The organism is Maribacter aquimaris (genome assembly GCF_014596745.1).
GTDB lineage: Bacteria > Bacteroidota > Bacteroidia > Flavobacteriales > Flavobacteriaceae > Maribacter_A > Maribacter_A aquimaris.
The window spans coordinates 57,672-115,342 of sequence record NZ_JABTCF010000001.1; the positions used below are offsets into that span (position 1 = coordinate 57,672).

At 40.1% G+C, this 57,671-nt stretch carries 59 protein-coding genes (2 of these 59 cut by a window edge); 33 read left to right on the forward strand and 26 right to left on the reverse strand.

The genetic code is table 11. The features are described 5' to 3' along the window. Together HPE56_RS00230 and HPE56_RS00235 are read right to left on the reverse strand one after the other, a co-directional pair. Positions 1–634 carry the 5' portion of a CusA/CzcA family heavy metal efflux RND transporter gene (locus HPE56_RS00230; protein ID WP_188241770.1) on the reverse strand. It extends 3,704 nt beyond the left edge of the window, so 634 of the gene's 4,338 nt are visible here — the first part of the coding sequence; the start codon lies at positions 632–634; the stop codon falls past the left edge of the window. Between the two features lie 69 nt (positions 635–703). Continuing rightward, complete coding sequence (locus HPE56_RS00235) at positions 704–1,045, reverse strand: hypothetical protein (RefSeq protein ID WP_223170122.1); 342 nt, start codon at positions 1,043–1,045, stop codon at positions 704–706. 166 nt (positions 1,046–1,211) lie between these two features. Here HPE56_RS00235 and HPE56_RS00240 point away from each other — a divergent pair, with 166 nt between their 5' ends. Together HPE56_RS00240 and HPE56_RS00245 are read left to right on the forward strand one after the other, a co-directional pair. Then, entirely contained in the window at positions 1,212–2,795 is a 1,584-nt protein-coding gene (locus HPE56_RS00240) for a sulfatase family protein (RefSeq protein WP_223170123.1), read from the forward strand. 144 nt (positions 2,796–2,939) lie between these two features. After that, the gene (locus HPE56_RS00245; protein WP_188241772.1) at positions 2,940–4,274 is read left to right on the forward strand and encodes a Gfo/Idh/MocA family protein; all 1,335 of its coding nucleotides are present in this window, start codon (positions 2,940–2,942) and stop codon (positions 4,272–4,274) included. 20 nt (positions 4,275–4,294) lie between these two features. Here the strand turns inward: HPE56_RS00245 and HPE56_RS00250 are convergent, their stop codons facing one another. From HPE56_RS00250 to HPE56_RS00275, 6 genes are all read right to left on the reverse strand, one after another. After that, positions 4,295–5,389 (reverse strand): family 20 glycosylhydrolase, encoded by a 1,095-nt coding sequence (locus HPE56_RS00250; RefSeq protein ID WP_188241773.1) that lies wholly within the window; start codon positions 5,387–5,389, stop codon positions 4,295–4,297. Between the two features lie 188 nt (positions 5,390–5,577). Beyond that, a complete protein-coding gene (locus HPE56_RS00255) occupies positions 5,578–6,219 on the reverse strand; it encodes an SGNH/GDSL hydrolase family protein (protein WP_223170124.1) in 642 nt (213 codons plus the stop codon). A gap of 151 nt (positions 6,220–6,370) precedes the next feature. Beyond that, on the reverse strand, positions 6,371–7,009 hold the full coding sequence (locus tag HPE56_RS00260) for a chloramphenicol acetyltransferase (RefSeq protein WP_188241775.1): 639 nt from the start codon (positions 7,007–7,009) through the stop codon (positions 6,371–6,373). Beyond that, positions 7,010–8,494, reverse strand: a complete 1,485-nt coding sequence (locus HPE56_RS00265; RefSeq protein ID WP_188241776.1) for a S10 family peptidase — start codon at positions 8,492–8,494, stop codon at positions 7,010–7,012. A gap of 94 nt (positions 8,495–8,588) precedes the next feature. After that, positions 8,589–9,353, reverse strand: coding sequence for a TIGR02757 family protein (locus HPE56_RS00270; RefSeq protein WP_188241777.1), 765 nt, complete (start codon positions 9,351–9,353; stop codon positions 8,589–8,591). Beyond that, on the reverse strand, positions 9,350–10,057 hold the full coding sequence (locus HPE56_RS00275) for an ABC transporter ATP-binding protein (protein ID WP_188241778.1): 708 nt from the start codon (positions 10,055–10,057) through the stop codon (positions 9,350–9,352). Before HPE56_RS00275 ends, HPE56_RS00270 begins: the two co-directional genes overlap by 4 nt. 198 nt (positions 10,058–10,255) lie before the next feature. On the opposite strand from HPE56_RS00275, the gene folE reads away from it, so the two are divergent. Together folE and HPE56_RS00285 are read left to right on the forward strand one after the other, a co-directional pair. Beyond that, positions 10,256–10,855 carry a GTP cyclohydrolase I FolE gene (gene folE, locus HPE56_RS00280; RefSeq protein ID WP_109654042.1) on the forward strand — a complete coding sequence of 200 codons (600 nt, stop codon included), beginning with the start codon at positions 10,256–10,258 and terminating at the stop codon, positions 10,853–10,855. A 71-nt stretch (positions 10,856–10,926) separates the two neighbouring features. Further along, the gene (locus HPE56_RS00285) at positions 10,927–11,235 is read left to right on the forward strand and encodes a hypothetical protein (protein WP_188241779.1); all 309 of its coding nucleotides are present in this window, start codon (positions 10,927–10,929) and stop codon (positions 11,233–11,235) included. A gap of 25 nt (positions 11,236–11,260) precedes the next feature. Here HPE56_RS00285 and HPE56_RS00290 read toward each other — a convergent pair whose 3' ends face one another. The 7 genes from HPE56_RS00290 to HPE56_RS00315 all read right to left on the reverse strand — a co-directional run bounded on the left by HPE56_RS00290 (position 11,261) and on the right by HPE56_RS00315 (position 18,736). Continuing rightward, on the reverse strand, positions 11,261–13,516 hold the full coding sequence (locus HPE56_RS00290; protein ID WP_188241780.1) for a TonB-dependent receptor: 2,256 nt from the start codon (positions 13,514–13,516) through the stop codon (positions 11,261–11,263). A gap of 425 nt (positions 13,517–13,941) precedes the next feature. Next, positions 13,942–14,247, reverse strand: a complete 306-nt coding sequence (locus HPE56_RS20215) for a DUF6787 family protein (RefSeq protein WP_223170125.1) — start codon at positions 14,245–14,247, stop codon at positions 13,942–13,944. 30 nt (positions 14,248–14,277) lie between these two features. Next, a complete protein-coding gene (locus tag HPE56_RS00295) occupies positions 14,278–14,736 on the reverse strand; it encodes a DUF6146 family protein (protein ID WP_188241781.1) in 459 nt (152 codons plus the stop codon). A 131-nt stretch (positions 14,737–14,867) separates the two neighbouring features. Further along, a complete protein-coding gene (locus tag HPE56_RS00300; protein ID WP_109654028.1) occupies positions 14,868–15,503 on the reverse strand; it encodes a DUF937 domain-containing protein in 636 nt (211 codons plus the stop codon). A gap of 74 nt (positions 15,504–15,577) precedes the next feature. Then, on the reverse strand, positions 15,578–16,528 hold the full coding sequence (locus tag HPE56_RS00305) for a D-2-hydroxyacid dehydrogenase (protein WP_188241782.1): 951 nt from the start codon (positions 16,526–16,528) through the stop codon (positions 15,578–15,580). 11 nt (positions 16,529–16,539) lie between these two features. Next, a complete protein-coding gene (gene serC, locus HPE56_RS00310) occupies positions 16,540–17,604 on the reverse strand; it encodes a 3-phosphoserine/phosphohydroxythreonine transaminase (protein WP_188241783.1) in 1,065 nt (354 codons plus the stop codon). A 73-nt stretch (positions 17,605–17,677) separates the two neighbouring features. Continuing rightward, positions 17,678–18,736, reverse strand: a complete 1,059-nt coding sequence (locus HPE56_RS00315; protein ID WP_188241784.1) for an acyl-CoA reductase — start codon at positions 18,734–18,736, stop codon at positions 17,678–17,680. 86 nt (positions 18,737–18,822) lie between these two features. Between HPE56_RS00315 and HPE56_RS00320 the strand changes: the two genes are divergently transcribed. The 7 genes from HPE56_RS00320 (at position 18,823) to HPE56_RS00350 (ending at position 27,681) form a co-directional block, all read left to right on the forward strand. Further along, positions 18,823–19,176, forward strand: coding sequence for a 4Fe-4S dicluster domain-containing protein (locus HPE56_RS00320; protein WP_188241785.1), 354 nt, complete (start codon positions 18,823–18,825; stop codon positions 19,174–19,176). A gap of 178 nt (positions 19,177–19,354) precedes the next feature. Further along, positions 19,355–20,449: a redox-regulated ATPase YchF gene (gene ychF / locus HPE56_RS00325; protein WP_188241786.1), complete on the forward strand. Its 1,095-nt coding sequence runs from the start codon at positions 19,355–19,357 to the stop codon at positions 20,447–20,449. 119 nt (positions 20,450–20,568) lie between these two features. Beyond that, positions 20,569–21,465, forward strand: a complete 897-nt coding sequence (locus HPE56_RS00330; protein ID WP_188241787.1) for a DMT family transporter — start codon at positions 20,569–20,571, stop codon at positions 21,463–21,465. A gap of 194 nt (positions 21,466–21,659) precedes the next feature. Beyond that, positions 21,660–23,519 (forward strand): DNA topoisomerase IV subunit B, encoded by a 1,860-nt coding sequence (locus HPE56_RS00335; RefSeq protein ID WP_188241788.1) that lies wholly within the window; start codon positions 21,660–21,662, stop codon positions 23,517–23,519. Positions 23,520–23,544: 25 nt separating this feature from the next. Further along, a complete protein-coding gene (locus HPE56_RS00340; protein ID WP_188241789.1) occupies positions 23,545–26,223 on the forward strand; it encodes a DNA gyrase/topoisomerase IV subunit A in 2,679 nt (892 codons plus the stop codon). Positions 26,224–26,235: 12 nt separating this feature from the next. Further along, positions 26,236–26,667, forward strand: a complete 432-nt coding sequence (gene mscL, locus HPE56_RS00345) for a large conductance mechanosensitive channel protein MscL (protein ID WP_188241790.1) — start codon at positions 26,236–26,238, stop codon at positions 26,665–26,667. 57 nt (positions 26,668–26,724) lie between these two features. Continuing rightward, positions 26,725–27,681, forward strand: a complete 957-nt coding sequence (locus HPE56_RS00350) for a sterol desaturase family protein (protein WP_188241791.1) — start codon at positions 26,725–26,727, stop codon at positions 27,679–27,681. Positions 27,682–27,696: 15 nt separating this feature from the next. On the opposite strand, the gene HPE56_RS00355 is transcribed toward HPE56_RS00350, so the two are convergent. From HPE56_RS00355 to HPE56_RS00365, 3 genes are all read right to left on the reverse strand, one after another. After that, positions 27,697–28,521 (reverse strand): TerC family protein, encoded by an 825-nt coding sequence (locus HPE56_RS00355; RefSeq protein ID WP_188241792.1) that lies wholly within the window; start codon positions 28,519–28,521, stop codon positions 27,697–27,699. 2 nt (positions 28,522–28,523) lie between these two features. Next, the gene (locus HPE56_RS00360; RefSeq protein ID WP_188241793.1) at positions 28,524–28,901 is read right to left on the reverse strand and encodes a DNA topoisomerase IV; all 378 of its coding nucleotides are present in this window, start codon (positions 28,899–28,901) and stop codon (positions 28,524–28,526) included. Between the two features lie 61 nt (positions 28,902–28,962). Beyond that, complete coding sequence (locus HPE56_RS00365; RefSeq protein WP_188241794.1) at positions 28,963–29,343, reverse strand: helix-turn-helix domain-containing protein; 381 nt, start codon at positions 29,341–29,343, stop codon at positions 28,963–28,965. A gap of 294 nt (positions 29,344–29,637) precedes the next feature. Between HPE56_RS00365 and HPE56_RS00370 the strand changes: the two genes are divergently transcribed. From HPE56_RS00370 to HPE56_RS00380, 3 genes are all read left to right on the forward strand, one after another. Further along, the gene (locus HPE56_RS00370; RefSeq protein WP_188241795.1) at positions 29,638–30,750 is read left to right on the forward strand and encodes a M14 family metallopeptidase; all 1,113 of its coding nucleotides are present in this window, start codon (positions 29,638–29,640) and stop codon (positions 30,748–30,750) included. Between the two features lie 114 nt (positions 30,751–30,864). Continuing rightward, entirely contained in the window at positions 30,865–31,344 is a 480-nt protein-coding gene (locus HPE56_RS00375) for an Lrp/AsnC family transcriptional regulator (protein ID WP_188241796.1), read from the forward strand. A 67-nt stretch (positions 31,345–31,411) separates the two neighbouring features. Continuing rightward, complete coding sequence (locus HPE56_RS00380) at positions 31,412–31,930, forward strand: DinB family protein (RefSeq protein ID WP_188241797.1); 519 nt, start codon at positions 31,412–31,414, stop codon at positions 31,928–31,930. A gap of 4 nt (positions 31,931–31,934) precedes the next feature. On the opposite strand, the gene HPE56_RS00385 is transcribed toward HPE56_RS00380, so the two are convergent. Then, complete coding sequence (locus HPE56_RS00385) at positions 31,935–32,258, reverse strand: hypothetical protein (protein WP_188241798.1); 324 nt, start codon at positions 32,256–32,258, stop codon at positions 31,935–31,937. 117 nt (positions 32,259–32,375) lie between these two features. Further along, positions 32,376–33,437, reverse strand: a complete 1,062-nt coding sequence (gene aroB, locus HPE56_RS00390; RefSeq protein ID WP_188241799.1) for a 3-dehydroquinate synthase — start codon at positions 33,435–33,437, stop codon at positions 32,376–32,378. A gap of 94 nt (positions 33,438–33,531) precedes the next feature. Here aroB and HPE56_RS00395 point away from each other — a divergent pair, with 94 nt between their 5' ends. Further along, the gene (locus tag HPE56_RS00395) at positions 33,532–34,698 is read left to right on the forward strand and encodes a proline dehydrogenase family protein (protein WP_188241800.1); all 1,167 of its coding nucleotides are present in this window, start codon (positions 33,532–33,534) and stop codon (positions 34,696–34,698) included. A 12-nt stretch (positions 34,699–34,710) separates the two neighbouring features. On the opposite strand, the gene HPE56_RS00400 is transcribed toward HPE56_RS00395, so the two are convergent. From HPE56_RS00400 to porX, 6 genes are all read right to left on the reverse strand, one after another. Continuing rightward, complete coding sequence (locus tag HPE56_RS00400; protein ID WP_188241801.1) at positions 34,711–35,091, reverse strand: DUF4258 domain-containing protein; 381 nt, start codon at positions 35,089–35,091, stop codon at positions 34,711–34,713. 81 nt (positions 35,092–35,172) lie between these two features. After that, complete coding sequence (locus HPE56_RS00405) at positions 35,173–36,372, reverse strand: alanine dehydrogenase (RefSeq protein WP_188241802.1); 1,200 nt, start codon at positions 36,370–36,372, stop codon at positions 35,173–35,175. 171 nt (positions 36,373–36,543) lie between these two features. Further along, positions 36,544–37,155 (reverse strand): hypothetical protein, encoded by a 612-nt coding sequence (locus HPE56_RS00410; protein WP_223170126.1) that lies wholly within the window; start codon positions 37,153–37,155, stop codon positions 36,544–36,546. Positions 37,156–37,257: 102 nt separating this feature from the next. Further along, positions 37,258–37,392 (reverse strand): hypothetical protein, encoded by a 135-nt coding sequence (locus HPE56_RS20420; RefSeq protein WP_262509858.1) that lies wholly within the window; start codon positions 37,390–37,392, stop codon positions 37,258–37,260. Positions 37,393–37,585: 193 nt separating this feature from the next. After that, complete coding sequence (gene tsaE, locus HPE56_RS00415; RefSeq protein ID WP_188241803.1) at positions 37,586–37,996, reverse strand: tRNA (adenosine(37)-N6)-threonylcarbamoyltransferase complex ATPase subunit type 1 TsaE; 411 nt, start codon at positions 37,994–37,996, stop codon at positions 37,586–37,588. Between the two features lie 12 nt (positions 37,997–38,008). Then, positions 38,009–39,553 carry a T9SS response regulator signal transducer PorX gene (gene porX / locus HPE56_RS00420; RefSeq protein WP_188241804.1) on the reverse strand — a complete coding sequence of 515 codons (1,545 nt, stop codon included), beginning with the start codon at positions 39,551–39,553 and terminating at the stop codon, positions 38,009–38,011. 146 nt (positions 39,554–39,699) lie between these two features. On the opposite strand from porX, the gene HPE56_RS00425 reads away from it, so the two are divergent. The 18 genes from HPE56_RS00425 to hisF all read left to right on the forward strand — a co-directional run. After that, on the forward strand, positions 39,700–40,929 hold the full coding sequence (locus HPE56_RS00425; RefSeq protein ID WP_188241805.1) for an HD domain-containing protein: 1,230 nt from the start codon (positions 39,700–39,702) through the stop codon (positions 40,927–40,929). A 23-nt stretch (positions 40,930–40,952) separates the two neighbouring features. Next, on the forward strand, positions 40,953–41,990 hold the full coding sequence (gene lpxD / locus HPE56_RS00430; RefSeq protein WP_188241806.1) for a UDP-3-O-(3-hydroxymyristoyl)glucosamine N-acyltransferase: 1,038 nt from the start codon (positions 40,953–40,955) through the stop codon (positions 41,988–41,990). Beyond that, positions 41,965–43,371 (forward strand): bifunctional UDP-3-O-[3-hydroxymyristoyl] N-acetylglucosamine deacetylase/3-hydroxyacyl-ACP dehydratase, encoded by a 1,407-nt coding sequence (locus tag HPE56_RS00435; protein WP_223170174.1) that lies wholly within the window; start codon positions 41,965–41,967, stop codon positions 43,369–43,371. The genes lpxD and HPE56_RS00435 overlap by 26 nt, the downstream gene beginning before the upstream one ends. A gap of 3 nt (positions 43,372–43,374) precedes the next feature. Beyond that, complete coding sequence (gene lpxA / locus HPE56_RS00440; protein ID WP_109653975.1) at positions 43,375–44,160, forward strand: acyl-ACP--UDP-N-acetylglucosamine O-acyltransferase; 786 nt, start codon at positions 43,375–43,377, stop codon at positions 44,158–44,160. Positions 44,161–44,168: 8 nt separating this feature from the next. Then, positions 44,169–44,735, forward strand: coding sequence for an elongation factor P (gene efp, locus HPE56_RS00445; RefSeq protein ID WP_188241808.1), 567 nt, complete (start codon positions 44,169–44,171; stop codon positions 44,733–44,735). A 35-nt stretch (positions 44,736–44,770) separates the two neighbouring features. Next, the gene (locus HPE56_RS00450; protein ID WP_188241809.1) at positions 44,771–45,703 is read left to right on the forward strand and encodes a UDP-3-O-(3-hydroxymyristoyl)glucosamine N-acyltransferase; all 933 of its coding nucleotides are present in this window, start codon (positions 44,771–44,773) and stop codon (positions 45,701–45,703) included. A 67-nt stretch (positions 45,704–45,770) separates the two neighbouring features. Beyond that, positions 45,771–46,643 carry a succinate--CoA ligase subunit alpha gene (gene sucD, locus HPE56_RS00455; RefSeq protein WP_109653969.1) on the forward strand — a complete coding sequence of 291 codons (873 nt, stop codon included), beginning with the start codon at positions 45,771–45,773 and terminating at the stop codon, positions 46,641–46,643. 137 nt (positions 46,644–46,780) lie between these two features. Further along, on the forward strand, positions 46,781–47,527 hold the full coding sequence (fabG, locus tag HPE56_RS00460; RefSeq protein ID WP_188241810.1) for a 3-oxoacyl-[acyl-carrier-protein] reductase: 747 nt from the start codon (positions 46,781–46,783) through the stop codon (positions 47,525–47,527). Positions 47,528–47,593: 66 nt separating this feature from the next. Next, positions 47,594–49,627: a vWA domain-containing protein gene (locus HPE56_RS00465; protein WP_188241811.1), complete on the forward strand. Its 2,034-nt coding sequence runs from the start codon at positions 47,594–47,596 to the stop codon at positions 49,625–49,627. A 10-nt stretch (positions 49,628–49,637) separates the two neighbouring features. Next, a complete protein-coding gene (locus HPE56_RS00470) occupies positions 49,638–50,453 on the forward strand; it encodes a prohibitin family protein (protein ID WP_188241812.1) in 816 nt (271 codons plus the stop codon). Positions 50,454–50,701: 248 nt separating this feature from the next. Then, positions 50,702–51,559 (forward strand): ATP phosphoribosyltransferase, encoded by an 858-nt coding sequence (hisG, locus tag HPE56_RS00475; protein ID WP_188241813.1) that lies wholly within the window; start codon positions 50,702–50,704, stop codon positions 51,557–51,559. 8 nt (positions 51,560–51,567) lie between these two features. Then, positions 51,568–52,011, forward strand: coding sequence for a GNAT family N-acetyltransferase (locus HPE56_RS00480; protein WP_188241814.1), 444 nt, complete (start codon positions 51,568–51,570; stop codon positions 52,009–52,011). Between the two features lies 1 nt (position 52,012). Beyond that, complete coding sequence (gene hisD, locus HPE56_RS00485) at positions 52,013–53,299, forward strand: histidinol dehydrogenase (protein WP_188241815.1); 1,287 nt, start codon at positions 52,013–52,015, stop codon at positions 53,297–53,299. A 42-nt stretch (positions 53,300–53,341) separates the two neighbouring features. Further along, complete coding sequence (gene hisC / locus HPE56_RS00490) at positions 53,342–54,388, forward strand: histidinol-phosphate transaminase (protein WP_188241816.1); 1,047 nt, start codon at positions 53,342–53,344, stop codon at positions 54,386–54,388. A 1-nt stretch (position 54,389) separates the two neighbouring features. Beyond that, complete coding sequence (gene hisB, locus HPE56_RS00495) at positions 54,390–55,523, forward strand: bifunctional histidinol-phosphatase/imidazoleglycerol-phosphate dehydratase HisB (RefSeq protein WP_188241817.1); 1,134 nt, start codon at positions 54,390–54,392, stop codon at positions 55,521–55,523. Positions 55,524–55,643: 120 nt separating this feature from the next. Next, a complete protein-coding gene (hisH, locus tag HPE56_RS00500; protein ID WP_188241818.1) occupies positions 55,644–56,225 on the forward strand; it encodes an imidazole glycerol phosphate synthase subunit HisH in 582 nt (193 codons plus the stop codon). Between the two features lies 1 nt (position 56,226). After that, on the forward strand, positions 56,227–56,952 hold the full coding sequence (hisA, locus tag HPE56_RS00505) for a 1-(5-phosphoribosyl)-5-[(5-phosphoribosylamino)methylideneamino]imidazole-4-carboxamide isomerase (RefSeq protein ID WP_188241819.1): 726 nt from the start codon (positions 56,227–56,229) through the stop codon (positions 56,950–56,952). 74 nt (positions 56,953–57,026) lie between these two features. After that, positions 57,027–57,671: the 5' portion of an imidazole glycerol phosphate synthase subunit HisF gene (gene hisF / locus HPE56_RS00510; protein WP_188241820.1), read on the forward strand. The gene runs 111 nt beyond the window's last position; the window shows 645 of its 756 coding nt (coding positions 1–645); its start codon is at positions 57,027–57,029; the stop codon falls past the right edge of the window.

The window sequence follows — 57,671 nt, forward strand, 5'->3', positions numbered from 1 at the left end:
TGAAAATTTCACTGATAGCGATATTCATGGCATGTAATTTCTCCGTATTGATGGCTACTTCATATTGTTTTAGATAACCTCCCCAAGTGTTAACTTCAACAACCCCAGGTATACCGGATAACTGTCGTTTTACGATCCAATCCTGGATTGTGCGGAGATCCATGGCGGAATATTGATCCTTATAGCCCGGTTTTGTATCCAAGACATATTGGTAAATTTCACCCAAGCCCGTGGTTATGGGGCCCATTTCCGGAGTACCAAATCCGTCTGGTATTTTTTCTGAAGCCGATTTTATTTTTTCGGCAATTAGCTGCCTAGGCAAATAGGTGCCCATGTTATCCTCAAAAACAATGGTCACCACTGAGAGTCCGAATTTGGATATGGAACGAATTTCCACAACGCCGGGCAAGTTTGCCATTTCCAGTTCAACAGGATAGGTGATGAATTGTTCGATATCCTGGGTGGAAAGATTCTGTGATGTCGTAATAACCTGTACTTGGTTATTGGTTACATCGGGTACTGCCCCGATAGGGATCTGTGTAATGGAAAACAGCCCGAAACATATGATAAATGAGGTTAGCAGAAGAACAAATAGTTTATTCTTTATGCTGAATCGTATGATATTTGTTAACATAATCCATAATAAAAAGTGATACAAACCATCCAAGTCATTAATGACAGGGATGAACTAAATCAATGGGGATTATGCTTGCTTGGGAGGTTGGAAAATATCTGATTTTTCTAAAAAGGAATAATAGTCCAGATAAAAGAAATTAGTTGTATAATTAAAAACCGGAACCGTATTTATAACCGGAACCTGAAGATTATTGACCATATAGACCACAATACTATGCGAACAGCAATGATGGTTAAAGGGAAGTTGTTCGTGATCCTGTTTTTCTTCCTGATGGTCTTTTGAATGTTCTGGCTGTAATTCACCATAATGTTTGGATAGGAACACTAAGAAATTATCCCCATATTTTTCCGAATGCAACTGCGCATGTTCAATTAATTCGTCCATATGTGCCAAGTCACGAAAATCCATACCAAAACTTTGGATAAGGATCATTATTGATAACGATATGGAAAAATATTTAGACATCTGTTAAACAAAGATATACATTATTTGAATTTAAAAGGAAACCCTTAATAGTTAAAGCTTATTCCATTATTCTTTTTATCTTGATGTTAAAATGCATAAGATATAACACATGAAGTTTTTGATTGATTATCACCGATTTTTTTGTCTGCTTTTAATTCTTTTTACCATGGGCTGTGGCCCAAAACTGGGCAAAAACCAGAATAACCCCGAACCACCGAACATTCTCTTTATTCTCTCTGACGACCACACCTCCCAGGCTTGGGGAATATATGGCGGTATTTTGGAGGATTATGTGCAAAATAGCAATATTGACCGTCTAGCGTCTGAAGGAATGGTCCTGAACAATGCTTTTTGTACCAATAGCATATGTTCCCCGAGTCGTGCAAGTATTTTAACCGGACAGTACAGTCACCTGAACCAGGTGTATACATTAAGTGAACCCTTACCTAGAAACCATCCTAATATCGCCAGGACATTATCCAATAACGGCTACCAATCCGCAGTTATAGGAAAATGGCATTTGGTGGGGAAACCGGAAGGTTTTGATTATTATAACGTATTGCCGGGACAGGGTAGGTATTGGAATCCTATTTTCAAATCAGAAGGAAATTGGAGTGATGGCTATGATAGCAGTACCGGAACGGAACACGAAGGTTTTTCTACGGATGTGGTAACGGATTTAACCATTGAACACCTAAATAAACGCGATAAGAACAAGCCCTTTTTAATGTTCTGTAATTTTAAGGCGACGCATGAACCTTTTGATTATCCTGAACGATATAAGGACCTCTATAAGGATATCGATATCCCAGAACCCGAAAACCTTTTGGATTTCGACCAAAATAATACCGGACGCACCTTTCATGGCCAAACCTTGGAACGATTAGCCATACGATGGGAAAAGGCCACCAAGCATCCCGATGAATTTTGGACCGATTACCCAGGATTGCCATACCCCTTGGAAGGACTGGACAGTATTCAAAGGCGAAAAAAAATCTACCAAAAACTAGTGAAGGATTTTATGCGTTGTGGTGCCGCCGTTAATGACAATATCGGGAAACTTCTCGATTATTTGGAAGAACAAGGTATCGCCGAGAATACCATTGTAGTGTATACGGCCGACCAGGGTTATTTTTTGGGGGAACATGGCTTTTTTGATAAGCGATTGATTTATGAGGAGTCTTTGAGGATGCCTTTTGTAATACGTTACCCCAAAGAAATTAAAGGGGGGCAACGATTGGATGATATCATCTTGAATATTGATTTCGCCGCCTTATTGGCCGACTATGCCGGAATTGAGAAACCAGCGTATATACAAGGAGTGAGTTTTAGGGAGAACCTTAAGGGAAACACCCCCCGTAATTGGCGTAAACAAATGTACTATCGGTATTGGTTGCACCATCCCGATCGACCTGCCCATTTTGGTGTTCGAAATGAAAGATACAAATTGGCATTCTTTTACGGACAGGATTTGGGTATGAAGGGAACCTCAAAGGAAACCACGGCACCTACATGGGAATTTTATGATCTTCAAAGGGATCCCAAAGAACAGCATAATGCCTATGGTGAACTGGAGTATGGGGCAATTATCAAGGAAATGAAATTGGCCATGCTGCAAGAGCGCGATAAATATGGGGATACCGATGTGGACTATGACGTAATGAAATCGATTCTTGCCCGTGAATTTCAATAGTATGGATGAATGGGATGCCCGCGATTGAATCGTGATAGGCTACATTAACCACTATCGTATTCAGTTTCAATGGTTTTTGTTGCTATTTCTAGTTTTTTGTAGTAGCTTTTGGGAAGGAAATAAAGGCCATTAAAAAAACCAACTATGCAAGAACCAACCGATACCACAAAAAAAGAAGGGCAAAATCCCAACCCACTTTCCCGAAGAAAATTCTTGACCCATACAGCATTGACCGTAGGGGCGATCAGTATTGTTCCAAGACATGTATTGGGGCGGGGATTCATTGCGCCTAATGATAAGATAAACATAGGTTTTATTGGATTGGGTAAACAAACCAATGGCTTGGCCAATCAATTTGTAACCAATACGGGTGCACAGATTGTAGCGGGTTGTGATGTTTGGACCACCAAGACTGCCGCTTTTGAGAAACACGTTGGTACATTATATGCGAAAGAAAGGGCATTGAATGCTTATAAAGGAATAACGAGCTACCCTGATTATAAAGAATTGCTATCTAGAAAAGATATTGACGCCGTGGTAATTGCCACCCCAGACCATTGGCACGCCACCCAGGCTATGGATGCCATGTATGCAGGTAAGGATGTGTATTGTGAAAAGCCCTTGACCCATAGGATAACAGAGGGAATGGAATTGGTACAAACTACAAAGAAAACGGGGAAGATACTTCAAACGGGGAGTATGCAACGATCCTGGGAAGATTTTAGGAGGGCCTCTGAATTGGTGCGAAATGGTTATTTGGGTGAGATTACAAAGATTCTTGTCAATGTCGGTGATCCTGCAGTGCCCTACAATATGGAGGAAGAACCCATTCCCGAAGAACTCGATTGGAATGGTTGGTGCGGACCTGCACCACTTTTGCCCTACAATCACAGATTGGCGCCTTCACGAAATGATGTGGATTTTTGGCCCGACTTTAGATTGTTCAGGGAAGTAGGTGGTGGAATTCTGTGTGACTGGGGAGCCCATATGTTCGATATTGCCCAATGGGCATTGGGAATGGACCATTCAGGTCCCGTCCGTTATATTCCTCCTTCAGATAAGTCTTTGGTTCGTGGTTTACGCATGTTCTATGCCAATGGCGTAGAAATGGTGCATGAGGACTTTGGTAGGGGATGGGGCGTTCGTTTTATTGGAAGTGAGGGTACGATGGATATTAGTAGAAGCTATTTCGAAACCAATCCGGAACATATAAAAACAGCAATGCCAAAGGATTCAGATATTCGTCTTTATAACTCAAACGGCAATCATTACCAAGATTGGTTGGATGCCATCAAAAATAGGACCCAACCTATATGTGATGTGGAGACCGGTCATCGATCCGCGAGTATCTGTAATATAGCGAACATCGCCTATCAATTGGGTCGTACATTGGAATGGGACCCTGAAAACGAGCAATTTAAGGGGGATGTTGAGGCCAATGCCCTACGCAGTCGGGTGAATAGGGAGTATGCCAAATAAAATGGCCCTCTTAAATTTAATTATTCCTGTTTGCTATTTGAGGATTCTATGGTTTTCATAGTGTTCACCATGGCCTTGAAACATGTCACTGCATTGGCTTCATTCCCTGTTGATGCTTTTTGCTCTTCTATGAATTTTGTGGTGGATGACCAATAAGTTTGCATCATTCCGAGATAATGCCCAGCCATTTCCGGAGTGGAATTCGTTTTAAAATCATGCATCATACTCACTTGGTCCACTGCCACTTCGGGTTTACGCCATGGACAAGTTATGACATCGAATCCCTTTATCGCAAAATAAGCTGCTGTAGGAAAGGCCTTCTCGTAATGCCAATCACAAATAACTACGGATTTCGGGATCATTTCAATGGCCCTGGCTGTATTATTCATCGAAGCCTCCCACATTCCAATACCCGTTAGGGCACCATCAATCAGACGATCACCCCAAATCCATAACCGTGCTCCCCGTTGGGCTAAATGATTATTGATCTTAATCAATTCACCGGCAAATAAAGTAGCGGGATCCATCCCCTTACAACGTGGGCAATTATCATCCGCTAAATAAAATACCTCGTCCATACCGGCATGAAAGGCGTCGGCTTCGAAAACATCCAAAATTTCATCCATCAAATCAAAAACTACCTCATGTACTTTGGGATGTAAGGGACAATAACTCTTACAATACAAACCATCATCATTAGGCCAAACATAATTTTCTGGCAATGCAATATGTGGTGTTTCATCAAATTCCGGGTATACCTGCAACAATTTGGTATGTTCAGAATGCCAACTTTGATGGCCCAACAAATTTACTTGAGGTATTATATTGATGTTTAGTGTTTTACACTTGTTTACAATTTGCTTTACTTGAACCTTACTCAAAGGATTTCCCCCCCGTAATTCGGGTCTTGACTCATAGGAATAATTATAATCCACCCTTAAAACCAAGGTGTTGATTCCGTTTGGGGCCAATTCATTTTCCAAAAAATCGATAAACGGTCCAACCTGATCCGATGGTGGGGCGGATATACAAAACCCCTTTACTTCAAAAGTATTTTGGGCAATGAGGCACATGGACGGGGAAAGCAGTAAAAGGAAGAAAAATAAACGTTTCATAAGGCTCGGTTTTTGTACAAAAATTACCCAAAAGAAATCAGCATTGCTTCAAACCAGTAATTTGTTTCCCTATTTTTTTTGATTTTAAAGGGAATACTTTTTTTGTGATCTACCCCTTAAAAACAATTTTAAACAGTTCTTTTAATCCCCAAAGAGAGGCTATTCGAATCGTTATGATTATTTCCTTCTTAATTTTCCATGGCTTTCGCAATTGCAGCTTCTACCAAAGGAGCCATTACTTCATACCCCAATTTTGTAGGGTGGACTTCATCACGGGCATATTTCTTGGGCAATCCATTACGTTCATCGGCCATAACTGAAAAGTAATCAAGATAAACATGATCTTCTTTTTCGGCATACGCACGCAACATGCTATTTAATTTTATTATTTTTTTTGACGGTTCCAACCCGGGTTTCCATGGATAGTCAAACACGGGAAGTACCGAGGAAATGACCACTTTTATACCATTGGCCTCAGCCAATTCCGCCATCGATTTTATATTATCGGCAATCATTTCCAGTGTCGACGGACCTGTATTACCTGCAATGTCATTGGTACCGGCCAGTATGACCACTACCTTTGGTTGTAAGGCGATAACATCCTGGCGAAACCTTACCAGCATTTGTGGGGTAGTTTGACCACCTATTCCCCTGTTGATATATGGTTTGCCTTCAAAAAATTCCGGAACGGTATTGATCCAGCCAATGGTGATGGAATTCCCCATAAATACAACCCTATCCTCATGGGCACCAGGTAAACCTATTTTGGCATTGTCTGCCCTAAACTGTTCTAGATTTGCCCAGTCCTGGGCTTGAGAAACGTTAATCATTAAAAAAGCTACTAAAATAACTATAGACCTCATAAAATTTGAATGTAATGGATTAAGCTATCAAAGATACCTATTATCAAGAATAAACATACGCTGCCAGACCCTAAAAATCGTCTTGGAGAAAACTTAATACCCTTGAATTGGTTTTCCTTTATAAGAAATCAGAAGCAGCGGAAGCCATGGCCTCAAAATCCTGGAAGAATTGTCCTATATGCCTTCCATCCACTATAGCATGGTGGGCCTGTACCGATAAAGGCATCCATGTTTTTCCGTCCTGTTCAAAAAATTTTCCCCAAACGATTCGCGGCACACTATCGGAAGGGTGGTAATGCATAGCATGTTGTATGCTCGTAAAACTCACCCAAGGAAAAGTGGACATGAATAAAAAATCATCACGTCCTATCTCATCTTCCAGCGAAGGATTCGTTTTCATGTTTTCCATAATCGTCGAAGCCTTATCAAAAAACACATTAGAATCGTATGAAAAGTCCACCGAACAGAAACTAAAGACATCCGCGACATCTGTCGATACCGTAAAGGAAGGATGTGCCAAAGGATGTTCCACTACTTCATCCCCTCGAATACGCCATCTAAATTCAGGGATTTCATTGGCTGTTCGGGCCAATAAATAGACCATACCAATATTAATTGGAAATTTATGATCCTTTAGAAAGGGGAGTAGTATGCTAATATCAACATTGGCGGTAACGTTGAAATGCGGATGGTTCATTTCCCGAAAAAAATCAAAATGCTTTTTGCGGTGCGGATTGCTGAAATCTACTTTTTTCATTCAATATTTAGCGCTTTTTCCATTAGACATTGTTCGTTTTATAAAGACTCTAATATCCTCATTGGCCTGTTGCAGGTCCTCTTTTCTTAGGTACATCATATGTCCACTTCGATAGCCCTTAAATTCGAAGCGATCTTTCATACGACCACTGGGGTCCACTTGCCACATGGTGTATTTGGCATTGAAATAGGTAGTGGCACCATCGTAATAACCGGATTGTATCAAAACATTCAAAAAGGGGTTTTGGGCCATGGCCTGACGAAGATTCTCCCTGGTATTGTCGTTTTCATTGTTCCATGGACGGACAGGCCCGAACATATTGTATTTAATATCGGTCTTAAAATTCAATTCTTCCTGCAAATAGTAGTTGATGGCCGGGGTGAAACTGTGCGACCATGAGGATATCTCTGCATTATAGTCGGGCCGCCCACCAAACATTTGACGGTCTATTCCCAAATACCGTGAGTCTAACCTACCGGTGGTATAACCTTCGTCCTGCAACAGATGTTTCCAAAAATACCGTGTTGATACGACCAAATTCTGGTCGAGGATCTCTTTTTCAGACAATCCGGAATAGTAGGCCATTTTTTTGGCAACAGCGTTTTTTTCAGCGCTGTCTATAAATCCTCCCTTACTAAGGGCAGGAATCAATGTGTTTAAGGTAAATTCCTCGGTTTCGGGTAAGATTTCAAGGAGATCTTTTTGTTGTAATGCGGCAGGTAATTTTTTATGATGCCAAGCCGTAGCGGTAAAATAGGGTAGACTAATGGCATCAGAAACCGGTCCTCCTTTTCGTATAACCTTATAATCCGCAGGGGAAACCATTATTACCCCATTCAAATACATCCATTGCTGGTTTTGCAAGGCCAATGAAAGTCCCATAACCCTTGTACCTCCATAACTTTCCCCGATAATGTATTTTGGGGAACGCCACCTATTGTTACGGGTAACAAAAGTGTTCAACCACTCCGCCAAATATTTAATATCGGCATTTATTCCGAAAAAAGTATCCCGGTTTACCTCCTTACCTGTTTCCGGAATGGTACGTGAATAGCCTGTGTTGGCCGGATTTACGTAAACTATATCGGTAACATCCAATACGGAATAGGGGTTTTCCTTTACACCGTATGGCTGTACAGGATATCCTTCATCATCAATTTTAAGCATTCTCGGACCTGTATATGCCAAATGCATCCAAACCGAGGCCGATCCAGGACCCCCATTAAAGGATATAAGCAACGGTCTAGAAGCGCGATCCTTTACATTATTCTTGGTATAATAGGTATAATGCAATGCTGCCATAGGTTTGCCAGATTCATCCCAAACGGGTTGTGTTCCCGTTTTTGCCGTGTAATTCAAAGGACTTCCATTTATGGTAACACTATGTTGTGTGGTAACAACGGTATCAACGGGAAGTTTTCGTTCTTGGGCATGCACTAGGCCAAAGCCTACAAGCAGACTTAAAATAAATAAAGTTCTTTTCATTGTATTCCTGAATTTGGTCAGGATTAAAAGTAGGGAATTTGTATGGAAAAACCCATTGGTTTACCCGACTTACGAATGAAGAATAGGGGAGGAACTAGAATTTTTCAAAAACCCCAAGTCCAAATAGTGCAAAATCATATTTTACGGGATCACTGGGGTCTAATTTACGAAGTGCGGTATCCAATTCCATAAGCGCCTTGGCATCATTCTGCTTACGTTGTAATAATCCGAGTTTTCTTGCTACATTACCAGAGTGCACATCCAACGGACAAGAAAGTTGTTTGGGTTGGATTTGTGTCCATAAACCGAAATCCACGCCTGTGGATGCATCCCTGACCATCCACCGTAAAAACATATTGATACGCTTGGCTGCCGATCCTTTCAAGGGGTCAGAGATGTGCTTGGTGGTTCGTTGTTCGTGGGGTAATTCAAAAAACACCTTCTTAAAGCCCGATATGGCGTTTTGTACCGAGTTGGCTTCGACATTGGCAGCAAATACGGCTTCCATTCCACCATGGTTTTGATAAATATGCCGAAGGCTCTGTATAAAATAAGTTAGGTCCCTACTATTAAAAGTGCGGTGAACAAATCCATCAAATCTTTCAAGGTCATTCGGCGTATGGTTCATGATGAAATCATAGGGCGAATGATCAAGCAAGTCCATCATTCTTTTGGCATTGTTAATAATGCTTTTGCGATTCCCCCAGGCAATGGTCGCCGTTAGGAAGCCACTGATCTCTATATCTTCCTTTAGGCTGAAAGCATGCGGTATTTGAATGGGATCACTATCCAAAAATTGTACTTGGTTGTATTCCTCAACTTTGACATCCAAAAACTCCTTAAGTTCTTTTTGGGTCATAGTAGGGGTCTATTGGTAAAATCGGCCCATTCAATGCCCGATGCATCGGTAATAAGGCCATCTACCATGGTAAGTTTGCGATCGGCCAAATCCGCCAATTCTTTATTATGGGTTACAATAACAAAGGTTTGACCAAATTTATCACGCAATTCAAAAAACAATTTGTGGAGATTATCGGCACTCTCAGAGTCCAGGTTTCCACTGGGTTCATCAGCGAAGATTACCGAGGGGTTGTTGATCAAGGCCCTTGCAACGGCAACACGTTGTTGTTCCCCTCCGGATAATTCATTGGGCTTGTGGTGAAGGCGATGGGCAAGTCCCAAAAACTCCAACAATTCCTTCGCCCGTTTTTCTGCTTGGTTACGGGGTGTCTTTTTAATGAATGCAGGAATACAGACATTCTCTAGCGCAGTAAACTCGGGTAATAATTGATGAAATTGAAAAATAAAACCAATATTCTCATTCCGGAAGCGCGCTATTTCATTATCGGTTAAATCAGTGACTTCCACACCCTTTATCAACAACCTACTGTCTACCTTATTACTTTGGACATCCAAAGTGCCCAAAATTTGTAGGAGTGTGGTCTTCCCTGCACCCGAGGGTCCCACAATAGAGACGATTTCACCCGATTTAATATGTAGGTCTACTCCTTTTAATACTTGTAAATCCCCATAAAACTTTTGGATATTGGTGGCTTGGATCATTGATGCTTTTTTTACAGTTCGAAAATTAATCAATAGCCAAGACATACCAAAACAACGCGGTAGATAACAATACTGTTTTCTTGTTTTATTTTAATGAATTAAGCGTTAAATTGTCATCCTATAATCTTTACGGGAAAAAAAGGTCCTTAAAAGGGGGAAAACGCACTTAGCGAACAACGTAAGTAACAAAATCACAAAATGACACCATATAGAAGTTTTGAGGAATATGATTTGGAAATCACCAAAGATGTTCAAGAACGGTATGCTAAAATAATTGAGGAAATAGGGGAGGACGTCTCACGGGAGGGATTGATGAAAACCCCTGAAAGAGCGGCAAAGGCCATGCTTTTTCTTACCCAAGGCTATGAGCAGGATGCGGCACAGATTTTAAAGAGTGCCATGTTCAATGAGTCGTACAATGAAATGGTCATCGTAAAGGATATTGAACTGTACTCCCTTTGTGAACACCATATGTTGCCCTTTTTTGGCAAAGCACATATCGCCTATATTCCTGACGGACAAATAGTTGGTCTTAGCAAATTACCGCGCATCGTTGATGTATTTGCACGGAGATTACAGGTTCAGGAACGATTAACCGAACAAATATTGGACTGTATCAACGATACCTTAAAACCCCAAGGTGTTGCCGTGGTGATCGAGGCTTCGCATATGTGTATGATGATGCGGGGTGTACAGAAACAAAATTCGGTAACCACTACCTCTGGATTCCGGGGAAGTTTTGTAAAAGAAGAGACCCGAAACGAATTTTTAAAGTTGATCAGTTCAAGCCTGTCCTAGGACGTACAACCAAATGTTCCCAAAATTGGCATTCTTATTGCTATGTGAATAATGGATCTATAATTTAAGAAATGTCAAAAAATAAAGATAAAAAATACAAAACCCTATTCTTGGGGCTATTGTTCGACGGTATTGGAATGTTGTCGTTCGCCGTACCTTTTATAGGGGATTTTTCCGATATTATTTGGGCCCCGTTGGCAGGATGGTTGATGACCCGATTATACAAAGGTAAAATTGGTCAAGCCGCTGGATTGGTTACGTTTATCGAGGAAATTATTCCAGGGTTGGATGTAGTTCCTACATTTACGATCATGTGGATTTACACCTATTTGATTAAAGGCACAAAAAAAGGAAAGACAATCGATATCAAAACTGATTGATCATCTTTCCTTATTACTTTTTATTTTAAAAAGGTATACTTACCGCCATTGAAATGTTCCTTCCAATATTTGGAATCAAATCGGTTTTTAAGCGGGACAAATGCGAAATATAGGTTTTATCAAAGATATTGTTGGCGCTCAATCTTAGCTCGATAGGTTGTTTATTGAACATGAAACTACCTCCCAAGCCTAAGTCTACCAAATTGTAATTATCTGAAGGGGTTTCAAATTCATCTACCTTATTTTGCTCAAAAATAGATCTGAGTGTTATAAAGGCATATTCCTCACTCAGCCAGGTTGATCTACCATCTCCTTCTACCCGAATCGTATTCACTAATTTATTTGCAGGGATCAGCGGAAGATATTCATCATTTTTGCGTTTCCCGATCACGGTTTCAAAACTACTATTATAATGTAACCAATCTATTGGGTGTGGGTGTAAATGAAACCCGATTTCACCGCCATAGAGTTTAGCGTCTTCCTGTACATAAGCAAAAACATCGGCCTCATCTATGATTTCCCCATTCGGTTGAATAAAAATGTAATCATTGATATTATTGTAAAATCCGTTTACAAAAAACTCTATATGTTTGTTGGTATACTCCAATGAAATATCGGTTTGGAAATTTTTCTCATGGTTTAAGTCCGGGTCACCGATTTCATAACGATTTGTTCCTTCATGCGTTCCGTCAGAAGTCAATTCAGCTAAGTTCGGTGCGCGGAAGCCCGTCGCGAAATTGATCCTTGTGGTCACTTTGTTGAACAATTCCAATTTATAGCCCAAAGCGGCATTGAAACTATTAAAACTTCGATCAAGAATTTCCGATGTAAGCTTCATAGGTTCTTCTGAGCTAATATTCCTATGGTCGTAACGCAGTCCTAACTGCAATCCATTTCGTTTTTCAAAATGAACGTGCGAAGTAGCCAAAACACCGATATCATTGGTTTTGGCATTAGGTATCAATACTTCCTCACCAAAATTGCTATTGGTTTGGTGCATACCCTGAACGCCGATTATCGTTTCAAACTTACCTAATTCCGGCAAGTGATATTCTGCGCTATAACTAAAAGTAGAGAGGTTCATGTCTAGGGCGGGGCCTTCTTCATGTACTTCCTCTTCATGTTCTTCTTCCCCTTCTTCCCCATGATCATGTTCCTCCTCAAACTCCTTTCTCTTGTTCATGATATAACCCAATGAAACGTTGAGACTGGAATTGTTAAAATAGATACCGGTTTTTGAACTCAGAATATGATTATCTATTTGTTGATAAGGCAACTCTGGGTCACGGTCTTTTTCCTGTACCCCGATTTCCTCAGGGATTCCTAATTCTGTTGAATTAAAATTATAACGCAACTCTGTCTTTATGGTACTGGACTGATAACCCATTCCTGTTTTAAGGTCATATTCATTGAACCTCGAATTGGTCAATCGTTCACCATCACCGGTCTTATAGTCAATATGGGAGGCGTAGCTTCCCCTTAAAAGGAATTTGAGTTTATCTGTTGATGTTTTAATTCCGGCATTCGCCCCTAAACCTTGTGTATTGGTAAAATAATTTAAGTTCACATCTCCCTCCGTGTTATTGGGTTGTGCGAATTTTTCGGGATTGAAGTAAAGTACCCCACCCATGGCATCCGAACCGTATAGCAGGGAAGCAGGTCCTTTAATAACCTCTACACTTTCCAATCCAGCGTCATTGATACCCAAACCATGTTCACTTCCAAATTGCTGGTTTTCAAGACGCACTCCTTGGGCATAAACCAATACCCTATTCGCACTGAGGCCACGTATTACGGGTTTCCCAATACCAACGCCAGTGGTAATACTCTCTACTCCGGCAATATTTGAAATACCCTCGGAAAGCGTTATTGCACCATTGCCCTTAAGCTCCTTGATATCGGCTCTTTCCACCTTCATGACATTCTCACTTTGTAATTTGTGAAAAGGTGTCGATACGATGATCTCCTCCATTTCTATAGCGGAGGGGACCAATACTATTTGCAAGGGGCCGGTATGGGAAGAAATGGCCATTTTCTGTTCAAATGTTTCAAAACCTAAAGAGGATATGACCAATTCAAAATTTCCATTGGGAATATTGATGATTTCAAAAGAGCCATTGGTATTCGTCGCCGTCCCTTTTTCCAACTCTGGAAAATAAATGGAAACCTGACTTAAAGGGGTACCGTCCTCTGCATTGGTAACGGTACCGATAATTGTATTTTGGGCCATACCCGTATAAAAGGATAAGGCCATAATCATGATTAGCAAAGTATGCTTCATAATGTTATGGATTAAAAATTAAAAAAATAAAATAATCTAGAACGCTACGAAGCGGTGGGGGGTCCCCTAAGGGAAAAATGAAGTTTTTGGTACTTACTTAAGAATGTATAGTGGTATGTAATCTTACTTGGTGCATCAATAACCAGTGGGCCAGGAATAAATACTATTGGAGTGGAACATAAAGGTGAAAGGTTGAAATCATGGAAAACACAATCCAATTCCACTTCATGCATATGTAATTTCCCCACTTGGGAGCACTTTGTACTTTTATGATCGTTTAGGGCATGGGAAATCTTAATTATGGATGGTACACATAAGAAAACCACCAATAGCATAGCCATTAGGGACATTGATTTCTTATGCTTAATTAAGTTCATTTTTCAAAGTTAACTAATAAACAACCTGTAAAAATTGTTAAGAAAAGTTTAATTATCCAGGAGAAAACCCAAACCGAGCCTTCGTAACATTTTCTTTTCCATATTCCAGAAAAATTTGAACTGACCAAAAAGCCATCCAAAGGCAATTAACAAAACTTGATAGGTTGGAAATATTATCAATATTCGGATAACCCAATATATCCAAGGATTTGTTGTTTCACGATGCAACCCAAGAAATTCGATTAGGGGCGCTGCAATTTTAACCGCTGTTGAACCGGTTACGGTGAACACGATAAAAATAACCACAATTTGAAAATTGGAATTTATGCCCCAACGTTTCTTCAATTTTTCCATGCAAAATTTTAAAAGCAGCTAATATACCCCTTAAATCCGAGGTAAAAAAGGGCCCAACCTCTGGTTGTATTTACGTTGAAAATATATAAAATAATTGTAAAGTTTATAGTTTACATCATAACCATAATCAATATTAGGGGAATAATCGATTTGCATTTCATATAAGTTCGGGTCGAACCTTTGTGGCTGAAGTACGCGTTGGTTCCATTCCTGCACGTAAATATTGTTTCTGTTTTCGAGATACGATTGGGAATAGTACCCTTCTGGTTTTGCGATGCTTTTCAGCCAAAAATCATAACCAGGTTCAATAATGATGATTTCATAACCAACGGCATCACTAGCGATTTTGATGGTATCACCCTCTTTTTGGGCAAAGGCTATTTTTTCATCCTCGTTTATGTCCACCGTTTCCTTGGTACTACCACAACTACTTGCAATGACCACCACTAAAATCAATACACCGAAAATTTTACAACATAAATGTTTCATGGCACTAATCGTTATTTCATGATTATTCAGTCCTTTTAAGCGATTGAACCTTACAACCTTATGCTTGTTTTAAGATACAAAAAAACCGCTTAGGAATTAAGCGGTTTCATATCATTGGGATTCATCCCGTTTTATTTTCCAAAAAGTCCACCGAGCAATCCGCCCAAGCCACCTTTCTTCTTGCTACCACCCATTACCATACCGGCAACGTCATCAAGAATACTGCCATCACCGTCAGCATCCAATAAAGTGGTGATCAAGCTTTGGTTTTCTGCAGGTTGACCCCCCAACATACCTCCTAAAAGACTATTTAAGCCATTGGCATCACTAACATTACTTTCTGATTTCTGTTTGGCTAGGAATCCCATCACAATAGGTGCTGCAATTTTTAAAATGCTCGCAACAGAACCAGCATCCAATCCTGATTTTTGGCTCAAGGCACTTTCTACCTGTGGTTGTTTATTTCCAAAGACGTGACCCAATATTCCGGCACCATCACTCATTACGGAATCATCGACACCTCCTCCGAACAATCCGCCAAGATTATCCAGTATACTTCCATCATGCTTTGAAGAAAGCGCACTCATCAACCCTTCGGCCCCTTGTGGAGAAGAGGATACATTTTTTTTCATGGCACCCAAAATCAAAGGCATGGCCATACTCATTACATCAGCGGTTTTATTTTCAGGTTGACCCGTTTGACCAGCAACACCGCTAATAAGTTGTTTGCCCATTGGGCTGTTTAGTAAATCTAATAATCCAGACATGTTATAGTTAATTTTAATATTGGTGCCGTAATGTACAAAAAAGCAATTAAGTATATATTTCCTTAACTATAATCTTATTTCAAAAGAGCAATAATCTGTGTGGCCAATTCACTTCCAATCCGATCTTGGGCCTCACCTGTGGCAGCCCCAATATGTGGTGTCAACGATATTTTAGGGTGCATTAGGATTTTTATTTCGGGTTTAGGTTCTGACTCATATACGTCCAAACCTGCAAAAGACACTTTTCCTTCTTCCATGGCATCGATTAGAGCGACTTCGTCAATTACCCCTCCACGGGCAGCATTTACGATACCAACCCCATCCTTCATGATATCGAAGTCACGTTCACCAATAACATATTTCTTTTGGGCGGGTACATGCACTGAGATGAAATCCGCTTGCTTTAAGAGTTCTTCCTTCGATATACCCTCAAAATCAAAAGAAACCGATTGGCCATCAAAGAAATTTACCGAAATGGTCGATTTTTCAATATAGGGGTCATAATAGACCACATTCATACCAATTCCCAAAGCAATTTTGGCGGTAGCTTGGCCAATTCTTCCAAAACCTATGACCCCTAGGGTTTTTCCCTTTAATTCGGTGCCACCGGCATAAGCCTTTTTAAGTTGCTTAAACTTACTATCCCCTTCCAAGGGCATATTTCTATTGGCATCATATAAAAACCGTACACCGCCGAACAAATGGGCAAAAACCAATTCAGCCACAGATTCTGAGGAAGCTGCAGGAGTATTGATGACATGGATGCCTTTTTCCTTGGCATAGGCCACATCAATATTATCCATTCCTACCCCGCCACGTCCAATCAGTTTCAGGGAAGGACATGAGTCGATAATATCTTTTCCGACTTGTGTGGCACCACGGACCAACAGTCCTACAATACCATTGTCATTGATAAATTTGACAAGTTGTTCTTGGGCTACAGTCGTTGTATTAACTACAAAACCTGCAGCTTCAAGCTCTTTTATACCCGTTTGGGAGATACCATCGTTTGCTAGAATATTCATTTGATATAAGATTAACCTTTTCGTTCCATTTCACTCATTACGTCAACCAACACCCCAACACTTTCAAGGGGTAGGGCATTGTACATAGAGGCTCTATAACCGCCGACTGAGCGATGGCCGTTAATTCCATTGATTCCCGCTTCTTTCCACAGGGCATCAAAGGTGTCCTTTAGTTTACTGTCAGTGAGGTTAAAGGTCGCATTCATGTTCGAACGGTCTTCTTTTTTGGCAAAACCTTCAAATACAGGATTCAAATCAATTTCAGAATATAGTAATTGTGCTTTTTTCTCATTGATTTCCTCAATGGCAGCAATGCCACCTAGATTTTTAAGCCATTCCAAGGTCAGCATTGAGGTATACACCGCGAAAACAGCAGGTGTATTGAACATACTGTCCTTACTTATATGTACCTTATAATCCAACATTGAAGGAATTTCCCTGGAAACTTTACCAAGAATGTCTTCCTTGACCACTACTAATGTCGTACCTGCTGGACCCATATTTTTTTGTGCCCCGGCATAAATTAGATCAAACTGGGAAAAATCCAATTGTCTCGAGAAAATATCGGAACTCATGTCACAGACCAATGGAATGTCCACTTTTGGGAATTTTTTCAGTTGGGTTCCGAAAATGGTGTTATTGGACGTGAGATGCAGATAATCCAAACCATTGGGTATGGTATATCCCTTGGGTATATAATTGAAGTTCTCATCTTTAGAGGAGCCTACTTCAATGACCTCTCCAAACAAACGCGCTTCCTTTAACGCCTTACTACTCCAAGTACCGGTGTTCAAATATCCCGCTTTTGTCTCAAGCAGGTTATATGCTACCATTAAGAATTCGAGACTGGCACCGCCTTGTAAAAACAGTGCTTTATATCCTTTGCCTTCCAACCCTAAGAGCTCCAGGGCAAGGTTGCGTGCTTTTTCCATTACTTCTACAAAATCCTTACTTCGATGTGAAACCTCGATCAAGGAAAGTCCAGATCCATTAAAATCCATTACAGCCTCGGAGGCTTTTAGGAAGACCTCCTGTGGTAAAATACATGGACCGGCACTAAAATTATGTTTTTTCATCTATGCTTGTAGTTTAGGGTTCAAAGATCATCAATTATATGGTAAAAATCAGTACGATTCATAATAAAATGGACTATGTTTTTAACAGGAATTCAACAGTGTCAACACCATCGGCATAGTCCTTTAACGCGGGTTTCTGTGTTTTTCCAAAGTCCACTTCATCCTCGAATAAACCATGGGCCACTACACATTGCATCTTCCCTTTATTCGTTTTGATATGGTGTTTAAGTCCTTCAATTGAATCATATTCCTCATAAAACAATGTGGCGATAGGTGAGGAGTAACTAGGGTCTTCCTTAAGCATTAAGAATCCGTTTTCAAGGATTTTAAATTCACTCATCAAATAAACCGCCTTATTATAATCGTAATTGTTCGCGTACTTTGCTTGATTGATTATGGGATTATAATCAAAGATCGCCTCGAAAAAAGGATCAAATCGATATCCCTTGGGCACAAAGACCTTTGATACACTTCTACAGCCCAATCCGTAGTATCTGAAAATATCCTCGCCCAAAGCAGTGAGCTGTTCTTTGGATTCCTTACCAGTGAGAACCGCCACGGAATTCCGATTTTTTCTTATAATATGGGGTTTGTGACTAAAATAATGCTCAAAATAACGGGCCGTATTATCACTTCCCGTGGCGATGACCGCATCAAAATGCTCCAATTTGCCCTCAGTAAAAGCAATCCCATTTTTGAGGGCAGGGGTTTGCTCGATCAAGTAATTGGCGATAAAAGGTAACAAAACCGCATCATTGGAAGATAACTTCACCAATGCCCTGTTGCCCGATAACAAAACGGAAAGAAAATCGTGAAAACCCACCAAGGGGATGTTTCCCGCCATGATTAAGGCCACTGTTTTTTGGTTGGATCTATCAATAGTATAGTCCGACAACCAATCCTTGAGGTTTTCTAAGGTCAGTAATTCACCCCAGCTTTCCAGGGCAAACAATATATTTTCTTCTGTAAACCAGCCATTTTTGTGACCTGCCAAGGTAATGACCTCTTGCATCTTTTGGCCCAAATCCTTGTTGAAGGATATCGACTCTGGTTTTTTACAGTATTCGGAATATTCCCGAAAGAATTTTCCAAGTTCAATAAAAGCATTTATTCTTTCCGCTTGGTCCGTCATAATATTTGTAAAGAAATGAATAAGGGTTTACCTTTGGACAAAAATAAGAATGCTGAAGCGAATTCAGTTTAAAAGAGAAAAAAATTATGGCAATAATTATTACAGATGAATGTATAAATTGTGGGGCTTGCGAACCAGAGTGCCCCAATACTGCAATTTATGAGGCAGCTGATGATTGGCGTTACAGTGATGGCACCTCATTAAGCGGGGATGTTGTTTTGCCTAATGGAAAGGCTATAAATGCAGACGAGGTTCAAGAACCGGTCAGTGATGAAGTTTATTATATCGCACCCGATAAGTGTACGGAATGTAAAGGATTCCATGATGAACCCCAGTGTGCTGCGGTTTGCCCTGTAGATTGTTGTGTGCCCGATGATGAACATAAGGAGAGTGAGGACGAATTACTGGCCAAACAAAGATTCATGCATCCAGAGGACTAACGTAGACGCTTATTGTCTTGCCGTTAGGCATAAAACTTAAAATAAAACCAAGAAATAGGCCCGAACTACATTGTTCGGGCTTTTGTTTTGCCCGAAAAGGGTCAATAATCATTTGAAAAACTATCTTTGCACACGATTTTGAAAATAGATTAGTTTTCAACCCTGAAATGTCTTTAATATGAAAGCAGGTATTGTAGGATTGCCAAATGTGGGAAAATCCACCTTATTTAATTGTTTGTCAAACGCTAAGGCGCAAAGTGCGAACTTTCCGTTCTGTACTATTGAGCCCAATATTGGCGTAGTCAATGTTCCTGATGCCAGATTGGGAAAATTGGAAGAACTCGTTGATCCCGAAAGGGTATTACCTGCCACGGTAGATATCGTTGATATCGCAGGTTTGGTAAAAGGGGCAAGTAAGGGGGAAGGACTCGGAAACCAATTCTTGGGAAACATTCGTGAAACCGATGCCATTCTTCACGTGCTTCGCTGTTTCGACAATGACAATATTGTTCATGTTGATGGTTCGGTTGACCCTATTAGGGACAAGGAGACCATTGATATGGAATTGCAATTGAAAGACCTTGAAACGGTGGATAAGAAGCTGGACAAGGTTAAAAGAGCCGCAAAAACCGGAAATAAGGAAGCCCAAAAAGAGGAGGTAGCACTTTTAAAGGTCAAAGAAGGACTGGAAACAGGAACATCTGTTCGCGCCCTTACCTTTTCCGATGATGAAAAAAAGGAATACATAAAACCTTTGCAGTTCATTACCGACAAACCGGTAATGTACGTCTGCAATGTAGACGAGGAAGCTGCAGTATCAGGCAATGCCTATGTTGACAGGGTCAAGGAAGCCGTTGCCAATGAGAAGGCTGAAGTAATATTTCTTGCCGTTGGTACCGAAGCGGATATTACCGAGTTGGAAACTTACGAAGAACGTCAAATGTTCCTTGAAGATCTTGGACTCTCAGAGCCCGGTTCGGCAAAATTGATTCGTGGCGCCTATAAATTATTGGATTTGGAAACCTATTTTACGGCAGGTGTCAAGGAGGTTCGTGCCTGGACGATTCCTGTTGGCGCAACAGCACCACAGGCGGCAGGGGTTATCCATACCGATTTCGAAAAAGGCTTCATCAGGGCGGAGGTCATCTCCTATGAGGATTATGTGAAGTACGGAAGTGAGGCAAAGGTTAAAGAGGCCGGGAAAATGCGCGTTGAAGGAAAGGATTATATAGTTCAGGATGGGGATGTTATGCATTTTAGGTTCAATGTTTAATATAACTTATTAATCCTATTACTTTTGATCGAAGGGAATAGGGAGTCTTCCATGGTTGGACATTGTATTTCTATTTTCAACCAATACATTTATTGTTTTGAAAATCCTAGGTTGGCTGTATGATCCAGAAAATACCTGCAGCCAATAGTGGAATAGTATTCGCCATAATCGGGGTAGTATTATTTTCCGCAAAAGCCGTGTTGGTCAAGGTTGCCTACACCTATAAGGTTGACCATTTGACCTTATTGCTGTTTCGTATGGTTTTTGCCTTACCCTTTTACCTTCTTATCGCTTTCTCCAAAAAACCATTACATTCAAAAGAAATCAATTACAAAGATTATTTGTGGGTGGTGTTTTTCAGATTTATCGGTTATTACCTGGCCAGTCTTTTCGATTTTATGGGGCTTCAGCATATAAAAGCAGGGTTAGAGCGTATCATTCTTTTCATATACCCAACAATGGTGGTCGTTTTATCATGGTTGATTTTTAAAAAAAGCATTTCTAAAATACAGATTATTGCCATTATTATCACCTATTTAGGTGTAATACTCACCTTTTGGAACGAAGAACCAATGAAGGACGGTTCTGTTATTTTAGGGGGAATCCTGATTTTTTTCAGCGCTTTGACATACGCTTCCTATTTGGTCGGTAGTGGCTGGCTGATCCCTAAATTTGGGGTAATGCAATTCACCTCATATGCCATGATCGTCTCTACGGTTTGTATCGTACTGCATTATTCGATGGTCAAAGGGTTTCAGCTTTCAACCTATCCCAAAGAGGTTTATTATTTAGGTATCGCCATGGCGATTTTCTCGACTTTGATTCCTTCCTTTTTGGTTTCTGCAGCCATAAAACGTTTAGGGGCCTCAACCTTTTCCCTATTCGGGAGTTTAGGACCGGTATCAACGATCATTTTGGCTTTTTTCTTTTTGGATGAACGCATTACCATACTTCAAATTATTGGAATGCTGGTTGTTATCGGCGGCGTTACCCTGGTTTCGAGACAGAAAGCTTAAGAGTACAATGCATTTAGGGTGTCCATTTACTGTAAAAGACGTTTGGTATTCCCTACTTCAGGGAAGATTTAGAAACATATAGATTGAATTATAGGAACAAAATTGGTATTTTCGTTGTAGATTACTTTCTAAGCCAAAAGCTTTGAAAATTGCTTTGAAATTTTATATTAGCAGGGATAAACCCCTGATGAACTATGGCAGAGTCCCAATATACTGAAGATAACATTCGATCACTCGATTGGAAAGAGCACATTCGATTACGCCCAGGTATGTATATAGGAAAACTGGGAGATGGCTCTTCGGCCGATGATGGCATTTACATACTTTTAAAGGAAACCCTCGATAACTGTATCGATGAATTCGTAATGGGTGCAGGTAAGACCATCGAAATCACCATAAAGGATAAGATGGTACGTGTTAGGGATTATGGACGAGGCATTCCCTTGGGGAAAGTCGTCGACGTGGTCTCAAAAATGAATACAGGGGGTAAGTACGACAGTCGAGCGTTTAAAAAGTCGGTCGGACTTAACGGTGTAGGTACGAAAGCCGTAAATGCACTTTCCAGTTTTTTCGAGGTGCAGTCGTCAAGGGACAACCAAATGAAAACGGCCCAATTCGAACAAGGCAACTTAACTTTGGAGGAAGGTCCTGTTGACACTTCAAAACGAAAGGGAACCCGGGTTACTTTTATCCCTGATGAGTCCATATTCAAGAATTACAAATACAGGAATGAGTATGTAGAACGCATGCTCAAAAACTATGTTTATCTCAATCCAGGATTGACCATTGTTTTCAATGGAGAAAAATTCTATTCTGAAAACGGACTGAAAGACCTGCTCGAGGACAACAATAATGCCGAAGATCTATTATACCCCATCATACACCTAAAAGGGGAGGATATCGAAGTGGCGATTACCCATAGTAAGACCCAATACAGTGAGGAATACCATTCCTTCGTAAACGGCCAACACACCACCCAGGGCGGAACACACCAATCGGCCTTTCGCGAGGCATTGGTAAAGACCATAAGGGATTTTTACGGAAAGAATTATGACGCCAGTGATATTCGAAAATCCATTATTTCCGCCGTTTCCATAAAGGTAATGGAGCCCGTATTTGAAAGTCAGACCAAGACGAAATTGGGATCCACCGATATGGGAGGTGATTTTCCGACGGTCCGTACCTATATCAATGATTTCGTAGGGAAGTATTTGGATAATTATTTGCATAAAAATCCGGAAACCGCCGAAAAATTGCAACGGAAGATCATGATGGCCGAAAAAGAGCGAAAAGAACTTTCAGGCATACGGAAACTGGCGCGGGATCGGGCCAAAAAGGCCAGTTTGCACAATAAAAAATTACGGGATTGTCGGGTTCATTTGGGGGATATGAAGAATGACCGTAGATTGGACAGCACCTTGTTCATTACTGAAGGGGATTCCGCCTCGGGTTCCATCACCAAATCACGTGATGTTAACACCCAAGCGGTCTTCAGTTTAAGGGGTAAGCCCTTGAATTCGTATGGCATGTCCAAAAAGATCGTATACGAGAACGAGGAGTTCAATTTATTACAAGCCGCCCTGAACATAGAGGAATCTATGGAAGACCTGAGGTACAACAATGTTGTGATTGCAACGGATGCCGATGTGGACGGAATGCATATTCGGCTGCTATTGATAACGTTTTTTCTACAGTTTTTCCCGGAATTGATCAAGGAAAACCATCTCTATATCTTACAAACCCCCTTATTCAGGGTGCGTAACAAAAAGGAGACTATCTACTGTTACAGCGAGGAAGAGCGCAAAAATGCCATAACCAAGTTGACCGGTAAACCGGAAATAACACGCTTTAAGGGTCTAGGGGAAATCTCACCGGACGAATTCCAATTTTTCATTGGGGAGGATATTCGGTTGGAACCCGTGATGTTGGATAAAGCAATGTCCATAGAAAACCTATTGCAATTCTATATGGGCAAAAACACTCCAGACCGTCAGGAATTCATCATCAATAACCTTAAAGTGGAAATTGACTTAGTAGAGGAAAACCAATTATAAATCTAGATAACCCGAATCTTTCTTTATGGAAGAGAATGAAGAGCTGAACGAGGCACAAAACGAAAATTCACCAATCGAGGACAACACAGGAACTGATGACTCTGGCCATGCATTGACCAAGGTTACAGGTATGTACAAGGATTGGTTTTTAGATTACGCTTCCTATGTTATTTTAGAGCGTGCGGTACCAGCGATTGAAGATGGCTTTAAACCCGTACAACGCAGGATCTTACACGCCCTTAAAGAGCTTGATGATGGCCGTTACAATAAAGTGGCCAATGTGGTAGGGCATACCATGCAATACCATCCCCACGGAGATGCCAGTATAGCGGATGCCATGGTACAGATTGGTCAAAAAGACCTGTTGATCGATACCCAAGGTAACTGGGGTAACATCTTGACAGGGGATAGGGCGGCCGCTTCCCGATACATTGAGGCACGACTCTCGAAGTTTGCCTTGGAGGTGGTATTCAGTCCTAAGATCACCGAATGGCAACTCTCTTATGATGGCCGTAAAAAAGAACCGGTTAACCTGCCCGTTAAGTTTCCTTTATTACTGGCACAAGGAGCGGAAGGTATTGCGGTCGGACTTTCAACCAAGGTGTTGCCACACAATTTCATTGAACTGATAGATGCCTCCATAAAACATCTAAAAGGGCAACGATTTACACTTTTCCCTGATTTTCCTACAGCGGGAATCATTGATGTGAGCTCATATAATGATGGTTTGAGGGGAGGTAAGATCCGCGTAAGGGCCAAAATCAGCCAAAGGGACAAGAATACCTTGGTGATTAATGAAATCCCATACGGAACCAACACTTCTTCCTTAATCGATTCCATTCTAAAAGCGAACGAGAAAGGCAAGATCAAGATTAAAAAAATTGAGGATAACACCGCTGCGGAAGTAGAAATCTTAGTACACTTGCCCAATGGTATTTCCCCAGACAAGACCATAGATGCACTGTATGCCTTTACGGCCTGTGAATCTTCCATTTCGCCCTTGGGATGTATCATTGAAGACAACAAACCTCTTTTTATTGGCGTGACCCATATGCTGAAACAATCCACGGATCTTACTGTGGAACTCCTAAAGGCCGAACTTGAAATCAGACTGTCGGAACTCGAGGAGCAATGGCATTTTGCCTCATTGGAGCGTATTTTTATAGAAAATAGGATCTATCGGGATATTGAGGAGGAAGAAACTTGGGAAGGAGTGATCAAGGCCATCGACAAAGGTCTAAAACCACACACCAAACACCTGAAAAGGGCCGTAACCGAAGAAGACATTGTTCGTTTGACCGAAATTCGAATCAAACGTATATCCAAATTCGATATTGATAAGGCCCAACAGTATTTGGATAATTTGGAGGAAAGTATTGCCGAGGTAAAACATCACCTGGAGAACCTTATTGAATTTGCAATCGATTATTTCAAAAATTTAAAGACCAAATACGGTAAAGGCCGCGAACGTAAATCAGAAATACGGATATTCGATGATATCGAGGCTACCAAAGTAGTCATACGAAACACGAAATTGTACGTCAATCGGGAAGAAGGTTTTGTCGGCACTTCGCTACGTCGGGATGAATACGTGACCGATTGTAGTGATATCGATGATATTATCGTATTTACGCAAGATGGTAAGGCCATGGTGACCAAAGTCGACACCAAAACCTTTATCGGCAAGAATATTATCCATGTAGCGGTCTTTAAGAAAAAAGACAAGCGTACTACCTACAATATGATTTACAGGGACGGTAAAAGTGGCCCCACCTATATCAAAAGATTCAATGTGACCAGTGTTACCCGAGATCGACTTTACGACCTCACCCCGGGAAAACCCAATTCCCTTGTTCAGTATTTTTCAGCCAATCCAAATGGTGAGGCAGAGGTGGTCACCATCAACCTTCGACAGGTAGGTAGTATTAAAAAATTGAAATGGGACATCGATTTTGCGGATGTCATCATAAAAGGAAGAGGATCTAAAGGAAACATTGTTACGAAATACACCGTTAAACGAATTGAATTGAAAGAAAAAGGGGTGTCGACCCTCAAACCTCGAAAAATCTGGTTCGACGATGTAGTCCGTCGTTTGAATGTAGATGGTAGGGGGGAGCTGCTAGGTGAATTCCGTGGCGACGATCTATTGTTGATCGTTACCCAGAAAGGAGTGGCCAAAACAATTTTACCAACCTTGACCTCCCGTTTTGATGATGATATGATCATTCTAGAGAAATGGAACCCACATAAACCACTATCCGCTATTTATTGGGAAGGGGAAAAAGAACGGTTCTATGTAAAACGATTTCAGATTGAGCATCCCAATCGGGAAGATATGTTCATTTCCGAGCATCCAAAATCACATCTCGAATTGGTCTCCACAGATTGGCGCCCGGTTGCCGAGATAGAGTTTACAAAGCCTAGAGGCAAAGACCATAAACCAAACCTAACTATTGATTTAGAGGATTTTATATCGATTAAAGGAATAAAAGCTTTAGGTAATCAATTGACTTCCGACAAAGTAAAGAACATCAATTTATTGGAATCTTTGCCCTATGAGGAACCAGCAGCTCCGGAAACCAGCGAAATAGAAGTGGTTGACGAAGAGGATGTAAGCGTTGATACCAAGAAGAAACCAAAATCGGAAGATGACCAGAAAGAGAATCCTGATATCGATGACGAAGGACAAACCGCCTTATTTTAGCTATTGACCCCAATGAGGAATTTTATTCAAGAATTCAAGGATTTTGCGATTAAGGGAAATATGATGGATATGGCCATCGGTATCATCATAGGTACAGCCTTTAACAATGTAGTCAGTGTTCTTGTCAAAAAAGTAATCATGCCTCCTTTGTCCCTTATGACCGAGGATGTTCATTTGGCCGATAAAAAATACATTTTACGCGAAGCTGTTGGGAATGTGACCGAAGTTGCCATAGGCTATGGGGAACTTATCGAGGTGATTGTTGATTTTGCGATTATTTCATTTACTATCTTTGCAGTTATTAAATTCATGAACCGCTTTAGAACCAAAGCGGAAGACCCCGCCAACAAAGAAGAAAAAACGCCTAAGAACATTGAATTGTTGGCGAATCTTGAGAAGCTCATGAAAGAGCAGAATGAAATTCTCAGGAATAACAAACAATAATAACAAGTCTAGTAGGACTGAAATATTAAACAGTACCTTTGCATTAATTAAAAAATTATGGATTTCACCAACCCCCTGGTATACGGAGCGCCCTGCTTTATAGCATTTATTTTATTGGAATTAGCCTATAGTAAGACCCATGGAGACGATGATCTCTATGAATGGAAAGACTTGTTCGCTAGTGGTTTTATGGGAGTTGGCTCCGCAATCATCGCCCCATTGATCAAATTGATTTCCGCTATTGTCATATTCGAATTCACTTATGAATTGTTCAATCCCGTAGTTGATGGGGTTCGAACCAATATCATGGGGTATGCCTCATTTGGCTATGCCTGGTATATTTGGTTGCTCTGTCAATTGGCCGATGATTTTACATATTATTGGTTTCACAGGGCCAATCATGAAGTACGTATTCTTTGGGCTGCGCACATTGTGCACCATTCATCCGACAACTTCAATCTTGGAACAGCCGTGCGAAACGGATGGTTTACCATTTTATACAAGCCATTGTTCTACATGTGGATGCCGGCATTGGGTTTCCCTCCCGAAATGGTCGTCGTCTGTTTAGGTATCGAGGCACTATGGCAGTTTCAATTACATACCGTATACGTGCCTAAAATGGGCTTTTTGGAAAAAATATTCAATACGCATACCATGCACCAGGTACATCACGCCCAGAACGTTGAGTATTTGGACAAAAACCATGGTGGATTCCTCAATATCTTCGATAAAATCTTTGGTACCTGGAAAGAGTACGATGAGAATATCGATGTGAAATATGGAGTTATCCATGCCCCAAAATCCTATAATCCCGTAGTAATCCTTACCCATGAATTCAAGGATATCTGGAACGATGTAAAAAAATCAAAGAAATTCTCCCATGCCTTAATGTACATTTTCGGACCTCCGGGTTGGAGTCCGGATGGCAGCACATTAACCGTAAAACAACAACAACGGCTTTTTAAGCAACAGAAGGGCCATAATCCGAAAACAGCCTACACAAGACCCAATTAGGAATAAGGGATCGGATTATAGTTGATCCCCATTCATTTTCTTAACAGGTGGGGTCTTCTTGTTTTTCTTCATTTTCATATTAAAGAATTCGACCATTAACGAAAAGGTAATGGAGAAATAGAGGTACCCTTTTGGAATAACCCCAACTTCATTACCAAAGACCACTAAATGCGATAAATGGGCCGATTCCGCAATCAGCATAAATCCGATTAGAATCAGAAAAGAGAGCCCCAAAACTTGGATCGAAGGATGTTTGTTGACAAATTCACCCACAGGATTGGCGAACAACATCATGATCAATACGGAGATTACCACCGCAATGATCATTAAGACCAAGGCGTCATTGGGGTTAGGCGATATACCATTGGTCATTCCTATGGCAGTCAAAATAGAATCGAAGGAGAAAACAATGTTGATTACCGTAATTTGAATAATCGCATTCATCAAAGAGGTAGAGCGGTGGCTTGTAACTTCCCGTTCATCATGGCCTTTGTCCTCTATTTTTTCATGGATCTCACTTGTACTTTTATAAAGCAGAAACAGCCCTCCTGCGAACAAAATCAACCCTTGTCCGCTAATCCCACCTGATATCCACTCACCATCCAAAACCCAAAAAGGTTTTTTCATACTGGTCAGTAACGAAATCCCGAACAACAATAGGATACGCATGACCATAGCCAGGACTAATCCCAAGTTGGTTGCTTTCTTACGTTGTTTTTTTTCTAATTTCCCGGCAGCAATGGATATGAAGATAATATTATCTATACCCAGGACAATCTCAAGAAAGGTTAATGTGAGTAATGCCACCCAGGCATCAGGACTCGCTAAAATATCGAACATGGTTAGTTGGTTTTTATGGCTGTTCCCCTAGATTTATTAGGGTCACCTACAATATTATATTCAAATGTATAAGAATTATCGGTAGTGCTCAATATTTTCATGTGAACCGATTTTTCCTCGGCCTTGTTCTTGGGATGCATCTTCTTTACGATATATTCACAATCATTGATCCACCGAACTGAGGAACTATCCGATTTCCCCTGAAAGTAATCGATTTCCAAGGCCCCTGAACGCACAAAAGTAGTACTGACCTCCTTATCACCTATAACTGTGGTAAAAGTGAATTTACCGTCCTTAAAAACCTTACAGTCCCTTTGTGGCTGATAACATGAGGCAAGAAGTAACAATAAAACGAATGAAACAATAAATCCTTTATGCATAAACACAAAATAAAGAATTTAGTAGCACATAGCATATGTTGTATTCAAATAAAATTTAAGATTAGCCCTCATAGCATGTAAAACTTCCATCGCTATAGAAAATAACGATTTTATCTATGGATTTCTTCCCTTTGGCCTTTGGGATGTTTTTTTCAATATTTTCCAAAGCAGGGGCAAGAGGCTTCACTTCAGGTACTTTAGTAGTTGTTTTTTTTGAGGCAGGAAAACTACCTTTTCCTTCCAACAACCAATACAGGTCCACTTCAGGAATCGCCTTGACGACTTTCATCACAAACTCCAGACTAGGTTTATTTCTTCCTGAAAGTAAGTGGGAGATACTGGACCGCTGCACCTTGATCTTATCCGCAAAAGAAGAAGCCGACAAGTCGTAATAGCGAAGAATTTCCTCCAAACGTTTTATAAAATCACCAGTGTTTACCATTGTAATTTATTGGAATACAAAGGTAATAAAAAGATATTCCATCAGGAGTGAATATATCCATAATTGATAGTTCATAATTAAACATAAACTTCATTTAAAGTATGATAATAAACTGATATACTATATTATAAGATAGTTTATTGCAATATCATAATGGATAGGAATGCCTTTGATTACAATTCTAAATAAAACACATTACAGATGTAAACAACATAATATACAATTGTAAACACAGTGATTACAAATGTAATTTATTATGATGTTACCTTAGCGGCGTTGAAATAAAGATCAAAAATGGCAATTACCCAAGACACTTATAATTCAGTAAAAGAAAGGACCTTAAAAGGTAGGTACATAACCTTAGATCATATAAAACCGATTCTTGACAAGCTACCAGATAATTTTCAAGTTCAGGTTATGGGTCACTCCGTTAATAAGTCCCCCATTCATGCGGTTACTTTTGGAACCGGTAAGATCAAAATATTGATGTGGTCACAAATGCATGGAAATGAATCCACCACGACCAAAGCCGTTTTTGACCTGTTTAATCTATTCCAATCGAATTCCAAGGGCTATGAAGCTATTTTAAGGAACTGTACCATTAGGGTTATTCCAATGCTCAATCCTGATGGGGCTAAAGCCTATACCCGTATCAATGCCAATAAGGTTGATTTGAACAGGGACGCCCAGGAAAGGACTCAACCAGAAAGTAATGTGTTGCGTAAGTGTTATGAGGATTTTCTGCCTGACTATTGTTTCAATCTTCACGGGCAACGTACCATATTCAATGTAGGGAACACCCCAAAACCGGCCACGGTTTCATTTTTAGCCCCTGCTTTTGATGAAGAACGCAGTATTTCCCCCTCAAGGGCACAAAGTATGCGTTTGATTGTTGCGATGAATAATGTGTTACAAAACTTGATACCTGGTCAAATTGGACGCTATGACGATGGTTTTAATGCCAATTGCGTGGGCGACACCTTTCAAATGTTGAATATCCCTACCATTTTATTCGAAGCAGGCCATTATTTCGACGATTATGAACGGGAGCATACGCGTAACTATATTTTTACAGCACTGCTTACTGCCTTGGAGGTGATTTCAGGGGACATCGTCAATAGTTTTAAAAAGGAAGAATATTTTGGCATTCCCGATAACAACAAATTGTTTTATGACATATTGATATCAAATGCACACATTATCAATCCCAGGAAATACAAGTCCGGGGACGCTATCGGGTTACTCTTTAAGGAAACACTTCAAAATGAGCAAATTGCTTTTATACCCCACATCGAAAAGTCCGGAAATCTTCAAAATTATTTTGGACATAAAACCTATGACTGCAGTCAAGAAAGTGATCTATCTGCATTAAAAAACCAAACTTTCTGGAACCTCATAAAGTCCTGATTTTGAACATAAGATTCAAAAAACAATCTTATATTACATTTTTGTTAAAAAATTACAACTTTTATTATGTTTAATTTCTTAATTACGTATTTTTGCACCAAAGATTAAATGACCATGACAAAAGTAAAATTAGACGAGATTGACCACCAGATTTTGGATATGTTGATCGATAACACAAGAACCCCTTTCACCGATATAGCCAAAAAATTATTGATTTCAGCAGGTACGGTACATGTACGTGTCAAAAAAATGGAAGAAGCCGGAATCATTCGTGGTTCCTCCCTGACTTTGGACTATGTAAAGTTGGGATATGCCTTTATTGCCTATGTAGGTGTTTTCTTGGAGAAAACGCATCAGACTAAATTTGTATTGGAGCGCTTGGAGCAAATTCCAAATGTCACCGTTGCCCACATCACTACTGGAAAATTTAATATTTTCTGTAAAATCAGGGCTAAGGATACCAATCATGCGAAGAACATCATCTTTAAGATTGATGATATTGATGGGATCAGCAGAACTGAGACCATGATTTCCTTGGAAGAAAGTATCAACGATAAAAAACGTTTGATGCATACGATTTTCAACGAGTTGTGATATTCCTTATAACACTATAATTCATCTCCCAAAGACTATGTTTTTGGGATTTTTTAGCTTGTGGCCTATGCGAATCAATGAATTGAAATCTTCAGAATACGACCCTTATTACAAAACCTATTTGGATGTTTTGGGCAATGTTGAATTGTTCGACACCTTGGGTTCACAATTAAATAATTTCCCTCAATTTATCAGTAGCATTCCTGATGAAAAACTAAATTATGCTTATAGTGAGGGGAAATGGACCATTAGTGAGGTTTTGGTTCATATTTTGGATACGGAACGGGTTTTCCAATATCGGGCATTGCGGTTCATACGTGGGGACGAAACACCTTTACCGGGTTTTGACCAAGATTTATATGTACCCAACTCCAATGCGGCGAACCGAACTAAACAAAGTATCATTGAGGAGTACAAGGCAATTCGTCAATCAACGAATGCCCTTTTCTTTTCTATGGACAAAAAAGCGCTACATTATATGGGTAGGGCCAGCAATGCCCCAATGAGTGTCGCGGCATTGGGCTTTATTATCTGCGGACACCAAAAACACCATAGAAATGTAATTCGAAACAGCTATTTAGGATAAGATTTTAAAGTTCCTCATTAAAATCATCCTCGGATTGTAGTTCAAATTCCTTACCACCCAAGCTGTCTTCGAATTCAGGTTGTTGCCTTGGCTCCAAACCTCGTTCCATATTCTCCTCGAAGTTCGAAATGAAATTGGCAAGACTCTTACTTATTTTCACCAAATAAACCGTGTCATCGGTTCGTAATTCTACCGTTTCAATGATTTCACCGCGCACATTCCTAAAAGTGATGATATCATCGTCACCATAACCATTGGGATAGGTCTCGATAAGTTTAGCCGCTAAATGATGGTTTAATTTTTTGTAATCGATTAGTTTTCGGATCATGATAGTTTGGTTTAAGTGATCATTCTAAAAATCAGTTATTCATATATCCAAACTAGCCAATATTCCAACATAATTAATCAAAGAGTTGTAAATCAATGATTTTAGTATATGAAGCCCCTAATCTTTGTAGTAAGCAAAAGCCCCTACATACAAATCATTGGGTATTTTCACGTCTATGACCGGATTTCCGATGGATTCCAATAGTACAAAATTAATATTCCCGTGCGAATTCTTCTTGTCGAATTTCAACATGGATAGAATGGCGGTGATATCGCTGGATGTGAAATCAACTTTTGGGTACCATTTTAAAAAGGAGGTTTTGATATCTTCCAGGTCCTCTGTGGGCAATCCTGTCAATTTGTTCGAAAGATAGGCTTCCAACACCATTCCCACAGCTATGGCCTCTCCATGTAAAAGGGTTTCCTTACCATCGTTTTCAAGAAAATAAGATTCAACAGCGTGACCTAAAGTATGTCCGAAATTCAAGATTTTCCTTAAATGCTGTTCCGTGGGATCCTCAAGAACGACCCTGTTCTTAATGGAAACCGAAGTGTATATATCTTCCCCTATGGTGTCTAGGTTGTTGAGGGACTTTAATTTTTTCCAATACGAAGCATCCTGAATCAGGCCATGTTTCAACATTTCCGCAAAGCCACTTCGCATTTGCCGGTCTTCAAGGGTTTCTAAAAAAACAGTGGAGACCAACACCATCTTTGGCTGGTTGATCACGCCAATCTGGTTTTTTAAAGACCCTAGATCCACACCGGTTTTACCTCCAACGGAAGCATCTACCATAGATAAAAGGGTCGTAGGAATATTAATGAAATCAATCCCTCTTTTATAGGTTGAGGCAACAAAGCCACCCAAATCAGTCACCACTCCACCCCCAAGGTTGATCAACAGGCTTTTTCGGTCAGCATCCATATCCGACAAGGCTTCCCAAACATGGGTACAAGCCTCTATATTCTTATGTACTTCCCCTGCCTTAATCTCGATCAGATCAAACGGAAATGCATTCGCCATGGTCTTCTCAAATACAGGCAAACAATGTTCCTTGGTATTTTCGTCCACAAGGACAAAAACCTTGGAATAGGTTTGCTTACCAAGATAATCCTTTAATTGTAAAAAAGCATTCCCATTAAAATGGACGGCGTAAGAAGAAGTTGTGATCGATTCCATATTTCATTTATCTAAAACACAAAATAAACGTTATTTTTAATGATAGGAATATAAAATCTGTGATTATATTTGATACGTTAAATTATGGCATAAAATGGACCGAATTTTTGAGGATACTTCAAAGGCATTTGCATTAAAATCAGATTCTGAATTAGAGCGTGCTTACTTTTTGTTTAAAATGATCGCCAATGAACCCCTAGTACGTATTGGCACTGCAATGACCAACTTCGCCCTAAAGGCACATCTTCCTGTGGATAAATTGATAAGGGCAACCGTATTCGACCATTTTTGTGGAGGGATAAGTGAGGCCGATTGTATGCCAGTGGTCGACAGGATGTTTGAAAAAGGGGTGAGTGCTGTGTTGGACTATTCCGTGGAGGGACAAGATGATGAAGACCCCTTGGATTTTGCCTTGGGCAAAACCTTGGAGATCTTGGATTTTGTCAAACAGAAAGAAGCAATACCCTTTGCTGTTTTTAAACCTACAGGATACGGCAGATTGGCTTTGTTCGAGAAGGTGACCCAAGGGGATACCCTTTCGGATAAAGAGTTAGCTGAATGGGGAAGGGTAGTGCACCGTTTCGATAAAACCTGTAAAAAAGCATTTGATTTGGATGTATCATTATTGATCGATGCCGAGGAAAGTTGGATGCAGGGGGCTGCGGATCAGCTCATAGGGGAAATGATGCGAAAATACAATAAAGAGAAAGCCGTAGTTTTCAATACAATACAGTTGTATCGATGGGATCGAATGGAATATCTAGAAGAATTGTATGCAAGTGCCCAAAAGGAAGGTTTTAAAATCGGAATTAAAACCGTTCGTGGCGCCTATATGGAAAAAGAGAACCTACGTGCCGAGGAAAAGGGATACAAATCCCCCATTTGCGCGACCAAAAAGGCCACCGATGAAAATTTTGATGCCTGTACGCAATATATTTTAGACCGGTTGGAATGCATTTCACTATTCGCCGGAACCCATAATGAGGAAAGCAGCTATTTTCTTATGCAGTTATTGAAAGACAAGGGACTGGCCAAAAATGATGAACGTATTTGGTTCGGACAGTTATACGGTATGAGTGACCATATTTCCTTCAATCTTGCGGACCAAGGGTACAATGTTGCCAAATATTTGCCTTTTGGACCTGTGCGCGACGTTATGCCGTATTTGATTCGAAGAGCGGAAGAGAATACCTCGGTAGCCGGACAAACAAGTCGGGAACTTACACTATTGAAAAAAGAAAGAAAAAGAAGGAAAATCTGATTGCCGGAGGGTTCAAAATGCTACATTTTCAATAATGGCACTATCTGGGCAATTACGAACAGTTATTGTTGAAGGCTCATTCTTGATCACCCCATCAATGACATAGGTTCGGCATGGAGTTGATTCCGTATCACTATTTTTGAAATCCACTTCCCCTTCTCTTAAAAAATCGGCAATGGAAAGGGAATCCAATTGTTGATGGTCTATCAATTGTTGAACTTCATCAGAATAGGAAAGCGGCTTAGAACGAATGTCCTTCAGTGTTCTACAATTTGGGAAGTAACAAAATTCCACGCCTGTTTCTTCTGATTTCTTTTTAAGGAAGATCGTTAAAAAAACAAGTCCGATAGCAAGCCCAATGAGATAAAATCCTAAACGTTTTAAAAATGCCATGTACGTATTTGATGGTTTTCAATAAAACCGCAAGATAGGCTTTTGTTCAAAAAAAGACCTTCTTTTTAACGTAAGTACCCTTTAAAATATCAAGAAATTTATGTCACTGTATTGCATGTCGAACCATTCCCCTACAGCCTTACTGGTAAGGATACCATGGTAAATATAGAGTCCGTTACGCAACCCCTTGTCAAATCGAAGTGAGTTTTCCAATCCGCCATCTTCCCCCAACTTTAAAAGATAGGGTGTAAATATGTTACTGATCGAAATGGAAGCCGTTTTAGGATAGCGCGATGGTATATTGGGAACACCGTAATGGATAACACCATATTTCTCAATGGTGGGTTTGTTGTGGTCGGTAATCTCACTGGATTCAAAACACCCGCCCATATCAATACTTACATCGATAATGACAGCACCTTTCTTCATATGTTCCACCATGGTATTGGTAACCACTACTGGGGAACGCTCCCTACCGCGCACGGCACCAATGGCCACATCACATCGCTTTAAAGATTTCAATAGATTTTTTGGTTGGATGGTGGAAGTATAGACCGTTTGTCTCAGATTGGTCTGGATATTCCTGAGTTTAGTAATCGAATTATCAAAAACCTTTACATTGGCACCAAGCCCTATGGCCGATCGCGCCGCAAATTCACCTACGGTACCGGCACCGATAATGACTACTTCCACAGGGGGCACACCACTGATGTTTCCAAACATGAGGCCATTGCCCTTATTGGTTGCCGCCATAAGTTCGGAAGCTATCAATACAGAGGAAATCCCAGCGATTTCACTCAAGGATCGCACAGCAGGGTACTTGCCATCATCATCCCTAATAAACTCAAAGGCAATCGCGGTTAAGCGTTTCTTGGCCATTTGTTCAAAATACGCTTTCTGTTGTGTTTTTATCTGAAGGGCAGAAATTATGGTAGTCTGGGGATTCAGCAATTCAATCTCTGAAAGGGTAGGGGGCTCTACCTTTAATATAATAGGACAACCAAAAACCTTTTTAATGTCATTCGTTACTTCCGCTCCTGCATTGGTATATTCAAGATCGGTAAAATGGGCACCTTCCCCTGCACCTGTTTCAATGAGCACCCGATGCCCATGGGCAGTTATGGCATTAACCGCATCTGGGGTTAAGCAAATACGCTTTTCTTGATATTGGTTCTCTTTGGGTATGCCGATAAATAGATCGCCTTTCTGTTTCAATACTTCAAGAGTCTCTTCTTGTGGTAGCAATTGTGACTTGCTAAATGGCGAGGATGGTTGCTTCATACGGTTTACTTCTAATCGCAAAAAAATAACGATAAAAGTAAATTTACAACTTTATAATGAAATTTTTATTGAATTTTAATCAAGGAATACCGGTTGCGGTAATCAAAATTTCAAAGGCAACCAGCCTTTGGGTATGTGCTGAAAGTCTTCAGCCTACTTTCAAACTTCCCACTAAAATAATTTCGTACAGGCCTTGATGAATGATTGACTATTAATTTTGGTTTCCACAGCGTGACCGGAACCATCTTCCTGATTATCAACTACCTTATCTGATTCAGTCTCCGTCATTTGCTTTTTTTTTAAGCTTTGGAGTTCGGCATCAATAGCTTCCAAATCAATACCATGAACATATTTATCATACAATTTTATACGGATAAAATAAACTATGGGTATAATGATCATACAAATCGGTAACAACCACCAAATGTTTTCGGTATCGACATAGTCATCGGAATCGAATATCACTTCGAAAAGTTGGAAGGCATACATTGCAATAGGAATGAGAATGATATGGTACCACCAATTTTTTGAGGTCATAAACCATATGACCATTAAGTATAGAGGCACTATCTTACTCATTAAAAACCAGACGTACATAGAAACATCTTCAAACCCTCCATTTCCTATGGTAATACCCAAAAATGAAATAGTGGCTTCCGGATCTTCTGGCAAATAATCATACATCTTATAGAGAAAAGGGGATATCGCTATAAAAAATATGAAGATAGATTCTATGATTAATTTCTTTTTTGCCCGTTTTTTCGCCTTCAAATCAGTCATCATCTAATTAGTAAATCTATAAGGCGCTAACGTAAGACTTCGCTAATTAGTATAAAAAAAGGGACAATTTGCATTGTCCCTCGATAAACGGTTAAAAAAATCGGATTATATCTTCTTTTTGATTTTTGTTTTATCTATTCCTTGTTCGTACAATTGGTCCTCATCGGAAGTTGAGTTTGGTTCACAAGAAACAGCCAATAGGGTTGCACAAGCCAATGCGCAAAAAAGTAATCTTTTCATTTTTTGAGGGTTTTTAAAATTAGTAATTGGTTGATAACGATGTGAATGTAGGAAAAAAAAACGAATCGTAATGCATTTCGTCGAAAAAAACCTACATTTTACCCTGAAAAATGATGCTTTTATCGAAAAAAATGGATTTCATCGAAAAGTAATACTAAAAATTCGCCCGATTCGTTGCAAGCACCTTTAAAGATCAGGGTAGGCTCAATTCGCGGGTGGTGCGATCAATCATTTGAATAACCACCACGACTGCATCATCGGGGATAAGGGATTCGATTTTTTCGGACCATTCCATAAAAATCCAAGCATCGGAATTAAAATAATCCTCAATACCAAAATCATAGGCTTCATTCTCATCATTTAATCGATAAAAATCAAAATGATAGGCCAACAACTGGTTGTGTTCATCATGATACTCGTTAACAATGCCAAAAGTGGGACTATTGGCCTCATCAACACCGCCCAATTGTTTTACCATAGCTTTAATCAAGGTTGTCTTCCCAGCACCCATTTCCCCATTAAAACAGACGATTTTTGAAGGTAGGGCCTTAATCAGTTTATCGGCTACTTCAGCAAGTTGGTTTTCGGTGTAGGTGATATCCATTTTCACAAAGAATTATTTAGGCTCCAACACGATAAAGGGGATGACCATTTCCTCCAATGATACCCCGCCATGTTGATACGTGTTTCTATAATAACTTACGTAGTGGTTGTAATTGTTGGGATAGGCAAAAAAGAGATCGTTCTTGGCAAAAATGAACGAACTGCTCATATTGATACTCGGTAAATGAATATCTGCAGGGTTTTTAGCCTCCAAAACATCCTTTTCCTCATAACTTAAACTTCGCCCTGTTTTATATCTGAGGTTTAAACTCGTTTCCTTATCCCCAATAACCTTAGAGGGCTGTTTGACGTTAATCGTACCATGGTCAGTGGTCAATATCAATTTAAGACCCATTTGTTGGGCTTGTTGGATTATATCCAATAGGGGTGAGTTTTTAAACCAACTTAGCGTCAAGGAGCGATACGCCTTATCGTTCGAAGCCAATTCCTTGATCACTTCCATTTCGGTCTTCGAATGGGAAAGCATATCCACAAAATTGTAAACGATGACCGTTAAATCATTGTTTTTCTGCGATTTGAAATTTTGGGACAACTGTTTGCCCTGTTTAAGACTACTTATTTTATGGTATTCCCATTTAAGGGGTAATCCCAATTGTTTCAATTGCGCCCCTAAAAATTTATCCTCATAGAGATTCTTACCTCCTTCTTCGGTATCGTTTTTCCACCAATCGGGAAACTTTTTTTCCATCGCTAAGGGGGTAAGTCCAGAGAAAATGGCATTTCTGGCATATTGGGTGGCGGTAGGGAGAATACTGAAATAAGATTCCTCCTTGATTTTATTGTAAAACGGACTAACCGTTGATTCGAAAGCCAACCATTGGTCATATCTTAAATTATCGATGACAACCAACAAAGTGGGAGTATCTATGATTTCGGGTTTTATCCATTTTTTGAAAAGGTTATGTGACAAAACAGGCCCATCATCCTCTATGAACCAGTCTTCGTAGTGACGTTCTACAAATTTTCCAAATTGATTATTGGCCTCGGTTTTTTGGGATTCCAAGATTTCAATCAAGCTGGAATCCTCTATATTTTCGAGTCGCAGTTCCCAATGTATCAACTTCCTGTACAAATCGATCCATTCCCCATAAGAATTGACCACAGACAGGTCCATTGCTATTTTCCGGAATTCTTGCTGATAATCGGCTGTAGTACGTTCCGATACCAAACGGGAATGATCCAGGTTCTTCTTTAGTGACAATAATATTTGATGGGGGTTGACGGGCTTTATCAGGTAGTCGGCGATTTTTGAACCGATGGCCTCTTCCATGATAAGTTCTTCCTCACTCTTGGTGATCATGACCACAGGAATCGATGAATTAATCAATTTGATCTCACTCAAGGTTTCCAATCCGGAAAGACCCGGCATATTCTCATCCAAAAAAATGATGTTCACAGGGGTTTTCTGGATTTCTTCCAAAGCTTCCTGTCCACTTTTGCAAGTAACAACCTCGTAATTCTTGTTTTCGAGAAAGAGAATATGTGGTTTTAAAAGGTCAATTTCATCATCGACCCATAGGATTGTTATCTTGTTCATAGTATGCGAACTATATTTAATGAGACCTGAATATGAATTGCCTTTTCCTGAAGATCGATCCAGCAGCAAGCAATAGGACATGCCCATTTCATATAGGGGTTATCGTTTCAATTGTATAACTTTGATCATTATTTAAAAAAGCCATTTTGACAAATTCAAACAAGCTTAAAATATTCAATGATCCAATTTACGGATTTATTAGAATTCCAAGTACTCTTATTTTTAACCTTATTGAAGAACCCTATTTTCAAAGGTTGCGCAGAATATCACAAATGGGGTTATCCTATTTGGTGTATCCAGGAGCGCATCACACCCGTTTCCATCACGCCTTGGGATGTATGCATTTAATGCAGCATGCCATTCAAGTGCTTCGTTTTAAGGGTGTTGAAATTTCCAAGGAGGAAGAAGAAGGGTTGCTAGTGGCCATATTGCTACACGATATTGGGCATGGCCCTTTTTCCCATGCCATGGAGCACAGTATTGTGGAGGGTATTTCCCATGAGCATATTTCCCTGCTTTTTATGAAAGAACTCAATAAAAAGTTTAACGGAAGTTTAACGCTCGCCATTGAAATCTTCCAAGGCGTATATTCCAGAGGTTTTCTAAACCAATTGATGTCGAGTCAACTTGATATGGACCGGATGGATTATCTGAAAAGGGATAGCTTTTATACGGGTGTGGCTGAAGGCAGTATCAATGCTGAACGTTTGATCGGTATGCTCAATGTGGTAGACAACAAACTGGTCGTTGAGGAAAAAGGGATTTATTCCGTTGAGAAATTCCTTATGGCCAGACGTTTTATGTATTGGCAGGTATATCTGCACAAGACAGGCTTGGTAGCGGAGCAATTATTGATCCGTGTCTTAAAAAGGGCCAAGGAACTTTTGGCCAAGGGAGAGCATTTGAATTGTAGCGAAGCACTGTTGTATTTTATGGAGCATAAAATTGACATGAATAACTTCAATGCCACTAATTTGGATAAATTTTCCCATTTGGATGATATCGACATTTTATCAGCACTCAAACAATGGCAATATCATGGGGATTTTGTGCTCTCTACTTTGTGCGGTATGATCATTAATAGAAAATTGCTCACCATAAAACTCAAGAATAAGTCGATTTCCCCTAAAAAATTAAATGAACATTTAAAAAAAATCAAAGAGCTTTGGAAGCTTTCCGATGCGGAAACCGCATATTTTGTTTTTACTGGGGAAATATCAAATAGAGCATACAATATTGACAAACAGAATATTAATATCCTTAGGAAGGATGGTAAACTTAAGGATGCCGCCAAAGCTTCCGACCATTTGAATTTGAAAACACTTTCAAAAAAAGTGACTAAATTTTATATCTGTTACCCCAAAGAAACGGTTTAACTATTTTTCTTACTTTTGTCACCATGGTATTTACAGCAGGTCAAATTGCGGGCATTTTAGAAGGAGAAGTTGAAGGTAACCCTGAGATTTCAGTACACAAACTCGCCAAGATAGAGGAGGGCGAAATAGGTTCGTTGACATTTTTAGCCAATCCCAAATACACCTCTTACATCTACACTACAAAGGCCTCAGTGACCATTGTAAATAAAGATTTTGTTCCGGAACAGCATATTGAAACCACCATGATCAAGGTGGATGATGCGTATGAATCCTTTTCAAAACTCTTGCAATACTACAATGAGGTTAAAAATAATAAAGTTGGGATAGAGTCCCCAGTCTTTAAAGCCGATGACGCCGTTTATGGTGATAATTTCTATCTAGGGGCGTTTGCGTATATTGGAAGTAAGGTGATTATTGGAAACAATGTTAAGATCTATCCCAATGTATTTATAGGTGATAATGTAAGAATTGATGATAATGTCACCATATTTGCAGGAGCCAGAATATATTCTGAAACCGTAATCGGTAAGAATTGCATGATTCACAGTGGTGCGATCATAGGTGCGGATGGTTTTGGATATTCCCCAAATAAAAACGGTGAATTCATAAGGGTTCCCCAAACCGGGAATGTTGTTCTGGAAGACAATGTCGATGTTGGTGCAGGCACCACCATTGACAGGGCCACATTAGGTTCTACCTTAATAAAGAAAGGGGTTAAATTGGATAATCAGATTCAAATCGCCCATAATGTAGAAATCGGTAAAAACACGGTTATTGCTGCACAAACGGGTATTGCCGGTTCGGCGAAAATTGGCGAAAATTGTATGATCGGCGGACAAGTGGGTATTGTTGGTCATATTACGATCGGAAATAATGTAAAAATTCAGGCCCAATCAGGTATTGGCCGAAATATAAAGGACAATGAAGTATTACAGGGATCTCCTGCATTAACGTATGGGGATTTTAATAAGTCTTATGTTCATTTTAAGAACCTACCTAAGATTGTAAAGAAAATTGAAAAACTGGAAAAAAAGATTGACAGTGATCAAAACAACGGATAAACAAAGAACAATTGCAAAAGAGGCTACGCTGAAAGGTGTAGGCTTGCATACAGGGGAAAATGTTACTTTGAAATTCACCCCTGCCCCTATAAACCATGGTTATGCATTTAAACGTGTTGACTTGGAAGGAGAGCCTATTATAGAGGCTGATGCCAACTATGTCATCAACACCCAAAGAGGCACCAACCTAGAAAAACGTGGGGTCAAAATCCATACGTCGGAACATGTTTTGGCTGCTTTGGTCGGATTGGAAATCGATAATGTGATCATTGAATTGGATTCTCCGGAACCTCCTATTATGGATGGCTCTTCCAAGTTCTTCGTTGAGGCCTTGGAGAACGCGGGTATTGTTGAACAGGAAGCAGACCGCGAGGAATACATCGTTAAGGATGTCATATCGTATAAAGATGATGCCACAGGAAGTGAAATAACAATAATACCATCCGATACTTATCAAATCACCGCAATGGTAGATTTTGGTACAAAAGTGTTGGGGACACAGAATGCTACTTTGCACAAGCTATGCGATTTCAAAAAGGAAATAGCGGATGCACGGACCTTCAGTTTTCTTCACGAACTGGAAACCCTTCTCGAAAATGGTTTGATTAAAGGCGGGGACCTTAACAACGCCATTGTTTATGTAGATAAGAAGATTTCGTCAAAAACCATGGAAAAACTCGAAAAGGCTTTCAATAAAAAGAAGCTTTCGGTAAAACCCAATGGTATCCTGGACAACTTGACATTGCACCAACCCAATGAAGCCGCTAGGCACAAATTACTCGATGTGATTGGGGATTTGGCCTTGGCCGGAATACGGATTAGGGGTAAGGTAATTGCGAATAAGCCGGGTCATTTTGTGAATACCCAATTCGCAAAGAAATTGTCCAAGATCATTAAAATGGAAAGGCGCAACAATATTCCTAAATATGATTTGAGCAAGCCTCCTTTGATGGATATCCATCAGATTATGGCCATGCTTCCACATAGACCTCCTTTCTTATTGATCGATAGGATATTGGAACTTTCTGACCAACATGTGGTAGGAATGAAGAATGTCACCATGAACGAACCGTTTTTTGTAGGACATTTTCCAGACGCACCGGTAATGCCTGGTGTACTGCAGGTTGAGGCCATGGCCCAAACTGGGGGAATCCTCGTATTGAGTACCGTTCCCGACCCTGAAAATTACCTTACATTGTTCATGAAAATCGACAATGTCAAATTTAAACAGAAAGTACTTCCAGGGGATACCCTTATTTTCCACTGTAGTTTAATTTCACCCATACGACGGGGGATATGCCATATGCAAGCGTATGCTTATGCCAATGATAAATTGGTGTGTGAGGCCGAAATGATGGCCCAAATCGTAAAAAAGAACTAATATATGAACCAACCGCTTGCCTATATTCATCCAGGCGCCAAAATTGCGAAAAATGTTGTCGTTGAACCTTTTACCACCATACATAACAATGTTATCATTGGGGATGGTACTTGGATCGGTTCCAACGTTACCATAATGGAAGGGGCCCGTATCGGAAAAAATTGTAATATTTTCCCAGGTGCGGTAATCTCCGCTTCTCCCCAGGATTTAAAATATGAAGGGGAAGAAACCGTAGTGATCATTGGTGATAATACCACCATACGCGAATGTGCGACCATTCACAAAGGCACTTCCGATAGAATGAAAACGGTTATAGGAAAAAACTGTTTGATTATGGCTTATTGCCATATTGCCCACGATTGTCTAGTAGGTGATAATTGTATTTTTTCCAACAATTCGACATTGGCAGGACACGTAACCATAGGGGATAATGTTATTTTGGCCGGTTTAGTGGCCGTACACCAATTTGTATCCATCGGAGGACATGCTTTTGTCACAGGAGGGTCTTTGGTACGTAAAGATGTACCCCCTTATGTTAAAGCGGCACGTGAACCTTTGTCTTATGTGGGAATCAACTCTGTCGGACTTCGAAGAAGGGGATTTACCTCTGAGAAAATACATGAGATACAGAATATATATCGTATCCTGTATCAAAAACATTACAATAATACCCAAGCGGTCCAGATTATTGAGGCCGAAATGGAGGCCACTCCCGAACGGGATGAAATTCTTCAATTTATCAGGGATTCACAACGCGGTATTATGAAAGGTTATTTTAGTACTAATTAAATTTATATATGGCATCAACATCAGATATTAGAAAAGGATTGTGCATTAAATACAACCACGACATTTATAAGGTTATTGAATTTTTACATGTAAAACCGGGTAAGGGTCCGGCTTTTGTACGAACAAAACTTAAAAGTGTAACAAGTGGCAAAGTGGTCGACAACACCTTTTCTGCAGGTCATAAAATCGAAGACGTACGTGTTGAAACAAGATCTTATCAATATTTATATGCGGAAGGCGATACCTTTCACTTTATGAATACCGATGATTACAATCAGATATCACTTCAGAAAAGCTCTTTGGATGCTCCTGATTTGTTAAAAGAAGGTGAAGTTGTGACCATTTTGTTCAATACGGAGGACAGTATGCCTTTATCTGTGGATATGCCTGCCAGTGTTATTCTGGAAATAACCCACGCAGAGCCTGGTGTTAAAGGAAATACCGCTACAAATGCCACCAAACCGGCAACCGTGGAAACCGGTGCAAGGGTCAATGTTCCCCTTTTTATCAATGAAGGGGATAAAATCAAGATCGATACCGAAAAGGGTAATTATATGGAAAGGGTAAAGGAATAAATACCTAACCAGAATATTGAAAATCACTTTATGCCATGAGATTTCCTAGCCCACACACCCTTGAACAACTTGCGACCATAATAGATTGTTCCTATGTAGGTTCCCCGGATTTTAAGGTTTTGGGAATGAACGAGATCCATGTAGTGCAAAATGGGGAAATAGTCTTTGTAGACCATCCAAAGTATTACGATAAGGCCTTAAAATCAAAGGCTTCGGTTGTTTTGATAAACAAAGATGTGGAATGCCCCGAAGGAAAAGCATTGTTGATATCTGACGATCCGTTTAGGGATTTCAACAAACTGTCTAAATTCTTTCGACCTTTCCAACAAAGTACGTTATCGATATCCAGTTCTGCCAAAGTTGGGGAGGGTACAATTATCCAACCCCATGTATTTATCGGTAATAATGTGACCATTGGGAAAGATTGCCTTATACATTCCAATGTCAGTATTTATGATAATTGTGTAATAGGGGATGGTGTTACCATTCATGCAGGTACCGTATTGGGTGCCGATGCCTTCTATTACAAAAAAAGACCTGAAGGATTCGATAAACTGATTTCCTGTGGGCGCGTTGTTCTTGAGGATTATGTTGAATTAGGGGCCTTGTGTACGATTGACAAAGGGGTAACCGGGGATACTACGATAAAACGAGGTACCAAATTGGACAATCAAGTACACGTTGGCCATGATACCGTTATTGGGGAACTGTGCCTAATAGCATCACAGACAGGCATAGCAGGTTGTGTGATTATTGAGGATGAAGTTACCATATGGGGTCAAGTCGGGACCAATAGTGGAATAACAATTGGCTCCAAAGCCGTAATCATGGGACAAACGGGAGTAACAAAATCCGTTCCTGGGGGTAAAAGTTATTTTGGCACCCCCATTGAAGAATCCAGGGAGAAATTAAAGCAATTAGCTTACGTGAAAAAAATTCCCGAAATTATAGCAAAATTAAAAGAATAACCCCGTTATGGCTTTTCAAATAATAAGCTATGGCATATTTTTGTGAATAAAATAAAATAAAACCTTTATGAGCGTTCTAGTCAACAAAAATTCCAAAATAATTGTTCAAGGATTTACCGGTAGCGAAGGAACCTTCCACGCAGAGCAAATGATAGCTTATGGTACCAATGTAGTTGGTGGTGTTACTCCGGGAAAAGGAGGGCAAGAACATTTAGGAAGACCTGTATTCAATACGGTTGAAGAGGCTGTTGAAAAAGTAGGGGCTGACACGACCATTATTTTTGTGCCGCCAGCCTTTGCCGCTGATGCCATTATGGAAGCAGCTAGTGCGGGTATTAAGGTAATCATCACGATTACAGAGGGTATTCCGGTTGCCGATATGGTCAAAGCGGCCGATTACATAAAGGATAAGGATTGCCGATTGGTTGGACCCAACTGTCCCGGGGTTATCACGCCAGGAGAAGCCAAGGTTGGGATTATGCCTGGTTTTGTTTTTAAGAAAGGTAATGTTGGTATCGTATCCAAATCAGGTACACTCACGTATGAAGCAGCCGATCAGGTTGTTCGCCAAGGATTGGGAATCACTACCGCCATAGGTATTGGAGGAGATCCTATCATCGGAACAACAACCAAGGAAGCCGTTGAATTATTGATCAATGACCCGGAAACCGAATGTGTTGTAATGATCGGTGAGATTGGAGGACAATTAGAGGCCGATGCCGCCAAGTGGTATAAGGAAAGCGGAAGTAAAAAACCCATTGTAGGATTCATCGCTGGGGAAACAGCTCCTGCAGGTAGGACCATGGGACATGCAGGTGCTATCGTAGGAGGAAGTGATGATACAGCCCAAGCCAAAAAGGCCATTATGAGGGAATGTGGAATCAATGTTGTTGATTCCCCTGCGGAAATAGGCATTAAAGTGAAAGAGGTGATGGGATAGACTACCTCTGTCAAAATTTCATATCGAAGATTTACCCTCCCGATCGTTCTGATGATTACTCAGCATTATCGGGATTTTTTTCAACTTTGGATAAACATATCCTATATTTGATAACCAACAGCATAAAGAATCAATAAATGAAACTGTTAGAAGGAAAAAATGTAATAATCACGGGAGCCAGTAGGGGAATAGGTAAAGGCATTGCCCTCGTATTTGCTGATCATGGGGCCAATTTGGCCTTTACATATAGTTCAAGTGAAGGTCCTGCCTTGGAATTGGAGAAAGAATTGATGGCCAAAGGAGTAAAGGCCAAGTCCTACAAGAGTGATGCCGCTAGTTTTAAAGCTGCCGAAGAACTTGTTTCGCAGGTATTGGAGGATTTTGGTGGTATTGACATCCTAATCAATAATGCAGGCATCACCAAAGACAATCTTCTCATGCGAATGGCCGAGGACGATTTTGACCAAGTGATCGAAACCAACTTAAAATCGGTCTTTAACATGACAAAGGCCGTACAACGTACCTTCCTCAAACAAAGAAAAGGTTCTATCATTAATATGAGTAGTGTCGTTGGTGTTAAGGGAAATGCCGGACAATCAAATTATGCCGCCTCCAAAGCCGGTATGATCGGCTTCACAAAATCAGTGGCTTTGGAACTGGGTTCCAGAAATATTCGTTGCAACGCTATAGCCCCTGGATTCATCGAAACGGAAATGACCGATAAACTTGACGAAAAAGTGGTTCAATCATGGCGTGATGAGATTCCTTTGAAACGGGGTGGGACTCCGGAAGATATTGCAAATGCTTGTCTTTTCCTTGCCTCTGACTTATCCTCCTATATTACTGGGGAGGTTTTGCATGTCAATGGGGGAATGTTAACCTAACACAGGTAACGAACTACGTATCGACCATAGTCCAATTGGTCCAAATGGCTTCTAGTTTATAAAGAAATGCAAACAACAACAGTACTTGCGATTATATTAGCTGCAATAGCTGCCCTGTTGGTTATTATTTTTCAATATTACTACAGGCCTAAAACAAAAGGAAAGCAACGGTTACTGCTTTCCTTTTTGCGTTATTTGGCTGTATTCTGTACTTTTTTGTTATTGATAAACCCAAAGTTCATTAAAAAAAAGTTCTTTTTGGAGAAATCCAATTTGATCGTACTGGTCGATAATTCTTCGTCAATCAAGAATAGCATTGGCCAAAATCAGGTAAATGCGATCCTCAAGGAGCTTGATGCATCCGATAATTTAAAGGATAAATTCAATATCCAACAATATGGATTCGGTAGGGAATTGAGGGTTCTGGATAGTTTGACTTTTAATGAAAACGCTACGGATATAGCAAAAGGAATCAAAACCTTAAATACCATTTTCGATCACTCCCAGAGTGCCATTGTACTCTTAAGTGATGGCAACAATACCTTGGGGGATGATTATGAATACTACGGCAATCAGCAAAAATCCACAATATTTCCTTTGGTTGTGGGAGATACCACGAGGTATGATGATTTGAAGATCGTCCAGGTCAATAGCAATAAATATGCATTTCTAAAGAACAAGTTTCCTCTTGAGGTTTTCGTATCGTATGATGGGGAGGATCGTATAGCTTCCATGTTTAAAATAACAATGAATGGTCAAACGGTACACTCCGAAAGGCTGGAATTATCCAAGAACAACAATTCGGCATCAATAAACGTCCTTTTAAATGCAGCTACAGTAGGTTTGAAGACATTGAAAATAAGTCTCGACCCTTTGGAAAACGAAAAGAACATTGCCAATAACATCAAAAACATTGCGATAGAGGTGATTGATGAGAAAACCAACATCGCCATTGTCTCCGAACTGTTGCATCCAGACATTGGTGCTTTGAAAAAATCCATTGAAAGCAATGAACAGCGCTCGGTAGAGCTACTAAAACCCTTGGATGATTTGGGGAAATTGAAGGATGTGGATTTGATCATCCTATATCAACCGACACCATCGTTTAGTAAGCTATATGATTTTATTGCAAAATCCAATATAGCCACCTTTACGATCACAGGTCCAAAAACAAATTGGAATTTTCTCAATAAAATTCAGAATTCCTTTTCAAAAAACAGTTATGACCAAGCTGAGGAAGTGAGTCCGTTAGTCAACAAAGGCTTCAATAAATTCAATATTCCCGATATCGATTTTTATAATTACCCCCCGTTGGAAACCAACTTGGGCGAAACCATGATAATTAAAAACCACTACGGGTTATTGTCCCAAAAGATCAAGGGAAGTGATATAGGGGAACCCTTATTGGTCATCTTGGATGATGACAAAAGGAGGGAGGCCGTCCTTTTTGGTGAAAACCTATGGAAATGGCGTATTCAAAATTATCGGGAGCAGCAAAACTTCAATCAATTTGATGAATTGATCGGCAAAATAATACTATACCTCTCGGTCAATGAACCCAAAGACCGATTGGTCCTGGATTATGAATCTTTTTATGACCATGGCAACGATGCCAAGATAACCGTCAACTATTTTGATGAATCATTTACTTTCGACCCCAATGCCCAGATCACGCTACAACTAAGAAAGCAAGGGGCGAATACAGTGCAAGATTTCCCCATGCTATTGAAAGGAGGGTATTACGAGACTGATTTAAGTAATATGCCATCAGGGGAATATGCCTTTTCCGTAAAAGTTGAAGATGAAAATTTGACTAAATCAGGAAGTTTCAATATCTTGGATTTCGATGTCGAAAAGCAGTTCACATCGAGTAATTACAAGAAAATGGAAAGGCTTGCGGATGGTACTGGAGGCAAGTTGTATTTTCCAAAGGATACCCATATTCTTATAGATGACTTATTGGCCAATGACCAATTCAAACCTATACAGAAAAGCGATGAAAATGTCGTACCTTTGGTTGATTTCCGGTTTCTTTTAGGATTAATAATCGCAGCGTTGTCTGTGGAGTGGTTTATAAGAAAATACAACGGATTAAATTAAAATGAATAATATGGATAAATTACCTAAAATAGCATTACCAGCAGTATTTGTACTAATAGTCTTGGTGATATTGATATCAAAATCTGCAATTACGATTGACTCGGGTGAGGCCGGGGTCCTTTACAAAACTTTTGGTGGGGGTGTCGTCACCGATGAACCACCCTTGGGAGAAGGTTTTCATATTGTTGCCCCATGGAACAAAGTATTTGTATATGAGGTGAGGCAGCAAGAGGTCCTTGAAAAAATGCAAGTATTGTCATCCAATGGATTGGAGATTAAATTGGAATCATCCATTTGGTTCCAACCAAAAATCGAATTCTTGGGGAAATTACACCAAGAAAAAGGCTCTGAATATATTCAACGGGTTTTATTGCCAACCATACGTTCTGCAGCAAGGAGTGTCGTAGGCCGTTATACCCCTGAGCAACTATATTCCAGCAAGCGGGATGCCATTCAGCAGGAAATTTTTGAGGAAACCCAAAAAATCGTTGATGGACAGTACATTCAATTAAACGAAGTTTTGGTACGTGATGTAACCTTACCTCCGACTATTAAGGAAGCTATTGAACGTAAATTAAAGCAAGAGCAAGAATCCTTGGAGTACGAGTTTAGATTGGTTACGGCCCAAAAAGAAGCTCAAAAAGTAACTATAGAGGCACAAGGTAAAGCCGATGCGAACCGTATTTTAAGTGCTTCCTTGAATGATCAGATCTTGAAGGACAAAGGTATCGATGCTACCTTGGAACTTTCCAAGTCACCCAACACGAAGATCATAGTTGTCGGAGGAGGCGAATCAGGTCTTCCATTAATTTTAGGAAATAACTAAACTGTTGGATAATGTACATTTCAAAGAAAGAATTGTGCAATTTTGAACAAATGTTTTGTGAATTGAAAATAAGTTATAATTTTACATTCGTAATGAAGAATCAAAATACACATCATCATTTTTACACTGGCTCTCAAGCAAGGTAAAGATGTATTGTAGTATTACAAAATATTTAAAACCCGTTTGAGCAATCAAACGGGTTTTATTTTTAAACTCTTTTGATTTCTTGAACCTAACAAAAGAAGAAAATGACAAAACTTAGAATTGCGATCCAAAAATCGGGCCGTTTGAATGAGGATTCCCTTGAGATCCTTAAAAATTGTGGAATCTCCATAGATAATGGTAAAGATCAGTTAAAGGCATCTTCACGGAATTTCCCCATGGAGGTCTTTTACCTACGTAACGGGGACATACCCCAATACCTACGTGATGGGGTAGTGGATATCGCCATAATCGGTGAAAATGTATTGATTGAAAAAGGTCAGGGTATTGACATTACCGAAAAATTGGGATTTTCAAAATGTAGGGTTTCCTTGGCAGTCCCTAAATCGATGAAGTATACTTCTGTCAAGGATTTTGAGGGCAAACGCATAGCCACTTCCTACCCCAACACGGTTATCGCTTATTTAAAGGAAAAGGGGGTCAATGCCGATCTGCATATTATCAATGGTTCTGTTGAAATAGCCCCGAATATTGGACTTGCGGATGGAATTTGCGATATCGTTTCAAGTGGCAGTACGCTTTTCAAGAACAACCTTAAAGAAGTTGAAGTAATGTTGAAGAGTGAAGCGGTTTTGGCTGTTTCACAAAAAATCACCGACGAGCGCAAGGCTATTTTAACAAAGCTGCAATTTAGAATCAAGTCGGTCTTACAGGCCCGACAGTCCAAATACGTGTTGCTGAATGCCCCGAACAACAAATTGGATGATATACTGAAATTATTGCCCGGGATGCGGAGTCCCACAGTTTTACCTTTGGCGGAAGAAGGTTGGAGTTCGGTACATACCGTAATCAATAAGGATAAGTTCTGGGAAGTTATCGATGAATTAAAGCAAGCGGGTGCCGAGGGTATTTTAGTTTGCCCTATCGAGAAAATGGTGCTTTAGTTATTGGTATGGAAGACAATTTAAAACTAGAATTGATTCCTTTTGACAAAATGGAATCGATTCTACCCTTGGTTTATAAGCTGAATCAAGGTAAGTTTTCCGAAGCTTTGCTCAAAAGTCGCCTACAGCCGATGTTGGGTATGGGAAGTTACCAATGCATAGGTGTTTATGACAGTGACATATTGATCGCATGTTGCGGATTCTGGGTCCTGAATAAATTGTACAATGGCAAACATATTGAGCCTGATAATGTTTATGTAGAGGAATCATATCGAAGTAAAGGGATTGGTGAACTGATGATGTCATGGCTTTTTGAATATGCGAAAAGTATTGATTGTACGACCGTAGAGGTTAATTGCTATGTACACAACGAAAAAGGAAAAAAGTTTTGGCAAGGTCATGGTTTTGAACCATTAGGATACCATATGATTAAAAAAATTGAGGAACGTTAACATGAAAAAGATTTACAATCCCAAAAGATCGGAATGGAGCACTGTATTAAAGCGTCCTACACAGACCGTAGCCGATATTGAACAAACCGTTGAGGCCATTTTTAAAGAGGTACAGAACGATGGAGATACCATCTTAAAAAAGTATACCGAAAAGTTTGATGGGGTTATTATAGATGGGTTTCTGGTTTCTGAACAGGAAATCGAGGAGGCTAAAGCATTGGTTTCCCAAGAATTGAAAGAGGCTATATTGTCAGCAAAGAACAATATCGAAGTATTCCATAAAGCCCAAAAAACGGATAGGGTAGCGGTAGAAACTGCAAATGGGGTACAATGTTGGCAGGAAAAACGACCTATACAAAAAGTTGGACTATACATTCCCGGTGGTACCGCGCCCTTGTTTTCCACTATTCTAATGCTTGCCGTACCCGCTACTATTGCAGGTTGCGAGGAATTGGTGTTGTGCTCCCCTCCTAATAAGGAAGGAAAGATCCACCCGGCTATCTTGTTTACGGCCAACTTATGTGGGGTAACCAAAATATTCAAGGTAGGCGGCATACAGGCAATCGCTTCGATGACTTTTGGTACTGAAAGCATTCCGCAAGTCTATAAAATCTTTGGCCCCGGTAATCAATTCGTCACTGTCGCCAAACAAATTGCGACCAAATATGGGATTGCTATCGATATGCCGGCAGGTCCCAGTGAGCTTTTGGTCCTTGCCGATGATTCGGCAAACCCTGCCTTTGTGGCCTCCGATTTATTAAGTCAGGCCGAGCATGGTGTCGATAGTCAAGTAATTTTGGTGTCGACTTCCAAAGAAATAATCGCGGCAGTTGAAATTGAAGTTGAAAAACAACTTCAGGAATTACCACGAAAAGAAATTGCCGAAAAGGCCATCGCCAACAGCAAATTGATTTATGTAGAGGATGATGCCACCGCCAACGACCTGATTAACGAATATGGTCCAGAACATTTTATCGTTTGTGTGACGAATGAGGATTACTTCATCGATAACATTAAAAATGCAGGTTCGGTATTTATCGGCGATTACACCCCCGAAAGTGCAGGCGATTACGCCTCTGGAACGAATCACACCCTACCTACCAATGGCTACGCCAAACAGTATAGTGGCGTAAACCTGGATAGCTTTATGAAAAGTATGACCTTCCAGAAAATATCGAGAGAGGGTATAGTGGAAATTGGAAAGACCATCGAGGTAATGGCAGAAGCGGAAGGTTTATATGCCCATAAAAATGCGGTAACACTTCGATTACAAAGTCTAAAGGATTGATAATAGTACGAAAGGCCAAAATACGATTGAAAGAATAAAGAAATGTCAGAATTCAATTTAAATAATAGTATTCGGGAGAATATAAAAGGATTACAACCGTATTCATCGGCAAGGGATGAATATGTTTCCGATGGTACGGAGATGGTTTTCTTGGACGCCAATGAGAATCCGTTCGAGAATGGTGTAAATAGATATCCCGATCCTCAACAACGTAACCTTAAAGCGGTATTGGCGGAACAAAAAGGAGTCAATGCCAATAACATACTTTTGGGAAATGGGAGCGATGAAGTATTGGATTTGATATTCAGGGCCTTTTGTGAACCGAAGGTCGACAATATTATTTCCCTTCCTCCTACGTATGGCATGTACAAGGTTTTATCGGGTATCAATGCCGTGGAAAATCGTGAGGTACTCCTGACCAAGGATTTCCAATTGGATACGAAAGGCATTTTAAACGCCGTAGATGGGAATAGTAAGATCATTTTCATTTGTTCCCCCAATAATCCTACCGGAAATAGCATTGACGAAAGTGACATCTTGTACCTTTTGAATAATTTTGATGGATTAGTGGTCATTGATGAGGCATATATCGATTTCTCGGATAAGGATAGCTGGTTGAAACGCTTGGATGGATTTCCAAATCTAATTGTTACCCAAACCTTATCCAAAGCCTATGGGTTGGCAGGTATTCGATTGGGATTGTGTTTCGCATCAGCACAAATAACAGCCGTTTTGAACACCATAAAACCACCGTACAATGTGAACGAACTAACCCAAAAGCGGGCGTTGGAGCAAGTTTTAAAAACCGAGGTTTTACACGTTGAGGTTGGTCAGATATTAGCAGAAAAGGAACGTTTGTTGAAAGTATTGCATGAAGTGTCCTATATAAAAACGATTTATCCCTCAGATGCTAATTTTATACTTGTTGAAGTAGACGATGCCAACGAAAAGTATAGGCAGCTACTGAAAAAAGGTGTAGTGGTTCGAAATAGGACAACACAGCCCCTATGCGCGAACACACTGCGGTTCACCATTGGCACCAAGATGGAAAACGAAAAATTGATCACCGCTTTAAAGGAAATAGCATAACATGAAAAAAGTTTTATTTATAGATCGGGATGGCACTATCATCAAAGAAACTGTCGATGAACAGATCGATGCGTTCGAGAAAATGATCTTCTATCCGAAAGCCTTTACTTTCTTAGGTAAAATTGCCAAGGAATTGGATTATGAACTGGTCATGATAACCAATCAAGATGGGTTGGGAACCGATGTTTTTCCTGAAGAAACATTTTGGCCCGTACATAACTTCATCCTTAAATCATTTGAGAATGAAGGAGTGGTTTTTGACAAGGTCTTTCTTGACCGTACGTTTCCCCATGAGAATGCCAATACCCGAAAACCGGGAACGGGGTTGTTAACGGAATATTTTTCAGAGGAATACGATTTGGCCAACTCTTTTGTAATCGGAGATCGGTTAACCGATATGGAACTGGCTAAAAACCTGGGTTCCAAAGGAATATTTATCAATGACAACACCAATTTGGGTACTGATGAGATTTCGGTGAAAAGGGAGGAATTGGATAGCGTGATCGCGTTGGAGAACAATGATTGGGAAAAGATATACGAGTTTCTCAAGCTGAATGATCGCACTGCTGAAATTACACGGAAGACCAACGAAACCGATATTTATATCAAATTAAACCTCGATGGTACTGGAAAAAGTAACATTGACACAGGTCTTTCTTTTTTTGACCATATGTTGGATCAATTGGCAAGACATGGTCAAATGGATTTGGATATCAAGGTGAAAGGTGACCTTGAGGTAGATGAACACCATACCATAGAGGATACTTCCATAGCATTGGGAGAGGTATTCCATAAAGCACTAGGGAACAAATTGGGCATTGAACGATATGGCTTCTGTTTACCTATGGACGATTGTTTGGCGCAGGTCGCCATAGATTTTGGAGGACGCAACTGGTTGGTTTGGGACGCTGATTTTCAACGGGAAATGATCGGAAAAATGCCTACCGAAATGTTTTATCACTTTTTTAAATCATTTACCGATGGTGCTAAGGCCAACCTGAATATAAAAGCTGAAGGTAAAAATGAGCACCATAAGATTGAAGCTATTTTCAAGGCCTTTGCCAAGGCCATCAAAATGGCGGTAAAACGGGATGTAGAGAAGATGGTTTTACCTTCGACTAAAGGTGTTTTATAAAGTACTAGGCACAGGCTTAGATGTGCAAAGAGATAAAACAGGAAAAGAAAATAAGATGATCATTACATATAAAGAACAACCAACCTTGTACTTCGTTCCTTTAACTTTTTACTTTAATCTATGAGAATTGTAATAATTAATTATGGAGCAGGGAATATTCAAAGCATCAAATTCGCTTTTAAACGATTGGGATATGATGCCCTATTGACCGATGATGTCGAGGAAATAAAAAATGCCGATAAGGTTATATTCCCAGGGGTAGGAGAGGCCAGTAGTGCCATGAAAATGCTTAGGCAAAGCGGATTGGATACCTTGATTCCACAACTGAAACAACCCGTGTTGGGTATTTGTCTCGGCATGCAACTTATGTGCAATAGTTCAGAGGAGGGAGACACCAAGGGGTTGGGGATTTTTGATTGTGATGTGGTCCGTTTTTCAAATAAAGTCAAAGTACCGCAAATCGGTTGGAATGCCATTACAGCATTGAAAACAAATCTGTTTAAGGATATTGTCAAAACAGAATATATTTACATGGTCCACAGCTATTACGCCCCTTTGTGTAAAGAAACCATAGCTACCGCCGAATATGGAATTCCGTATAGTGCCGCATTGGCCAAGGACAATTTTTATGGGGTACAGTTCCATCCCGAAAAGAGTAGCACCGTGGGGGAACAGATATTAAAGAACTTTTTACAATTATAATATGCGTATAATCCCGGCTATTGATATCATCGATGGTAAATGTGTAAGACTTTCCAAAGGAGACTACAGCACAAAAAAAATATACAACGAAAATCCGTTGGAGATTGCCAAGGAATTTGAATCCCATGGAATAAAACACCTGCATTTGGTCGATTTGGACGGAGCTAAATCACATCAGATCATCAATCATAAGGTTTTGGAGCAGATTGCGGTCAAAACCAAATTGAAAATTGATTTTGGGGGTGGATTAAAGCGGGATGAGGATTTGAAAATTGCCTTTGAAAGTGGTGCCAATCAAGTTACAGGCGGTAGTATTGCGGTTAAGGACAAGGAAACTTTTTTGAATTGGCTAGAACGTTATGGTCCCGACAAAATAATATTAGGTGCAGATGCCATGAATGAAAAAGTAGCGGTTTCAGGTTGGTTAGAGGAGTCAAAGGAAAACTTGGTGCCCTTTATCCAATCGTATCAAAAAAGGGGTATTACCTATGTTATATGCACCGATATTAGTAAAGATGGTATGTTGGAAGGCCCTTCATTTGAATTGTACCAAAAAATATTGGAAGAGGTTCCCGACCTTAAGTTGATCGCCTCGGGAGGCATATCGACGTTTGATGAGCTTCCAAAGTTGGCAGAACTGGGTTGTGAGGGGACAATTATAGGAAAGGCGATTTACGAGAATAGGATAAGCCTCAAACAATTGGAGACTTTCATCCTATCGTCCTGATCGCCACATAAAGCATCAGTGTAAATGGAAAACCAAACACCATCGGATTAATAATTACAAAATATCAATAAGAAGTGCTTACAAAAAGAATCATACCTTGTTTGGATATTAAAAATGGCAGAACGGTCAAAGGCATTAATTTCGTTGATCTTCGCGATGCGGGGGACCCCGTGGAACTCGCTGAGATCTATGCCCGTGAAGGTGCCGACGAATTGGTGTTTTTAGATATATCGGCCACTGAGGAGAAACGAAGGACATTGGCCGATTTGGTATACCACGTGGCTGAAAAAGTAAATATCCCATTTACGGTCGGTGGAGGCATCTCTTCGGTAGAGGATGTTGATGTCTTACTCCATAACGGAGCCGATAAGGTTTCGATTAATTCTTCAGCTGTAAAGAATCCACAATTGATCAATGACTTGGTAGCTAAGTTCGGCTCACAATGTATTGTTGTGGCCATAGATGCCAAGGTTATTGATGGCGAATGGATCGTGCATTTGGTAGGAGGGAAGGTACCTACGGAAATCAAACTCTTTGACTGGGCCAAGGAAGTCGAGGAACGTGGTGCCGGTGAAATCCTTTTTACCTCAATGAACCACGATGGGACCAAAAATGGGTTTGCCAATGAGGCCTTGGCCAAATTGTCATCGGAATTGAATATTCCGATTATTGCCTCCGGTGGTGCAGGCAACATGCAACATTTTACAGATACCTTTATC

Bases quoted from the DNA above. Each gene is read 5' to 3' on its own strand.
- tsaE (WP_188241803.1), bottom strand. From the start codon at position 37,996: ATGGATATCACCTACACCGAAAACCAACTTGCTGAAGTAGCCGATAAA.
- serC (WP_188241783.1), bottom strand. From the start codon at position 17,604: ATGAAAAAACATAATTTTAGTGCCGGTCCATGTATTTTACCACAGGAG.
- HPE56_RS00235 (WP_223170122.1), bottom strand. From the start codon at position 1,045: ATGGATTTTCGTGACTTGGCACATATGGACGAATTAATTGAACATGCG.
- HPE56_RS00260 (WP_188241775.1), bottom strand. From the start codon at position 7,009: ATGAAAAAAGTAGATTTCAGCAATCCGCACCGCAAAAAGCATTTTGAT.
- HPE56_RS00290 (WP_188241780.1), bottom strand. From the start codon at position 13,516: ATGAAGCATACTTTGCTAATCATGATTATGGCCTTATCCTTTTATACG.
- HPE56_RS00470 (WP_188241812.1), top strand. From the start codon at position 49,638: ATGGATAAATTACCTAAAATAGCATTACCAGCAGTATTTGTACTAATA.
- HPE56_RS00265 (WP_188241776.1), bottom strand. From the start codon at position 8,494: ATGAAAAGAACTTTATTTATTTTAAGTCTGCTTGTAGGCTTTGGCCTA.
- HPE56_RS00340 (WP_188241789.1), top strand. From the start codon at position 23,545: ATGGAAGAGAATGAAGAGCTGAACGAGGCACAAAACGAAAATTCACCA.
- HPE56_RS00335 (WP_188241788.1), top strand. From the start codon at position 21,660: ATGGCAGAGTCCCAATATACTGAAGATAACATTCGATCACTCGATTGG.
- hisB (WP_188241817.1), top strand. From the start codon at position 54,390: ATGAAAAAAGTTTTATTTATAGATCGGGATGGCACTATCATCAAAGAA.
- HPE56_RS00465 (WP_188241811.1), top strand. From the start codon at position 47,594: ATGCAAACAACAACAGTACTTGCGATTATATTAGCTGCAATAGCTGCC.
- HPE56_RS00330 (WP_188241787.1), top strand. From the start codon at position 20,569: ATGATCCAGAAAATACCTGCAGCCAATAGTGGAATAGTATTCGCCATA.
- HPE56_RS00360 (WP_188241793.1), bottom strand. From the start codon at position 28,901: ATGCATAAAGGATTTATTGTTTCATTCGTTTTATTGTTACTTCTTGCC.
- HPE56_RS00350 (WP_188241791.1), top strand. From the start codon at position 26,725: ATGGATTTCACCAACCCCCTGGTATACGGAGCGCCCTGCTTTATAGCA.
- HPE56_RS00240 (WP_223170123.1), top strand. From the start codon at position 1,212: ATGAAGTTTTTGATTGATTATCACCGATTTTTTTGTCTGCTTTTAATT.
- HPE56_RS00400 (WP_188241801.1), bottom strand. From the start codon at position 35,091: ATGGCATTTTTAAAACGTTTAGGATTTTATCTCATTGGGCTTGCTATC.
- HPE56_RS20215 (WP_223170125.1), bottom strand. From the start codon at position 14,247: ATGGAAAAATTGAAGAAACGTTGGGGCATAAATTCCAATTTTCAAATT.
- porX (WP_188241804.1), bottom strand. From the start codon at position 39,553: ATGAACAAGATAACAATCCTATGGGTCGATGATGAAATTGACCTTTTA.
- HPE56_RS00355 (WP_188241792.1), bottom strand. From the start codon at position 28,521: ATGTTCGATATTTTAGCGAGTCCTGATGCCTGGGTGGCATTACTCACA.
- HPE56_RS00380 (WP_188241797.1), top strand. From the start codon at position 31,412: ATGCGAATCAATGAATTGAAATCTTCAGAATACGACCCTTATTACAAA.
- HPE56_RS00385 (WP_188241798.1), bottom strand. From the start codon at position 32,258: ATGATCCGAAAACTAATCGATTACAAAAAATTAAACCATCATTTAGCG.
- folE (WP_109654042.1), top strand. From the start codon at position 10,256: ATGACACCATATAGAAGTTTTGAGGAATATGATTTGGAAATCACCAAA.
- HPE56_RS00285 (WP_188241779.1), top strand. From the start codon at position 10,927: ATGTCAAAAAATAAAGATAAAAAATACAAAACCCTATTCTTGGGGCTA.
- fabG (WP_188241810.1), top strand. From the start codon at position 46,781: ATGAAACTGTTAGAAGGAAAAAATGTAATAATCACGGGAGCCAGTAGG.
- mscL (WP_188241790.1), top strand. From the start codon at position 26,236: ATGAGGAATTTTATTCAAGAATTCAAGGATTTTGCGATTAAGGGAAAT.
- hisC (WP_188241816.1), top strand. From the start codon at position 53,342: ATGTCAGAATTCAATTTAAATAATAGTATTCGGGAGAATATAAAAGGA.
- HPE56_RS00255 (WP_223170124.1), bottom strand. From the start codon at position 6,219: ATGATTAACGTTTCTCAAGCCCAGGACTGGGCAAATCTAGAACAGTTT.
- HPE56_RS00375 (WP_188241796.1), top strand. From the start codon at position 30,865: ATGACAAAAGTAAAATTAGACGAGATTGACCACCAGATTTTGGATATG.
- HPE56_RS20420 (WP_262509858.1), bottom strand. From the start codon at position 37,392: ATGAAAAGATTACTTTTTTGCGCATTGGCTTGTGCAACCCTATTGGCT.
- HPE56_RS00365 (WP_188241794.1), bottom strand. From the start codon at position 29,343: ATGGTAAACACTGGTGATTTTATAAAACGTTTGGAGGAAATTCTTCGC.
- HPE56_RS00245 (WP_188241772.1), top strand. From the start codon at position 2,940: ATGCAAGAACCAACCGATACCACAAAAAAAGAAGGGCAAAATCCCAAC.
- HPE56_RS00250 (WP_188241773.1), bottom strand. From the start codon at position 5,389: ATGAAACGTTTATTTTTCTTCCTTTTACTGCTTTCCCCGTCCATGTGC.
- hisH (WP_188241818.1), top strand. From the start codon at position 55,644: ATGAGAATTGTAATAATTAATTATGGAGCAGGGAATATTCAAAGCATC.
- HPE56_RS00370 (WP_188241795.1), top strand. From the start codon at position 29,638: ATGGCAATTACCCAAGACACTTATAATTCAGTAAAAGAAAGGACCTTA.
- ychF (WP_188241786.1), top strand. From the start codon at position 19,355: ATGAAAGCAGGTATTGTAGGATTGCCAAATGTGGGAAAATCCACCTTA.
- HPE56_RS00405 (WP_188241802.1), bottom strand. From the start codon at position 36,372: ATGAAGCAACCATCCTCGCCATTTAGCAAGTCACAATTGCTACCACAA.
- HPE56_RS00305 (WP_188241782.1), bottom strand. From the start codon at position 16,528: ATGAATATTCTAGCAAACGATGGTATCTCCCAAACGGGTATAAAAGAG.
- hisG (WP_188241813.1), top strand. From the start codon at position 50,702: ATGACAAAACTTAGAATTGCGATCCAAAAATCGGGCCGTTTGAATGAG.
- sucD (WP_109653969.1), top strand. From the start codon at position 45,771: ATGAGCGTTCTAGTCAACAAAAATTCCAAAATAATTGTTCAAGGATTT.
- efp (WP_188241808.1), top strand. From the start codon at position 44,169: ATGGCATCAACATCAGATATTAGAAAAGGATTGTGCATTAAATACAAC.
- lpxD (WP_188241806.1), top strand. From the start codon at position 40,953: ATGGTATTTACAGCAGGTCAAATTGCGGGCATTTTAGAAGGAGAAGTT.
- HPE56_RS00320 (WP_188241785.1), top strand. From the start codon at position 18,823: ATGGCAATAATTATTACAGATGAATGTATAAATTGTGGGGCTTGCGAA.
- HPE56_RS00315 (WP_188241784.1), bottom strand. From the start codon at position 18,736: ATGACGGACCAAGCGGAAAGAATAAATGCTTTTATTGAACTTGGAAAA.
- HPE56_RS00300 (WP_109654028.1), bottom strand. From the start codon at position 15,503: ATGTCTGGATTATTAGATTTACTAAACAGCCCAATGGGCAAACAACTT.
- hisD (WP_188241815.1), top strand. From the start codon at position 52,013: ATGAAAAAGATTTACAATCCCAAAAGATCGGAATGGAGCACTGTATTA.
- HPE56_RS00295 (WP_188241781.1), bottom strand. From the start codon at position 14,736: ATGAAACATTTATGTTGTAAAATTTTCGGTGTATTGATTTTAGTGGTG.
- HPE56_RS00395 (WP_188241800.1), top strand. From the start codon at position 33,532: ATGGACCGAATTTTTGAGGATACTTCAAAGGCATTTGCATTAAAATCA.
- HPE56_RS00480 (WP_188241814.1), top strand. From the start codon at position 51,568: ATGGAAGACAATTTAAAACTAGAATTGATTCCTTTTGACAAAATGGAA.
- HPE56_RS00450 (WP_188241809.1), top strand. From the start codon at position 44,771: ATGAGATTTCCTAGCCCACACACCCTTGAACAACTTGCGACCATAATA.
- aroB (WP_188241799.1), bottom strand. From the start codon at position 33,437: ATGGAATCGATCACAACTTCTTCTTACGCCGTCCATTTTAATGGGAAT.
- HPE56_RS00270 (WP_188241777.1), bottom strand. From the start codon at position 9,353: ATGACCCAAAAAGAACTTAAGGAGTTTTTGGATGTCAAAGTTGAGGAA.
- lpxA (WP_109653975.1), top strand. From the start codon at position 43,375: ATGAACCAACCGCTTGCCTATATTCATCCAGGCGCCAAAATTGCGAAA.
- HPE56_RS00275 (WP_188241778.1), bottom strand. From the start codon at position 10,057: ATGATCCAAGCCACCAATATCCAAAAGTTTTATGGGGATTTACAAGTA.
- HPE56_RS00410 (WP_223170126.1), bottom strand. From the start codon at position 37,155: ATGATGACTGATTTGAAGGCGAAAAAACGGGCAAAAAAGAAATTAATC.
- hisA (WP_188241819.1), top strand. From the start codon at position 56,227: ATGCGTATAATCCCGGCTATTGATATCATCGATGGTAAATGTGTAAGA.